Origin of the sequence: Vibrio sp. YT-18 (genome assembly GCF_033337345.1) — a bacterium.
Classification (GTDB): Bacteria; Pseudomonadota; Gammaproteobacteria; order Enterobacterales; family Vibrionaceae; genus Vibrio; species Vibrio alginolyticus.
Genome location: NZ_JAWOQO010000014.1, coordinates 57672 through 112707, shown reverse-complemented (window position 1 = coordinate 112707; position 55036 = coordinate 57672). Strand labels below are relative to the sequence as shown.

42 protein-coding genes and 1 other annotated feature (1 of these 43 running past the window's edge) are annotated in these 55036 nt (G+C 44.9%); of the genes, 23 read left to right on the top strand and 19 right to left on the bottom strand.

Features of this window, described 5'->3' with window-relative positions; all coding sequences use genetic code 11:
- The 5 genes from secA to carB form a co-directional block, all read left to right on the top strand.
- On the top strand, nt 1-2727 hold a 2727-nt coding region (gene secA, locus R7M72_RS18120), incomplete at its 5' end, for a preprotein translocase subunit SecA (RefSeq protein ID WP_318056288.1).
- Between the two features lie 155 nt (nt 2728-2882).
- Nucleotides 2883-3281: an 8-oxo-dGTP diphosphatase MutT gene (mutT, locus tag R7M72_RS18115; RefSeq protein ID WP_005387387.1), complete on the top strand. Its 399-nt coding sequence runs from the start codon at nt 2883-2885 to the stop codon at nt 3279-3281.
- Between the two features lie 110 nt (nt 3282-3391).
- Nucleotides 3392-4201, top strand: a complete 810-nt coding sequence (dapB, locus tag R7M72_RS18110; RefSeq protein ID WP_005381860.1) for a 4-hydroxy-tetrahydrodipicolinate reductase — start codon at nt 3392-3394, stop codon at nt 4199-4201.
- 481 nt (nt 4202-4682) lie between these two features.
- Nucleotides 4683-5822 (top strand): glutamine-hydrolyzing carbamoyl-phosphate synthase small subunit, encoded by a 1140-nt coding sequence (gene carA / locus R7M72_RS18105; protein WP_017633620.1) that lies wholly within the window; start codon nt 4683-4685, stop codon nt 5820-5822.
- A gap of 16 nt (nt 5823-5838) precedes the next feature.
- The gene (gene carB, locus R7M72_RS18100) at nt 5839-9072 is read left to right on the top strand and encodes a carbamoyl-phosphate synthase large subunit (protein WP_005381854.1); all 3234 of its coding nucleotides are present in this window, start codon (nt 5839-5841) and stop codon (nt 9070-9072) included.
- A gap of 323 nt (nt 9073-9395) precedes the next feature.
- On the opposite strand, the gene R7M72_RS18095 is transcribed toward carB, so the two are convergent.
- Together R7M72_RS18095 and R7M72_RS18090 are read right to left on the bottom strand one after the other, a co-directional pair.
- Nucleotides 9396-9821: a hypothetical protein gene (locus R7M72_RS18095; RefSeq protein ID WP_017633621.1), complete on the bottom strand. Its 426-nt coding sequence runs from the start codon at nt 9819-9821 to the stop codon at nt 9396-9398.
- Nucleotides 9818-10687: a hypothetical protein gene (locus R7M72_RS18090; protein ID WP_017633622.1), complete on the bottom strand. Its 870-nt coding sequence runs from the start codon at nt 10685-10687 to the stop codon at nt 9818-9820. The genes R7M72_RS18095 and R7M72_RS18090 overlap by 4 nt, the downstream gene beginning before the upstream one ends.
- 304 nt (nt 10688-10991) lie before the next feature.
- On the opposite strand from R7M72_RS18090, the gene R7M72_RS18085 reads away from it, so the two are divergent.
- Nucleotides 10992-11771 carry a TSUP family transporter gene (locus R7M72_RS18085; RefSeq protein ID WP_017633623.1) on the top strand — a complete coding sequence of 260 codons (780 nt, stop codon included), beginning with the start codon at nt 10992-10994 and terminating at the stop codon, nt 11769-11771.
- Here the strand turns inward: R7M72_RS18085 and R7M72_RS18080 are convergent.
- The 10 genes from R7M72_RS18080 to gltB (R7M72_RS18035) form a co-directional block, all read right to left on the bottom strand.
- On the bottom strand, nt 11713-12567 hold the full coding sequence (locus R7M72_RS18080) for a LysR family transcriptional regulator (RefSeq protein WP_025998535.1): 855 nt from the start codon (nt 12565-12567) through the stop codon (nt 11713-11715). The genes R7M72_RS18085 and R7M72_RS18080 overlap by 59 nt on opposite strands.
- Nucleotides 12568-12695: 128 nt before the next feature.
- Nucleotides 12696-13316 carry a TRIC cation channel family protein gene (locus R7M72_RS18075; RefSeq protein WP_005387377.1) on the bottom strand — a complete coding sequence of 207 codons (621 nt, stop codon included), beginning with the start codon at nt 13314-13316 and terminating at the stop codon, nt 12696-12698.
- Between the two features lie 69 nt (nt 13317-13385).
- Nucleotides 13386-14207, bottom strand: coding sequence for a vitamin B12 ABC transporter substrate-binding protein BtuF (gene btuF, locus R7M72_RS18070; protein ID WP_315957052.1), 822 nt, complete (start codon nt 14205-14207; stop codon nt 13386-13388).
- Nucleotides 14207-15160: a cobalamin biosynthesis family protein gene (locus R7M72_RS18065; RefSeq protein WP_017633626.1), complete on the bottom strand. Its 954-nt coding sequence runs from the start codon at nt 15158-15160 to the stop codon at nt 14207-14209. Before R7M72_RS18065 ends, btuF begins: the two co-directional genes overlap by 1 nt.
- 11 nt (nt 15161-15171) lie before the next feature.
- Nucleotides 15172-15867, bottom strand: a complete 696-nt coding sequence (gene mtnN, locus R7M72_RS18060) for a 5'-methylthioadenosine/S-adenosylhomocysteine nucleosidase (RefSeq protein WP_005381837.1) — start codon at nt 15865-15867, stop codon at nt 15172-15174.
- 63 nt (nt 15868-15930) lie between these two features.
- Nucleotides 15931-16359, bottom strand: coding sequence for a DUF1499 domain-containing protein (locus R7M72_RS18055; protein WP_017633627.1), 429 nt, complete (start codon nt 16357-16359; stop codon nt 15931-15933).
- Between the two features lie 91 nt (nt 16360-16450).
- Entirely contained in the window at nt 16451-17863 is a 1413-nt protein-coding gene (locus tag R7M72_RS18050; protein ID WP_005381833.1) for an FAD-dependent oxidoreductase, read from the bottom strand.
- Between the two features lie 20 nt (nt 17864-17883).
- On the bottom strand, nt 17884-22347 hold the full coding sequence (gene gltB, locus R7M72_RS18045) for a glutamate synthase large subunit (protein ID WP_318056287.1): 4464 nt from the start codon (nt 22345-22347) through the stop codon (nt 17884-17886).
- A 448-nt stretch (nt 22348-22795) separates the two neighbouring features.
- The gene (locus R7M72_RS18040) at nt 22796-24265 is read right to left on the bottom strand and encodes a glutamate synthase subunit beta (RefSeq protein WP_138938955.1); all 1470 of its coding nucleotides are present in this window, start codon (nt 24263-24265) and stop codon (nt 22796-22798) included.
- The gene (gene gltB / locus R7M72_RS18035) at nt 24265-28815 is read right to left on the bottom strand and encodes a glutamate synthase large subunit (RefSeq protein ID WP_318056286.1); all 4551 of its coding nucleotides are present in this window, start codon (nt 28813-28815) and stop codon (nt 24265-24267) included. The genes R7M72_RS18040 and gltB (R7M72_RS18035) overlap by 1 nt, the downstream gene beginning before the upstream one ends.
- Nucleotides 28816-29366: 551 nt before the next feature.
- Here gltB (R7M72_RS18035) and R7M72_RS18030 point away from each other — a divergent pair.
- The 4 genes from R7M72_RS18030 (at nt 29367) to R7M72_RS18015 (ending at nt 35150) form a co-directional block, all read left to right on the top strand.
- Nucleotides 29367-30326 carry a TIGR01212 family radical SAM protein gene (locus R7M72_RS18030; protein WP_017633631.1) on the top strand — a complete coding sequence of 320 codons (960 nt, stop codon included), beginning with the start codon at nt 29367-29369 and terminating at the stop codon, nt 30324-30326.
- Between the two features lie 35 nt (nt 30327-30361).
- Nucleotides 30362-32107: a GGDEF domain-containing protein gene (locus R7M72_RS18025; protein ID WP_213969655.1), complete on the top strand. Its 1746-nt coding sequence runs from the start codon at nt 30362-30364 to the stop codon at nt 32105-32107.
- A 237-nt stretch (nt 32108-32344) separates the two neighbouring features.
- Nucleotides 32345-34699 carry an aerobic respiration two-component sensor histidine kinase ArcB gene (gene arcB, locus R7M72_RS18020; RefSeq protein ID WP_005381826.1) on the top strand — a complete coding sequence of 785 codons (2355 nt, stop codon included), beginning with the start codon at nt 32345-32347 and terminating at the stop codon, nt 34697-34699.
- Between the two features lies 1 nt (nt 34700).
- Entirely contained in the window at nt 34701-35150 is a 450-nt protein-coding gene (locus R7M72_RS18015; RefSeq protein WP_054574283.1) for a hypothetical protein, read from the top strand.
- An 85-nt stretch (nt 35151-35235) separates the two neighbouring features.
- Here the strand turns inward: R7M72_RS18015 and arcA are convergent, their stop codons facing one another.
- Complete coding sequence (gene arcA, locus R7M72_RS18010; protein ID WP_005381824.1) at nt 35236-35952, bottom strand: two-component system response regulator ArcA; 717 nt, start codon at nt 35950-35952, stop codon at nt 35236-35238.
- Nucleotides 35953-36313: 361 nt separating this feature from the next.
- Between arcA and R7M72_RS18005 the strand changes: the two genes are divergently transcribed.
- On the top strand, nt 36314-36721 hold the full coding sequence (locus tag R7M72_RS18005) for a DUF3293 domain-containing protein (RefSeq protein ID WP_005381823.1): 408 nt from the start codon (nt 36314-36316) through the stop codon (nt 36719-36721).
- 64 nt (nt 36722-36785) lie between these two features.
- Nucleotides 36786-37268, top strand: coding sequence for a putative 4-hydroxy-4-methyl-2-oxoglutarate aldolase (locus R7M72_RS18000; protein ID WP_318056285.1), 483 nt, complete (start codon nt 36786-36788; stop codon nt 37266-37268).
- On the opposite strand, the gene R7M72_RS17995 is transcribed toward R7M72_RS18000, so the two are convergent.
- A complete protein-coding gene (locus R7M72_RS17995) occupies nt 37265-37735 on the bottom strand; it encodes a hypothetical protein (protein WP_005381821.1) in 471 nt (156 codons plus the stop codon). The genes R7M72_RS18000 and R7M72_RS17995 overlap by 4 nt on opposite strands.
- 423 nt (nt 37736-38158) lie before the next feature.
- On the opposite strand from R7M72_RS17995, the gene thrL reads away from it, so the two are divergent.
- From thrL to R7M72_RS17970, 5 genes are all read left to right on the top strand, one after another.
- Nucleotides 38159-38236, top strand: coding sequence for a thr operon leader peptide (gene thrL / locus R7M72_RS17990; RefSeq protein WP_074192076.1), 78 nt, complete (start codon nt 38159-38161; stop codon nt 38234-38236).
- Nucleotides 38172-38291, top strand: a sequence feature (Thr leader region). It overlaps the preceding gene by 65 nt.
- A gap of 53 nt (nt 38292-38344) precedes the next feature.
- The gene (thrA, locus tag R7M72_RS17985; protein WP_017821509.1) at nt 38345-40804 is read left to right on the top strand and encodes a bifunctional aspartate kinase/homoserine dehydrogenase I; all 2460 of its coding nucleotides are present in this window, start codon (nt 38345-38347) and stop codon (nt 40802-40804) included.
- 20 nt (nt 40805-40824) lie between these two features.
- A complete protein-coding gene (gene thrB, locus R7M72_RS17980) occupies nt 40825-41781 on the top strand; it encodes a homoserine kinase (protein WP_318056289.1) in 957 nt (318 codons plus the stop codon).
- Nucleotides 41778-43058 (top strand): threonine synthase, encoded by a 1281-nt coding sequence (gene thrC, locus R7M72_RS17975; RefSeq protein ID WP_025768425.1) that lies wholly within the window; start codon nt 41778-41780, stop codon nt 43056-43058. The genes thrB and thrC overlap by 4 nt, the downstream gene beginning before the upstream one ends.
- Nucleotides 43059-43197: 139 nt before the next feature.
- Nucleotides 43198-43902 carry an NADPH-dependent FMN reductase gene (locus tag R7M72_RS17970; RefSeq protein WP_170893689.1) on the top strand — a complete coding sequence of 235 codons (705 nt, stop codon included), beginning with the start codon at nt 43198-43200 and terminating at the stop codon, nt 43900-43902.
- 66 nt (nt 43903-43968) lie between these two features.
- Here R7M72_RS17970 and grcA read toward each other — a convergent pair whose 3' ends face one another.
- Nucleotides 43969-44346 (bottom strand): autonomous glycyl radical cofactor GrcA, encoded by a 378-nt coding sequence (gene grcA / locus R7M72_RS17965; RefSeq protein ID WP_005381814.1) that lies wholly within the window; start codon nt 44344-44346, stop codon nt 43969-43971.
- A 326-nt stretch (nt 44347-44672) separates the two neighbouring features.
- Between grcA and nfo the strand changes: the two genes are divergently transcribed.
- The 3 genes from nfo to R7M72_RS17950 all read left to right on the top strand — a co-directional run bounded on the left by nfo (nt 44673) and on the right by R7M72_RS17950 (nt 47192).
- A complete protein-coding gene (gene nfo / locus R7M72_RS17960) occupies nt 44673-45557 on the top strand; it encodes a deoxyribonuclease IV (protein WP_213968473.1) in 885 nt (294 codons plus the stop codon).
- A gap of 289 nt (nt 45558-45846) precedes the next feature.
- Nucleotides 45847-46527, top strand: coding sequence for a uracil-DNA glycosylase (gene ung / locus R7M72_RS17955; RefSeq protein WP_005382846.1), 681 nt, complete (start codon nt 45847-45849; stop codon nt 46525-46527).
- Between the two features lie 113 nt (nt 46528-46640).
- Nucleotides 46641-47192 (top strand): hemerythrin domain-containing protein, encoded by a 552-nt coding sequence (locus R7M72_RS17950; protein WP_005381807.1) that lies wholly within the window; start codon nt 46641-46643, stop codon nt 47190-47192.
- A 236-nt stretch (nt 47193-47428) separates the two neighbouring features.
- On the opposite strand, the gene R7M72_RS17945 is transcribed toward R7M72_RS17950, so the two are convergent.
- A complete protein-coding gene (locus tag R7M72_RS17945; RefSeq protein ID WP_005381805.1) occupies nt 47429-47614 on the bottom strand; it encodes a DUF3545 family protein in 186 nt (61 codons plus the stop codon).
- A gap of 721 nt (nt 47615-48335) precedes the next feature.
- Here R7M72_RS17945 and R7M72_RS17940 point away from each other — a divergent pair.
- Both R7M72_RS17940 and yaaA read left to right on the top strand, forming a co-directional pair.
- On the top strand, nt 48336-49769 hold the full coding sequence (locus R7M72_RS17940; protein WP_005381800.1) for an alanine/glycine:cation symporter family protein: 1434 nt from the start codon (nt 48336-48338) through the stop codon (nt 49767-49769).
- A gap of 110 nt (nt 49770-49879) precedes the next feature.
- Entirely contained in the window at nt 49880-50656 is a 777-nt protein-coding gene (yaaA, locus tag R7M72_RS17935; RefSeq protein ID WP_005382848.1) for a peroxide stress protein YaaA, read from the top strand.
- A 109-nt stretch (nt 50657-50765) separates the two neighbouring features.
- Here the strand turns inward: yaaA and srmB are convergent, their stop codons facing one another.
- Together srmB and R7M72_RS17925 are read right to left on the bottom strand one after the other, a co-directional pair.
- A complete protein-coding gene (gene srmB / locus R7M72_RS17930) occupies nt 50766-51989 on the bottom strand; it encodes an ATP-dependent RNA helicase SrmB (protein WP_005381797.1) in 1224 nt (407 codons plus the stop codon).
- 107 nt (nt 51990-52096) lie between these two features.
- Complete coding sequence (locus R7M72_RS17925; protein WP_017635070.1) at nt 52097-52816, bottom strand: tRNA1(Val) (adenine(37)-N6)-methyltransferase; 720 nt, start codon at nt 52814-52816, stop codon at nt 52097-52099.
- A gap of 330 nt (nt 52817-53146) precedes the next feature.
- Here R7M72_RS17925 and brnQ point away from each other — a divergent pair, with 330 nt between their 5' ends.
- The gene (brnQ, locus tag R7M72_RS17920; RefSeq protein ID WP_318056284.1) at nt 53147-54457 is read left to right on the top strand and encodes a branched-chain amino acid transport system II carrier protein; all 1311 of its coding nucleotides are present in this window, start codon (nt 53147-53149) and stop codon (nt 54455-54457) included.
- 85 nt (nt 54458-54542) lie between these two features.
- On the opposite strand, the gene fldB is transcribed toward brnQ, so the two are convergent.
- Nucleotides 54543-55036 carry the 3' portion of a flavodoxin FldB gene (fldB, locus tag R7M72_RS17915; protein ID WP_005381790.1) on the bottom strand. 25 nt of this gene lie beyond the right edge of the window, so the window shows 494 of its 519 coding nt (coding positions 26-519); its start codon lies beyond the right edge, outside the window; it ends in the stop codon at nt 54543-54545.

Here is a 55036-nt window from a genome sequence, read left to right as displayed (position 1 = left end):
ATAACTAAGCTACTGACAAAAGTGATTGGCAGTCGCAACGACCGAACACTGCGCCGCCTTAGAAAAATTGTAAAAGAAATTAATAACTATGAGCCAACATTCGAGGCTCTAAGTGATGAAGAGTTAAAAGCAAAGACGGTTGAATTCCGTGAGCGCCTAGAGAAAGGTGAAACTCTTGATAAACTACTTCCAGAAGCTTTTGCTACGGTTCGTGAAGCATCTAAGCGTGTCTACGGTATGCGCCACTTCGACGTCCAGCTTATCGGCGGTATGGTTCTAAATGCGGGTCAAATCGCTGAAATGCGTACGGGTGAAGGTAAAACGCTGACGGCAACGCTTCCTGCTTACCTAAATGCCCTGGCTGGTAAAGGCGTTCACATTGTAACAGTGAACGATTATCTAGCTAAACGTGATGCAGAGACAAACCGCCCTCTATTTGAATTTTTAGGTATGACTGTTGGCGTAAACGTGCCAAACATGCCTCCTCAAGAGAAAAAAGAAGCGTACCAAGCTGACATCTTGTACGGAACGAACAATGAATTTGGTTTTGACTACCTTCGTGACAATATGGCTTTCCGTAGCGAAGATCGCGTACAACGTGAACGCTTCTTTGCAGTTGTCGATGAGGTGGACTCAATCCTAATTGATGAAGCTCGTACCCCTTTAATCATTTCTGGTCCTGCTGAAGATAGCTCTGAGCTATACACCCGAATCAACCTTTTGATCCCGCATCTTAAAAAGCAAGACAAAGAAGACTCTGAAGAATATCGTGGTGATGGTCACTACACTGTTGATGAGAAATCAAAGCAAGTATACCTCACAGAAACGGGCCAAGAGTACGTTGAAGAACTGTTGGTGAAAAATGGTCTTATGGAAGAGGGTGACACACTTTACTCTCCGACTAACATCAGCATGTTACATCACGTGAATGCCGCTTTGCGTGCTCATGTGTTGTTTGAGCGCAACGTTGATTACATCGTTACTGACGAAGGTGAAGTAGTAATTGTTGATGAACATACTGGTCGTACAATGCCAGGTCGTCGTTGGTCTGAAGGTCTTCACCAAGCAGTAGAAGCGAAAGAAGGCGTTAAGATTCAAAACGAAAACCAAACTTTGGCTTCGATTACCTTCCAGAACTACTTCCGCTTATACGAAAAACTGTCTGGTATGACAGGTACTGCGGATACTGAGGCGTTTGAGTTCCAATCTATTTATGGCTTGGAAACGGTGGTTATCCCAACCAACAAACCTATGATTCGTAACGATATGCCGGATGTGGTGTACCGCACCGAAGCTGAGAAGTTTGCTGCAATCATTGAAGATATCAAAGAGCGCGTTGCGAAAGGTCAGCCAACATTGGTTGGTACCGTATCGATTGAAAAATCAGAACTACTCTCCAACGCCTTGAAGAAAGCGAAGATCAAACACAACGTATTGAATGCGAAATTCCATGAGAAGGAAGCGGAAATTGTTGCTGAAGCGGGTATGCCGGGTGCGGTAACTATCGCGACCAACATGGCCGGTCGTGGTACGGATATTGTGCTTGGCGGTAGTTGGCAATCAAAAGTGGAAGCTTTGGAGAACCCAACTCAAGAACAAATCGATGCGATTAAAGCAGAGTGGAAAGTGGTACATGATCAAGTACTAGATGCTGGTGGTCTACACATCATTGGTACTGAGCGCCACGAATCTCGCCGTATTGATAACCAGCTACGTGGTCGTTCTGGTCGTCAAGGTGATGCGGGTTCATCGCGCTTCTACCTATCTATGGAAGACTCTTTGTTACGTATTTTCACTTCTGATCGTATGGCGAGCCTTATTCAAAGTGGTATGGAAGAAGGTGAAGCTATTGAATCGAAAATGCTTTCTCGCTCAATTGAAAAAGCACAGCGCAAAGTGGAAGGCCGTAACTTTGATATCCGTAAGCAGCTACTAGAATACGATGATGTGGCGAACGATCAGCGTAAGGTTGTCTACGAGCTGCGCGACGAATTGATGAACGTTGAAGACATCAGCGGTATGATCGAGCAAAACCGTGAAGATGTGCTAACAGCGGTTATTGATGAGTACATCCCGCCACAATCACTAGAAGATATGTGGGACGTTGAAGGTCTACAAGAGCGCTTGAAAGCAGACTTCGATCTTGATGCGCCAGTGAAGCAATGGCTTGAAGAAGACGATAAGCTTTACGAAGAGGCGCTACGCGAGAAGATCATCAATCTAGCCGTTGAAGTGTATAAAGAGAAAGAGGAAGTGGTGGGTGCGCAAGTGCTTCGTAACTTCGAGAAATCGGTTATGCTTCAAACTCTGGATACGCTTTGGAAAGAGCACTTGGCAGCAATGGATCACTTGCGTCAGGGTATTCACTTACGCGGCTATGCGCAGAAGAACCCGAAACAGGAATACAAGCGTGAATCGTTTGAACTGTTTGAAGGTCTACTAGAAGCGCTGAAAACTGATGTGATTACTGTTCTATCTCGCGTTCGAGTCCAGCAACAAGAAGAAGTTGAACGTATGGAAGAGCAACGTCGTGCGCAAGCTGAAGAGGCCGCTCGTCGTGCTCAAGCGCAACACGCAGCAGCACAAAACCCTCTTTCTGAAGGTGAAGAATCTGAAGAAGGTTCAAGTCAGCCAATGGTACGTGATGAACGTAAAGTAGGTCGCAATGAGCCTTGCCCTTGTGGTAGTGGTAAGAAGTATAAACAGTGCCACGGCAAGATCGACTAACGTATTAGTCAGATAATTTTTTAAAGAGTCGCCTAGGCGGCTCTTTTTTTAAGCAAATTCTGTGGCTGTCGAATTTCATAAGTTTTGATAGCATCGGATAGTTTTAGAGATGCAAAGACCGTTGAAGTGTAACGGCTTGAGAGTTAGGAACCCCTATGAAAAGAATTCACATAGTCGCGGCTATTATTTTTAACCAAGACAAATCAAAAATTTTTATTACAAAGCGTCCAGACGACAAGCATAAAGGCGGGTTTTGGGAGTTTCCCGGCGGGAAAGTCGAGTCAGGAGAAAGTATTGAACATGCTCTAGCAAGAGAACTTGAAGAAGAAGTAGGAATTGAAGTTACTGAGCAAGCCCTTTTCGAGCATTTGGAATATGACTATCCAGACAAATCACTTAAGTTTGATTTTATTACGGTATCTAAGTTCAGTAATGAGCCTTACGGCCGAGAAGGTCAAGAAGGTCGCTGGGTTGAGATAAGAGAATTGGGTAACTATGCCTTTCCTGAAGCGAACGTGCCTATCTTGGAGCGTGTCGTAAAAGAGTTCGCTTAAGCCTGATGAACTTGCTTGTGGTAACCACGGTATGTTGTTAGTTTAAACAGATTAAGCGAAACGAGAGAACGAGAGCAAACCTCGTTATCCAGAGAAGGAGAGAAAGCGCAATGGTTCGTATTGCAATCGCAGGAGCAGCAGGCCGAATGGGCCGTAATTTGGTTAAAGCTTCACACCTTAACCCAGAGGCGACAGTGAGCGCGGGATCAGAACGACCTGAGTCCTCACTTGTCGGTGTCGATATCGGTGAACTTTGTGGTGAAGGCAAATTCGATGTGTTCTTAACGGATGATCTTGCTAAAGACGTCGATAATTTTGATGTAATCATCGATTTTACTGCCCCAGTAAGTACGTTGGCGAATCTTGAACTGTGTAAGAAGCATGGAAAGAGTATTGTGATTGGGACGACTGGTTTCAGTGATGCAGAGCGTGAACTAATTGACGAAGCCGCTAAGCAAGTGCCTGTTGTCATGGCTCCTAACTACTCTGTTGGTGTGAACCTAGTATTTAAGCTTCTTGAGAAAGCAGCCAAAGTGATGGGCGACTACTGTGATGTTGAGATTGTCGAAGCACATCATCGTCATAAAGTTGATGCTCCTTCTGGTACCGCTATCGGGATGGGCGAAGCCATTGCTGGTGCGATGGGCAACAAGCTGAATGATGTAGCTGTCTATGCGCGAGAAGGTATCACAGGTGAACGTACTAAAGATGAGATCGGCTTTGCTACAATTCGCGCTGGCGATATTGTCGGTGAGCACACAGCCATGTTTGCTGATATTGGGGAACGAGTGGAGATAACGCACAAAGCGACCGATCGTATGACGTTTGCTAATGGCGCCGTCAAGGCCGCTGTTTGGTTGAGTGCCAAACCAGCGGGCTTTTATACCATGACAGATGTTTTGGGATTGAATGAACTCTAAATACATAATTATTCGCCGGCGGTAGCCGGCTTTTTTATATCTATAGAATTATTTGTAAATGAAATGATTCTAACAGAAAGTATTTTGGTGCTTACTTTTGTTGTTGTTTTAGTTGTTTTGTGGGTGTTTTTGGTTTTAATGTCTAAAAACTAATATCTTTTTTGTTAAGTGAACGTTTGCGTGAAAAACTCATACTTTTTTGTGATCTCTAAAAAGTTCAAATTTGTAAAATTCATTAAACCTCTATGCCTCTCTATGTAATAGCATGTAAAAGTTATCTTTTTGGGCCTTACTGATTCAAAATGACCTTACTCGCTAGAAATTAATCATTTATTTTTGATTGTAGGTTGACAGGTTTCGAGTCCAACTTTAGAATACCGCCAATTTGTCTGAAATACCTATTTATGTAGATTTTATAGGTAAAGGAAGGCATGTTTGCAGTTTGATTTATTTTTTTTGCATTTTTATTCTGGAGGTTGTCTTGGGTAAATTAGCACTGTTGGTCCTAGAAGATGGGACAGTGTTCCGCGGAGTGTCCATAGGGGCAGATGGTCTTTCCGTTGGTGAAGTCGTTTTTAATACCTCGATGACGGGGTATCAAGAAATCCTCACTGATCCTTCCTATTCTCAGCAAATCGTCACTCTCACTTATCCTCACATTGGCAATACCGGAACCACTTCCGAAGATGAAGAATCCTCTTCCATTCATGCACAAGGCCTTGTGATTCGCGATCTTCCTCTAATCGCTTCTAACTTCCGTAACGAACAATCCCTCTCTGATTATCTTAAGTCTCAAAATATCGTTGGCATCGCTAATATCGATACTCGTAAGCTCACTCGTATCCTGCGTGAAAAAGGTGCTCAAAACGGCTGTATTGTTGCGGGCAACAACCTAGACGAAGCTTTGGCACTAGCGAAAGCAAAAGAATTCCCAGGCTTAAAAGGAATGGACCTTGCGAAAGAAGTTACAACAAAAGAAGCGTATCAATGGAAGCAAGGTTCGTGGACGCTTGAAGGTGGACTTCCAGAGGCGAAAGATGACAGCGAGCTGCCATACCACGTTGTCGCTTACGACTTTGGCGCAAAACGCAACATCTTACGAATGTTGGTTGACCGCGGCTGCCGCTTAACGGTTGTACCTGCAGAAACGTCAGCGGAAGAAGTTCTGGCACTAAATCCAGATGGCGTATTCTTATCGAACGGCCCTGGTGACCCAGAACCATGTACTTACGCGATTGAAGCAACCAAAGTGTTCCTAGAAAAAGGCTTGCCAATTTTTGGTATTTGTCTAGGTCACCAAATTCTGGCGCTAGCATCAGGTGCGCAAACGGTGAAAATGAAGTTTGGTCACCACGGTGCAAACCACCCAGTAAAAGATTTAGAGCGTAACGTTGTGATGATCACTTCGCAAAACCACGGCTTTGCGGCAGATGAAGCAACATTACCGGAAAACTTACGTGCTACTCACGTATCGCTATTTGATGGCTCTTTGCAAGGTATCCACCGCACAGACAAGCCAGCATTTAGCTTCCAAGGTCACCCAGAAGCGAGCCCAGGTCCACATGACGCGGCACCGCTATTTGACCACTTTATCGAACTAATCAAAAAACACAGCGCTTAATTCGGAGTAGTAGATAATGCCAAAACGTACTGACATTCAAAGTATTCTAATTCTTGGTGCTGGTCCGATTGTTATCGGTCAGGCATGTGAGTTTGACTACTCTGGCGCACAAGCGTGTAAAGCTCTTCGCGAAGAAGGCTACCGAGTTATCCTGGTTAACTCTAACCCAGCAACCATCATGACTGACCCAGAGATGGCAGATGCGACTTACATTGAGCCGATTCAGTGGGAAGTTGTACGCAAGATCATCGAGAAAGAACGTCCTGATGCAGTTCTGCCAACTATGGGTGGTCAGACAGCACTTAACTGTGCGTTAGATTTAGAGAAGCACGGCGTTCTCGCAGAGTTTGGCGTAGAGATGATTGGTGCAACGGCTGATGCAATCGACAAAGCGGAAGACCGTTCTCGTTTTGATAAAGCGATGAAGTCTATCGGCCTTGAGTGTCCTCGCGCAGATACAGCGAAGAGCATGGAAGAAGCTTACAAAGTTTTAGATATGGTTGGCTTCCCTTGTATCATTCGTCCATCGTTCACCATGGGTGGCACTGGTGGTGGTATCGCGTACAACAAAGAAGAGTTCGAAGAAATCTGTCGTCGCGGTCTGGACTTATCTCCGACCAACGAACTTCTTATCGATGAGTCACTCATCGGTTGGAAAGAGTACGAAATGGAAGTCGTTCGTGACAAAGCGGACAACTGTATCATCGTATGTTCAATCGAGAACTTTGACCCAATGGGCATCCATACGGGTGACTCAATCACGGTTGCTCCAGCACAAACACTGACTGACAAAGAATACCAGCTTATGCGTAATGCATCGCTAGCCGTTCTACGTGAGATTGGTGTTGAAACAGGTGGTTCAAACGTACAGTTTGGTATCAACCCGAAAGATGGTCGTATGGTCATCATCGAGATGAACCCGCGTGTATCTCGCTCTTCTGCGCTAGCATCAAAAGCAACAGGCTTCCCAATCGCGAAAATTGCAGCGAAACTGGCTGTTGGCTTTACGCTAGACGAACTACAAAACGACATCACAGGTGGTGCAACACCTGCGTCATTTGAACCAACTATCGACTACGTCGTAACTAAGATCCCTCGCTTTAACTTCGAGAAATTTGCTGGTGCAAACGATCGTCTGACAACTCAGATGAAATCGGTTGGTGAGGTAATGGCGATTGGTCGTAACCAACAAGAATCTCTTCACAAAGCACTGCGTGGCCTAGAAGTTGGCGCAACTGGTTTTGATGAGATGGTCGATCTGGAAGCGCCAGATGCACTGACTAAGATTCGTCACGAACTTAAAGAAGCAGGTGCAGAGCGTATCTGGTACATCGCCGATGCATTCCGAGCGGGTATGTCAGTCGACGGTGTGTTCAACTTGACTCAAATCGACCGCTGGTTCCTGGTTCAAATCGAAGAAATTGTAAAACTCGAAGAACAAGTCAAGGCGGGCGGCTACGCAGGTTTGACCAAAGAAGTGCTTCGTCAGATGAAACGCAAAGGCTTCTCTGATGCTCGCTTGTCTAAATTGCTTGGTGTCGCTGAAAGTGAAATTCGCCGTGCTCGTGAGCAGTTTGATATTCATCCGGTTTACAAACGTGTGGATACATGTGCAGCAGAGTTTTCTTCTGACACGGCTTACATGTACTCATCTTACGATGAAGAATGTGAAGCAAACCCAACAGACAAAGATAAGATCATGGTTCTTGGTGGCGGTCCAAACCGTATCGGCCAAGGTATCGAATTCGATTACTGTTGTGTTCATGCATCACTTGCGCTGCGTGAAGACGGTTACGAAACCATTATGGTTAACTGTAACCCAGAAACGGTATCTACTGACTACGATACGTCTGATCGTCTGTACTTCGAGCCAGTAACTCTGGAAGATGTACTGTCTATCGCTCGCGTTGAAAAACCAAAAGGTGTGATTGTTCAGTACGGTGGTCAAACGCCACTTAAACTGGCTCGTGCTCTAGAAGCGGCTGGTGTGCCAATCATTGGTACTAGCCCAGATGCTATCGACCGTGCGGAAGACCGTGAACGCTTCCAAGCCGCTGTTGACCGTTTAGGTCTACTTCAGCCAGAAAACGCGACAGTAACAACGATGGAGCAAGCGGTTGAGAAATCGAAAGAAATTGGCTTCCCATTAGTTGTTCGTCCATCTTATGTACTCGGTGGTCGTGCGATGGAAATCGTATACGACGAGCAAGACCTGCGTCGCTACTTCAACGAAGCAGTAAGCGTATCGAACGAGTCTCCAGTTCTGCTAGACCGTTTCTTGGATGATGCAACCGAAGTTGATATTGATGCTATCTGTGACGGTGAACGCGTCGTTATCGGCGGTATCATGGAGCACATCGAACAAGCGGGTGTTCACTCTGGTGACTCTGCATGTTCACTGCCTGCGTACACGCTAAGTCAGGAAATTCAAGACAAGATGCGTGAGCAAGTTGAGAAGTTAGCATTCGAACTCGGTGTACGCGGTTTGATGAACACGCAGTTTGCTGTGAAAGATAACGACGTTTATCTAATTGAAGTGAACCCTCGTGCTGCTCGTACGGTACCATTCGTATCGAAAGCGACAGGCGCTCCTCTAGCGAAAATCGCTGCACGTGTAATGGCGGGTCAATCTCTAGAGTCACAAGGCTTTACTAAAGAGATTATCCCTCCTTACTACTCAGTGAAAGAAGTGGTTCTGCCGTTCAACAAATTCCCTGGTGTTGACCCTCTATTGGGCCCTGAAATGCGCTCAACAGGTGAAGTAATGGGTGTGGGTGCAACGTTCGCAGAAGCTTACGCTAAAGCAGAGCTAGGTTGTGGTGCGGTTTATCCTGAAGGTGGTCGTGCGCTACTGTCTGTACGTGAAGGTGATAAAGAGCGTGTTGTTGACCTAGCTTCTAAGTTAGTGAAACTGGGTTACCAGTTGGATGCGACACACGGTACTGCTGTAATTCTGGGCGAAGCGGGGATTAACCCACGTTTGGTAAACAAAGTACACGAAGGTCGTCCACACATTCTTGACCGCATCAAGAACAACGAATACACCTACATCGTAAACACGGCTGCTGGTCGTCAAGCGATTGAAGATTCGAAAGTTCTACGACGTGGTGCACTGGCAGAAAAAGTGAACTACACAACGACACTGAATGCAGCGTTCGCTACATGTATGTCTCATACTGCAGACGCAAAAGCGTCAGTAACTTCGGTTCAAGAGTTACACGCTAAAGTGAAAGCGAGCCTAGACGCGTAACAGATAAAAATCAGTAAGCTCATTAATCAGGGCTTACATGACAACCTCATTGCCCGCTCATTTGAGCGGGCTTTTTTATATCGAGGTTTTTCTAAAATGAAGAGCATTAAAGTGTGCTAGGAACGATTGGTATGCTTCGCTTTTGAAGATCATCAAGCTAATGATGGCAAGCGATGTACCCAAAGATGAAGAAATAGTACTACCACTTGCTGCAACAAAATTAATGCTGTAGGACTGAGGTATTAAGCCGACCATAACTCTTTAAGCAGATAGGTAATTAGAAAAAGTTAAAATAAGCAGTGTCGAGCTTAAAAACATACTAACTATGGAGTGCTTCGATAGGTTCTTTTTTCTAAGACTAAGTTATAAGTTGATTCTTCAGTATCAAGAGAGTATCCGTTACTTTTTGCAAAAACATCTGCTGCTAGTAGCGAGGGATAAAGAAGAAAAAAACTAGTTACCGATATAGTTAGGAATATCTTACTAGAGCTTTTAAACTCACTTTTAGTTAGGAAATTATTTGATTTTAATGTTTTTACGGACATTCTAGAGCATTCAAATAAGATCAAACTAGAGCCTATAATCAAAATATCAGCCTGATCAAAAGATGAATAACTTTCATTATTATAGATGTTAAGATAAAAGTCTGACAATCCATCAAAACCATATATTAACAGTGATATTGCTGATGCTAATAAAATTATTAAATAAAAAAACACTTGCGTTCGGTCGTAACTCCCTTTTTTCATCGTAACAAACCTCGCTGTATTTCTTGCGAGAAAATCATACTTTGAGTTTTACGTTGAATCTCATTATATTCTTCTTTTGCTCTTCTCTTTGCTTCTATATCTCTTTGCTTTAAGTAAATATCTATAGAGGCTATTAACTTCTGTGTTAAACCTCGTTTATCATTTTCTCTATTCAATAAAAGACCTACAGCCGAGCTTATCAAAATAGCCCCTAATAATGGGCCAGCACTTAAAGTTACAACACTGCCACCCACTGCTGCGGCAAAGTTTACAAATATAGCTGCTGCAGCTGACGATAGCCCGATAGTGATTATATCACTAGCTAAAGTACCAAATAGTTTGGCTAAGGTTTGACGGTCATTGAGGAAAAAGTCAATCACTCTGTATGTGGATATTAAGATAATTGTTATTATGCCCCCACTTCTAATGGATTGTAATGCCCCTTCTGGTCCAACAGCGAACTTTGCCACAGTTGGAGTGGGAAGAAATTTTCCTAATCCAGAAAGCTTTGAGTGCATAGCAGGGGAGCCTGTGAGTATGATATGTGGAGCTCCAGAATAATTTTTAACGATAACAGAGCTATTATTTCCGTACAAATAGTTTGATAAGTTGGTTATAAAAACTAAGTCCTGTCCTGTAGCATAATAGTTTGCTGTATTTTCAAACATTCCCTTTATCTTTTCCCAACGTTCTAATTTCGCTTTATCTTTTACATTGTTCTTGACAACGATATCGAAGCTCTCGATAGATAAGATAATGGTTTCTTGATTTCGATGTTGATGATTTGATTTATAAAGTGGGTAGGTGCTTATACTACCACTATTTTTTGAGGATTGATGTCGTGATAAAGGGTAGTTGCTAGTCATGTATTTTCCTCAGATATCGGGCCTTGAGCGCTGACAATGTAAACTCTACATGCTGAACAGATCTTTCATACTCGTCTAGTTTTATATTTAAAGGTAAGCGTTTGATCTCATTATCAGGAATAGATTTGTGACAGTGATTCAATTCTTTCTGACAACTAAATTTTATGTAAAAGTTTGGAGTCAAGTTTAAGCATTAATTCTATGAAAATTAGGAATAGATTGGTGTCTTGACTTTCCATTGGTAGTTTTGTGAATAAGTGCTACCGTTTCTTGCTCTTTGATACCTCTTCAAAAAGGAAGTGTAGTGGAAATCACGGTTGAGATTTTGTTGGCCTTATTTTTGGTTGCGACTGCCGCAGGCTTTATTGATGCGATGGCTGGTGGGGGAGGGCTCATTACGCTCCCTGCGCTTTTGGCTGCGGGGTTGAGTCCGACTCAAGCTCTAGCAACCAATAAGTTACAAAGTTCGTTTGGCAGTTTCTCTGCTAGCTGGTATTTCGTGCGTAACGGTATTGTCAGCTTAAAGGAAATGCGTTTTGCGATACTCTGCACTTTTATAGGTGCTGCAATCGGTGCCGAGGCTGTGCAGTTTATTGATGCTAGCGTACTCACCAGTTTGATCCCTGTTCTTTTGATAGCCATTTCCCTCTATTTTTTACTCGCGCCAAGTACGCGAAAAATCGATGGAGAACCAAAGTTATCTGAAGCGATGTTTGCGCTATGCATTGGTGCTGGGATCGGCTTCTATGATGGCTTTTTTGGCCCTGGGACTGGATCTATTTTTACTGTTTGTTTTGTTGCACTAGGTCACTTTTCTTTGGTCGAAGCCACAGCTAGAACCAAAATCCTCAATTTCACGTCAAACATAGCGGCACTACTCTTTTTTATCTTAGCTGGGTTGCCAGTGTGGAAGCTTGGCTTAACTATGGCTGTTGGCGGTTTTCTTGGTGCTCAGTTAGGGGCGAAGGTCGTGGTAAGTAAAGGGCAAAAATGGATTCGTCCTCTAGTTATAGTAATGTCGATGCTCATGGCAACGAAACTTCTTTGGCAACAACATCAGCAATGGATTCTGTCAGTGCTTTAACTCGTTCGCTACGATATGTGCTGTGACGTAAGCAGATATGTATTGGTCGAACTAACTGATCTAGCTCTTCAAAGTCATAGCAGAACTTAGATGTGATATTAAGTGTCGTTAGGATAGATTTAGGGATTAAAGCGGGAGCCATACCTCCCAAAGCCAGTTGTGCTGCCGCAGTATACGAATCCATTTCCATCAAAGGTTCGATTCCGTGTATGGATAAAATAGCTTGTTGATATGTGTTGGCAGGGTTAGTTAGGTCATTGGTCAAAATAGCTTTAGGTAGTTGTGAAAGTGAATGTCGACTGACAATTGAGAAAGGTTCATCGGCGAGGTGAAGGCTCATTAATCCATGATGAGGTGGTAGATAGCCAGCGCAAAATCCCAATGTTGCTTTGCCTGATTTCACATTCTCAATAATGCGTGGCGTATGATTGGTCGATATTCGTATGTACTGATCATGGGCAAAGTGTTCTGCCATGATCATGCTGAGGTATCCAGCGACTAAGGTTTCAGAGCAGTCTATCTTGATCAAAGAAGTATCTTCTATTTGTTGTTGATCGTAGATTTTTCCTCTTAACTCATTGAACGTTGGCTCGATCGTGTTGATGAGCGCAAGGCCATCGGAGGTCAGCTTTATGTGCCGACCATTTGGCTCTATCAATTTTTTTCCTAACTTCTTCTCTAGATTTGAAATACGTTTACTCACGGCAGACTGACTAATATAGAGTTGACTGCCCGTGCGGCTCATGGTTTTTTCTTTACTGAGGACAAGTAACGTTTCAATACCTTCAAGCAACATAATGATTAATGAAAGTTAGGAATGGTTGAGATAATTTAGCGAATTGCCCAAGAATTGGCGAATCAAATGAGCATAAATGAGAGGAGCCGACACTTGGTCGACTCCATGATGAGTGATGTTGTTGGTGTTTAACGGTTAATGGCGAAAGTTGGCAGGGATAGATGCCAACGAATCGCACCGAGACGTATAATGAGCGTTGAGATTACACCAGCGAGTAAAGCCGTTGAGTGGTCATAACCCATGTTTACCGCCATCGTATGGAAGATGCCGCCAATAATACATGCCGTAGCATAGACTTCACTTCTTAATACCATAGGAACTTCGCGAGCCAGCACGTCTCGTATAATGCCACCGCCACAGCCAGTAATAACCCCCATTATCACCGCGACCATCCCAGAAGCATTGTAGGCGAGTGCCTTTTCTACTCCTATTCCTACAAATACAGCGAGACCGATGGCATCACAAACGGGTAATACCCACCATGAGAGTCGCTTGGGTCTTCGAATAACAAGCATGGTTAGTAGACACGTAACAAATATCACCCATAAGTAAGTCGTATCTGTTATCCAAAATACGGGAGTGGCACCAAGCGCCATGTCTCGGATTGTTCCGCCACCTATAGCAGTCACACTGCCGAGCACGATAACGCCGAATGGATCCATTTTTAAACGGCCCGCCAGTAATACGCCAGAGATAGCGAAAACAGCGGTACCGAACAAATCGATCATATAAAGCAGCATGGAGTCCATGTTACTTAGTACCTTTAAATAGTGTGAGAAAAAATGGGCGGAAATTGTACGGTATTTGCCACGAAATCGTTAGCGTTTTTGACGAACGCTTTTAAAGTGCTCACACACTTCCTTGATCGCGTTCAATGTGCGTGGTGTGGGACGGTTAATCCAATCAGAGTTTAGGGACCAGATGTGTTTGTTTTTAAGAACAAGAAGCTCATTACTCCACTCAGCCCACATACCATCGTTACTCATTGCGTGACGAGAAGTAAAAATAACCTCTGGCTGGCGAGTAATGACTTGCTCGATGCTAACTTGAGGATAAGGCGCGCTAGATGCGGCGAAAATGTTCTCACCACCGCAAAAAGTAAAGACTTCACTTGGCCAGTTCTTTCCGGCGACAGTGATGATAGGCTTTTCACTCAACTGATAAAAGTAACTAACTTTCTCGTTCGTGTTGTACTGTTCTTTTAGTGTACTCAGTTGCGTTCTAAAATCTTCAGCGGCCTTTTTTCCTACTTGTGGAGTTTCGCTGTATTGGCTGAGTTGCTCGATATTATTGGCGATATCTTCTAATGAACCTGTAGTGGAGTAATAGATAGGAATACCGAACTGTTTAATTTTCTCCAACTCTTTAGCAGGGTTTCCGGCTGGCCAAGCAATCACTAAGTCCGGCTGAAGAGCAATAATGCGCTCTAATTTAATTCCTTGATAATTTGAGACTCTTTCTAGCTGCTTTGCCTGTTCTGGATAATCGCTCATTTCGCTGACAGCAACAAGCTGCTCTCCTAGCCCTGCTGCAAAGGCAATTTCGGTGGCATGTGGAGCTAAACTTATAATGCGTTGAGCGGGTTGAGCGAAGGTCGCTGTCGAAACAAACAGCGTTAATGCGAAGCATAATTTATTCATCATAATCCTTGATAAATTATTCCTAAAAGCAAACTTTGGATTGCGATCCAAGCCAGGACGCGCCAAACGAGCAGCGTATGTATTTGTGAAAGGTGAATAGCCGATGGCGCAATGCGCCCACCGATTTTTGCGCGCTCTGCACGCACACCTTGATAGATAGCAGGGCCGCATAAAGACAGTTGTAGTTTGTGTCCGATAGTACATAACACCCAGCTAGGTCCTGGTAAGGGCCAAGACTTCGCTTGCTGTTGTATTCCAGAGAGCACATTACTTGTATTCTTTCCGGCAGCTAAAAGTATGGCAAAGAGACGAAGTGGAATAATATCCAGAGTAGCAACCAGTTGAATCACAGGTTTACCAAAGGGCAAATATTGGCGTCGGCTAGGGGACCACACTCGCGCTAATTCTGTTGTGAGTCGATACATTAACGCACCAATACCACCTGTTAGTGCGTACCAAAATAGCACGCCGATCACGTTGCGGCTGTATCCCATAATCAGGGTTTCTGAGCCAGCTTTACCTATGCCAACGATCGAGAGGTTACCAGTATCGCGATTAAGATATGGTCTCAGTAATGCTCGACACTGAGCTTTGTCTTCCGAAGAGATACTTGTGATGAGCTGTTTCGTTAACGTTTCGCTGTTACGCCAGTCTAGCGCAATGATCAATAGAACCAGTTCATATAAAGGGATTTGCCAAACAAATGGCTTTACTGCAATCAGTAATATCAAGCAAGGAAACAGCATCAAGCCTAATGCAAGACTGCCTGAGATTACACTCTGTGAGTAATTGTGATTATTGTTCACTTTGTTAGCTAGCTGCTCTGCTAGCTTTCGCCATAAAGTGATGGGGTGCGCTGAATGGGGGATTGGCACTAAAAGGTGCAAGATCAGTGCACCCCACATAATGAGGAGCGCACCGTTGGCATAAAATGACTGAAAAACTTCTTCCATGAATGAGTCGTTTACTTAATGAGTTCCAGCATTTTGAATACCATTTCGGAAGAGCTTTTTGCTGCTAGAGGCAGGAACTCATCAAAGCTCATTGGTGATTCTTTATCAGCGACATCAGAGATTGCACGCACAACAACAAACGGTGTGTTGAATTGGTGACAAGTTTGAGCGATAGCAGATGCTTCCATTTCTACAGCGATAACTGACGGGAAGTGTTTACGAATAAACTCTTGACGCTCAGCAGTACAAACAAACGCATCGCCAGTACAAATTAGGCCGCGAACCGCATGAGTGTTTTCCATTTGTGCTAGGGCTTTTTCGGCTAAGTCCATTAGCTTGTCATCCGCTTTGAATGCAGCTGGTTGACCGGCCATTTGGCCAATCTCATAACCAAAAGCGGTTACGTCTGCATCATGATGACGAACTTCTGTAGAGATAACTACATCGCCAAGGTTTAAGCTTGAATCGAAACCGCCAGCAGAGCCTGTGTTAATCACAACGTCTGGTTGGTATTCATCAAGAAGGATTGTCGTGCCCACTGCTGCTGCAACTTTACCGATGCCCGATTGTAGTACGACGACTTCGACATCGTTAATTTGACCAGAGAAAAACGTACAACCTGCTTTATTTACAGTTTTGCAGTTTGTAATTGCTTGCTTCAGGATGGTCACTTCTTGTTCCATCGCACCGATGATACCAACTTTCATAACACTCTCTTTAGGTAAATATTTTAGTTGGCCGAGAGTATAGCACTCCCCGTTGGCAGTTTTCTATTTGATGAGCTTAGCTTGAGTGAGCTTTTCTCGTAATTGATCGGCGCGCTTTCTGTTTACGCCAAAGTCAGAGTAGCCCACACGAGATTCCGAGCGCACAATCAGTTGGTCTCCTGCTATTTTTAGTTCGAGGTCATCCACGAAGCGCATGATTTTAGATGTGCACTCGATACGAAGGTAGTTGCTTTCTTTCACCGCGGTTTTCGCGCCTGGCAGTTCAAGCGCGACTTGCTCAATAGCGTCGATGTTCGCTGAATCCACTAAGATGAATGGCGTTAGGTTGTATTTTTCTCGCGTGTCTTGGGTGGAGACGCAGTTTGGTTTGTCACCACAAGGTGATTGAGAACGATCCGTCATGGTTTTGACTCCTTGGCTACAAGCGGTTAAGCCGAGCAAAGTAATGGAAAGGAGAGCGGCTTTTTTCATTGGTTTTATCCCTTATCATAGGAATTTAATTATATGTAATAAAAGAAAAAAGGATCCAATAGTAGGATCCTTTTTGAGACGTTAACAGTGATTAAACTTCGAGGTAATCGAGAATGCCTTCTGCCGCTTTTCGTCCTTCATCAATTGCGGTTACGACAAGATCAGAACCTCGTACCGCATCGCCACCCGCGAAGATCTTTTCGTTGCTGGTCTGGAACTGGAACTCTTGCTTAGCTGGGGCTTTGATACGACCCCACTGATCCAAATCGACATCAAACGGTGCTAACCAGTCCATTTTGTGCGGCTGGAAACCAAACGCCATGATAACAACGTCTGCTGGTAGAACGTGCTCGCTGCCTTCAACGGGCTCTGGGCGTCGGCGACCCGCTTCATCAGGTTCACCAAGTGCGGTTTTCACCACTTTGACCCCCGAGACTTTGCCTGACGCATCCACTTCAACTCCCAAAGGCTGAAGGTTGAACATGAACTTCACGCCTTCTTCCTTTGCGTTTTTTACCTCGCGACGAGAGCCCGGCATGTTGGCCTCATCACGACGATAAGCACAAACTACGTTGGAGGCACCTTGGCGAATTGAGGTACGAACGCAGTCCATTGCTGTATCACCACCACCCAGTACGACGACTTTCTTTCCTGCCATATCGATAAAGGGTTGGTTACTCTCAAGATCCATGACTTTGTAGGTGTTCGAAACTAAAAATGGCAGCGCGTCATACACACCCGGCGCATCTTCATTATCTAGACCTGCACGCATGTATTTATAGGTGCCAACGCCCAAGAAAACAGCATCGTATTCATCAAGCAGCTCTTGCATTTGGACATCTTTGCCTACTTCCATGTTCATGCGGAACTCGACGCCCATTTCAGTGAACACACGGCGGCGGTTTTCCATCACGCCTTTTTCAAGCTTGAAGGAAGGAATACCGAAGGTCAGAAGGCCTCCAATTTCAGGGTAGCGGTCAAACACGACTGGCTTAACGCCATTGCGCACTAGGATATCCGCGGCAGCCAAGCCAGCTGGGCCTGCTCCAATGATTGCGACCTTTTTATCGGTCCACTCCACCTTGGACATATCTGGCTTCCAGCCCATTTCAAACGCTTTGTCGGTAATGTACTTTTCTATGTTACCGATGGTGACGGCACCAAAGTCATCATTAAGCGTGCATGAACCTTCACATAGGCGGTCTTGAGGACAAACGCGCCCACATACTTCCGGTAGGCTGTTGGTTTGATGCGATAGTTCAACCGCTTCAAGAATACGACCTTCATTGGCAAGTTTTAACCATTGAGGGATGTAGTTGTGGACTGGGCATTTCCATTCACAATATGGGTTGCCACAATCTAAGCAGCGATCCGCTTGTGCAGTCGCCTGTTGTTTAGTGAACGGTTCATAGATTTCAACGAACTCGATCTTACGAACTTTGATAGGCTTTTTCGCAGGATCTACACGCTGCACATCGATAAATTGATAAACGTTCTGGCTCATGATTCAAACATCCTCCATGATTACTGTGCTTGAACACGCAGCTCTGCGGCACTGCGGCTCTGGTGACCAAGTAGCGTGCGAAGATCTGCCGCTTGTGGTTTCACCAAATAGAACTTTGGAATCCATTCATCAAAGTTCGCCAAAATATTTTCAGCATGACTCGACCCTGTTTCTTCAAGGTGTTCCGCAATTAGGCCACGCAAATGTTCTTGGTGGATGTAAAGATCGGACAATGAGATGGCTTCGACAGACTCAGTATTAACTCGACCTTCAAAGCTTTGGTTCTCATCCAGAACATAGGCAAAGCCTCCAGTCATACCCGCGCCAAAGTTCACACCTGTCGCACCAAGAATGGCAACAATACCGCCAGTCATGTACTCACAAGCGTTATCGCCAGCACCTTCAATGACGGCTATCGTACCTGAGTTTCGTACGCCGAAACGCTCACCGGCTTTACCGGCTGCAAATAGTTTACCGCCGGTCGCGCCGTACAGACAGGTGTTACCAATGATGGTTGCTTCATTACACTTAAATGCAGTGCCAAGGTGAGGTTTGATAACCACTTTACCACCCGCCATACCTTTGCCCACGTAGTCGTTCGCATCGCCCGTGAGGTAAAGCTCTACACCACCTGCGTTCCAAACACCAAAGGACTGGCCTGCGGTGCCGTCAAGATAGATTTTGATAGGGGAAGCCGCCAACCCTTGGTTGCCATAGCGTTTTGCTATTTCGCCAGATAAGCGTGCACCAACAGAACGATCAGTGTTGATGACATTGTAGAAGAAACTTGCCGATTGACTGTTTTCGACCGCATGCATGGCATCATCAACGATCTTTTGGTTGAGCTCAGCTTTATCAAACGGTTTGTTTGGCTCTGTCCAAAATAGCGGATGGCCCTCAGGTGATACTGGAGCTTCTAGAATATTGGATAGATCCAGCTTGGTCTGTTTCGCTGTAAATCCCTCTACTGCCTCAAGTAAATCGGTACGACCAATCAAGTCCGTCAGCTTTTCAACGCCAAGTTCGGCGAGTAATCCGCGCACTTCGTCTGCCAGGCCTATGAAGTAATTCATCACCATTTCTGGTAGACCTTTGAAGTATTCTTTACGCAGTGTCTCGTCTTGAGTCGCAACCCCAGTTGCACAGTTGTTGAGGTGACAAATTCGTAGGAACTTACAACCCATAGCGACCATTGGCGCAGTACCAAAACCGAAGCTTTCTGCACCTAAAATTGCGGCTTTAACTACGTCTAAACCAGTCTTTAGACCACCGTCTACCTGTAGGCGGATCTTATGACGCAGACCATTAGCAACCAGAGCTTGTTGTGTCTCTGCCAACCCCAACTCCCAAGGGCTACCAGCGTATTTTACCGAAGTTAATGGGCTTGCTGCGGTACCACCGTCGTAACCCGAAATGGTAATAAGATCAGCGTAAGCCTTGGCTACACCCGTTGCGATGGTGCCGACACCTGGCTCGGAGACGAGTTTTACCGAAACCAGCGCATTCGGGTTGACTTGTTTAAGGTCGAAGATCAGCTGGGCCAAATCTTCAATCGAATAGATATCGTGATGCGGAGGAGGGGAGATCAGAGTCACGCCTTGTACCGAATAACGCAGTTTTGCGATTTCTGCGGTGACTTTGTGTCCTGGTAGCTGTCCACCTTCACCCGGTTTCGCACCTTGTGCCACCTTGATTTGCAGTACATCCGCATTAGTCAGGTAATGCGGCGTTACACCAAATCGGCCAGAAGCAATCTGTTTGATACGTGAGTTACGCTCAGTACCGAAACGGCGAGGATCTTCACCGCCTTCACCCGAGTTAGAGTAACCACCAAGACGGTTCATCGCCGTTGCAAGTGCTTCATGCGCTTCTGGGCTAAGTGCGCCAATGGACATTGCCGCTGAGTCAAAGCGTTTGAACAGTTCAGTGCGTGGTTCTATTTGCTCAAGTGGCAGCGGTGAGTCTGATTTTTTCAGCGACATTAAGTCACGCAGCATGGCAACAGGGCGTTGGTTTACCTGCTTAGCAAAGCTCTGATAGTCGTTACTTTCGCCAGATTTAACGGCCTGTTGCAGCGTGCCGACGACATCCGGGTTGTAAGCATGATATTCACCTCCATGGACGTACTTTAACAAGCCGCCATGATCAATCGATTTGCGTTTCGCCCATGCTTTACGAGATAAGTTTGTAAGATCTTGCTGGAAGTCGTCAAAATTCGCGCCTTCAATTCGAGTTGTGACGCCTTTAAAACACAGATCGACCACATCTTGGCTCAAGCCAACTGCTTCAAACAGTTGTGAGCAGCGGTAAGAGGCGATGGTTGAGATCCCCATTTTCGACATGATCTTGTACAGGCCTTTGTTGATGCCGTATTGGTAGTTTTGCATCACATCGCGGTAGTCTTTCTCTAGTGCTTTATCATCAATCAGTTTACCTAACGCTTCATAAGCAAGGTATGGGTAAACCGCAGTAGCACCAAAGCCAAGCAAGACAGCAAATTGGTGTGGGTCACGAGCTGTTGCGGTCTCAACAACAATGTTGGCATCGCAACGTAAGCTCGCGTCAATCAGACGAGTTTGAACGGCGCCGACTGCCATTGCTGCCGGAATTGGTAACTTACCTTTGACCAAGGCTCTGTCCGAAAGCACCACTAAAACCGTGCCTTCACGAACGACTTGCTCTGCTTGCTCACACAGATCATTAATGGCTTGTTTAAGATCTTTTTGTTGTGGGTCGTAGTTGATATCGAGAATGGTATTACGGTAATGATCGTCACTCAGCTCTAGTAGTTGCTGCATGTCTGAATAGAGCAGTACTGGAGAATCAAAGGTTACACGATGCGCGTGGCCATCGGTTTCACAGAAGACGTTCATCTCCTGGCCGATGCTGGTCGCTAGCGACATGACGTGTTTCTCACGCAGCGGATCGATTGGTGGGTTGGTGACCTGCGCGAACTTCTGACGGAAGTAATCAGTCACCAAGCGCTCTTTCGAAGAAAGAACCGCCATCGGGGTGTCATCACCCATCGAACCGACGGCTTCTTGCCCCATATCACCGAGGACACGCAATACTTGATCGACTTCTTCATTGCTCATGGCAAACTGCTTTTGATAAGTCTTAAGCAAGTCTTCATCAAAGCTGCGCTCACCTACTTGATCTTCAGGCAGCTGAGAGAACGGTGTTAGTTTGCGAACGTTGTTCTCCATCCATTCGCGATAAGGGTGACGAGATTTCAGGTCATTATCGATCTCGCTAGACTGCCAAAGCTTACCTTTACGAGTGTCGATGACGAGCAATTCCCCCGGACCTACACGACCTTTTTTGGCAACTTCATCTGGGGCGTAATTCCAAATCCCTACCTCAGATGCCAGAGTGATCAGCTTGTCTTTGGTAATTACATAACGCGCAGGACGTAGACCGTTTCGGTCTAGGTTACAAGCAGCATAACGACCATCGGACAGTACGATACCTGCTGGGCCATCCCATGGTTCCATGTGTTTGGAGTTGAAATCGTAAAACGCACGCAAATCCGGATCCATATCCGGGTGGTTTTGCCATGCTGGCGGTACGAGCATACGCATGGCACGGAAGATATCCATGCCGCCAGCTAAGAAGAGATCTAGCATATTATCTAAGCTAGACGAGTCTGAGCCTGTCTCGTTCACAAACGGTGCTGCAGTTTGTAGGTCAGGCAGCAGTGGTGACGAGAACTTATAAGCACGAGCGCGTGCCCATTGTCGGTTACCTTCAATGGTATTGATCTCACCATTATGAGCAAGGTAGCGGAACGGTTGAGCTAATGGCCAACGCGGTTGAGTGTTGGTAGAAAAACGCTGGTGGAACAGACAGATAGCAGATTCCATACGTAGATCGGCAAGATCAAGATAAAAGCGCGGTAAGTCCGCAGGCATGCATAGGCCTTTGTACACCAAAACTTGAGTCGACAAGCTACAGATGTAGAAATCCGGATCTTCGGTGATTTGTTTCTCGATGCGACGGCGTGCGATGTAGAGACGACGTTCAATGTCACGCTCGCGCCAACCTGCCGGTGCAGAGATAAAGACTTGCTGAATATTTGGAAGCGAGTTGGCCGCAATTGGACCGAGTACTTCTGAATTAGTTGGTACTTCACGCCAACCAGCCACAGTTAGCGTCTCTTGCGCCAGTTCTTTGTTGACGATGTCTTTAGCGAGTTGAGCTTTGACTGGATCTTGGTTGAAGAAAATCATCCCTACGGCGTATTGCTTGCCAAGGTTGAAACCATTTTCTTCGGCAATAAGACGTAAATAGGAATCGGGCTTTTGTAATAGAAGACCACAACCATCACCAGTTTTACCATCGGCGGCGATACCACCACGGTGAGTCATGCGGTCAAGTGCAGAAATTGCTGTACGTACCAGCTTGTGGCTTTGTTCGCCTTCCATATGCGCGATCAAGCCAAATCCACAGTTGTCTTTCTCAAGACTTGGATCATAAAGAGCCATTGCAATTCTCCCTTTGCTTATCCGTCATCCCGACAGATATATCAACACTGCTTACGTTGATATCGATGACTAACTATGCGTCATCTTTATAGCTTTATGTATAATTATTCAGTAAAAGTTGTGAAATATTTAACATTTTTTGAGTGTTTTATTTTCATCAACTTCACAAGCTATAGCTTATTGTAAAAAAGGTCAAGTTATTAGTGGATCATCACGTGAATATACGATTTACCATTTAATAAGCTAAAATAGTTTAATAATTTCAAATAGATAGAAAATTGATTGTTACAAAAAAGTAACATTTGATTCTGTGGGAGATAAAAAAGACCAGCATAAAATGCTGGTCAAAATAGAAAGATTGGAAGGAATTGTTTTCTTTCTTCACCGATAGCCATCGATATTGCTGATGGCTATTAGGCAATTGAAAGAGAGAAGCATGACTGCTTCGTTAAGCAGAAAGCATCAGTGAATCTGCTTTTGCTTCTAGGTTTGTGCCACCCATTAGATAATCATCGATAGCACGGGCACATTCGCGGCCTTCATTGATACAACGAACCACCAAAGATTGGCCTGTTCGCATATCACCAGCAGCAAATACGCCTTCTTGGTTAGTAGCAAAATCTTGAGTTGCTACGTTACCGCGATCGTCTAGTGCGATATCCAGTTGAGCAAGTACGCCTGTTGGTTCAGGGTGTAGGAAGCCCATCGCTAGAAATGCCATATCACATGGAATCACACGCTCGCTGCCTTCTACTTCTTTGAAGCTTGGGCGCTCGCCTGGTTTTGCATCTTGCCAAACGATATCAGCAAGACGAAGGCCTGTGACTTCACCTTTGTCATTTCCGATGAACTCTTTGGTCAGGATGTTCCAGTGACGATCGACACCTTCTTCATGAGAGGTCGAAGTACGTAGGATCATTGGGTATTGAGGCCAAGGCATATTGGCAGGACGCTTTTCTGGTGGAATCGGCATGATTTCCACTTGAGTTACGCTTGCTGCGCCGTGACGGTTTGACGTACCTACACAGTCTGAACCGGTATCACCACCACCGATGACAACCACATGTTTACCTTTTGCGTGAATCTCTTCCGTTTTCAGGTCCATGTTATTTGCACGGCGGTTGTTTTGACCTAGGAATTCCATTGCGAAGTGAACGCCTTTGAGCTCACGACCCGGAACTGGCAAATCACGTGGAACTGTTGAGCCTCCCGTCAGTAGAACCACATCGAATTCTTGACGCAGTTGCTGAGCATTTACATCAACACCGACGTGTTGGTTTACTTTAAACTCAATGCCAGCTTCTGCCATTAGATTGATCTTGCGATCAATGACTTCCATGCTCAGTTTAAAGTCTGGGATACCAAAACGTAGCAGACCGCCCACTTTCTCGTCTCGCTCGAATACTGTCACGGTATGGCCTGCGCTGTTTAGCTGCTCAGCAGCCGCAAGACCAGCAGGTCCAGAACCAATGATCGCCACCGTTTTACCAGTGCGAGATCGTGGTGTTTTTGGTTTGGCGTACCCTTCACGATACGCCGTTTCTACGATAGTTTTTTCGATATTACAGATAGTGATTGGGTCTTGGTTGATACCAAGAACACAAGCACTTTCACATGGAGCAGGGCAAACACGACCAGTAAACTCTGGGAAGTTGTTCGTCGAGCTTAGGATGTTCCAAGCTTCTTCCCAGCTATCACGATAAACCGCGTCGTTAAATTCTGGGATGATGTTACCGATAGGGCAGCCGTTATGACAAAACGGCACGCCACAATCCATACAACGAGAAGCTTGAGTATTGATCTTGTCACCAAACTCCTCGTTCAGGACGAACTCTTTGTTGTTCTTGATGCGTTCAGCTGGGTCAATCTTCTGTGGTAGTTCACGACCATGCTCTAAAAATCCAGTAGGCTTACCCATTATACGGCCTCCACTTGAGTTTCGTTTCCTTGAGACAGTGCTTCAGCTTTGCGTTTTTGAAGAACCGCTTTGTAATCACGCGGCATTACCTTAGCCATAGAGGCTAGGCTAGCTTCAAAATTGTCTAGGAAAGACTGCGCGACTTCACTTCCTGTGAATTGAACATGCTTAGTTAGCATGTCGAGTAATAGATCTCTGTCTTCTTTCTCGATTGGATCTAAGTCTACTAACTCTGGGTTCAGTTTTGACTCAAAGTCACCTGATTTATCCCATACGTAAGCCACGCCACCACTCATACCTGCGGCAAAGTTACGACCTGTTGACCCAAGGATGATGGCTGCACCGCCAGTCATGTATTCACAACCGTGGTCACCGACGCCTTCTACTACTACTTTCGCGCCTGAGTTACGAACACAGAAACGTTCACCAGCCATACCACGAATGAAAGACTCACCCGAAGTTGCACCGTAGAAGCACACGTTACCAACCACGATGTTGTCTTCCGCGACAATGCTTGATTTCGCATCTGGATAAAGTACTAAAGTACCGCCGGATAAGCCTTTACCCCAGTAGTCGTTCGCGTCGCCTTCCACTTCGAACTTCACGCCCTTAGCTAGGAATGCGCCGAATGACTGACCTGCAGAACCTTTGAACTTCACGTTCATTGGCTGAGGTAGACCTGCATCTTTGTACACTTTCGAGATTTCGTTCGACAACATGGTACCTGCAGAGCGGTCCGTGTTGACGATAGGGAACTCGGCATTTACCGCTTCGCCTTTCTCTAGTGCAGGGATAGCTGCTTGAATCAGCTTACGGTCTAGCACTTCTTCCAGGTTGTGGTTCTGTTGAGCTTGGTTGAATACACCATCAGCTTCACGTGGTTGCTCAACGTGGAGAACAGGAGACAGATCTAGGTTCTTGTATTTCCAGTGAGAAATGTCTTGGCGAATCTTCAGCTTCTGACCTTGACCGACCATCTCATCGATAGTGCGAAAGCCAAGTTCAGCCATGATTTCACGTAGACCTTGTGCCATGTATTGGAAGAAGGTAACGACGTCTTCTACGCGGCCATCAAAGCGCTCGCGAAGCGTCTTGTTCTGAGTCGCGATACCAACAGGACAAGTGTTCTTATGACACTTACGCATCATGATACAACCTTCAACCACTAATGCTGCGGTTGCTACGCCCCATTCTTCTGCACCAAGTAGTGTTGCCACTGCAAGGTCGCGAGGTGTCTTCATCTGACCATCTGCTTGAACCACGATACGGTTACGTAGACCGTTCTTCAGTAGCGTTTGGTGCGTTTCTGCCAAGCCAAGTTCCCAAGGAAGACCGGTATGGCGGATTGAAGACATTGGTGATGCACCTGTACCGCCGTCGAAACCTGCGATTAGTACAACGTCCGCTTTCGCTTTCGCTACACCAGAAGCGATCGTACCTACGCCTGCTTCTGATACCAGCTTCACGTTTACACGGCCTGCGCGGTTCGCGTTCTTCAAGTCGTAGATAAGCTGAGCCAAATCTTCGATTGAGTAGATATCGTGGTGTGGTGGTGGAGAGATAAGGCCAACGCCCGGAGTCGAGTGACGCGTTGCACCGATCCAGTCATCTACTTTATCGCCTGGTAGCTGACCACCTTCACCTGGCTTCGCACCTTGAGCCATTTTGATTTGCAGCTCTTCAGCGTTAGTTAGGTAGTAAGAGGTTACGCCGAAACGACCTGAAGCCACCTGCTTGATTGCAGAGCGTTCCCAATCGCCGTTCTCTTTGCGCTCGAAACGCATTGGGTCTTCACCACCTTCACCAGAGTTCGATTTCGCGCCAAGACGGTTCATCGCAACAGCTAGTGTGGAGTGTGCTTCGTAAGAAATAGAACCGAATGACATAGCGCCCGTCGCGAAGCGTTTCACGATGCTTTCAATTGGCTCGACGTCGTCGATAGAGATAGAACCAGCGGGGTTCTTAATGAACTCAAGTTGGCTACGCAGGGTTACCGCGTTGTCACCTTGCTTATCTACAGCAGTCGCGTATTGCTTGAACTGATCGTAGTTCTTGTTGCGCGTAGACTCTTGCAGTAGAGAAATGGTTTCTGGGTTGAATAGGTGCTTCTCACCACGCTGTTTCCATTGGTAAACACCACCAACATCCAGCATTTGAATTGGGATTTCGCGTTGTGGGTAACCGATGCGGTGACGGATAAGTACTTCTTTGGCGATATCATCAAGGGTTAGACCTTGGATACGAGAAACCGTCCCTGTGAAGTATTTGTCGACCACGGATTTGTGGATACCCAATGCTTCGAAGATTTGCGCACCATGGTACGACTGTAGCGTAGAGATGCCCATCTTCGAGAAGATCTTCAGAAGACCGCCATTGATCGCTTTACGGTAGTTGTTGAACAGATCGCGAGGGTTCGCTTCTGGATCCAACTTCTTCGTACGTTGAAGTTCAATGATGGTTTCAATCACTAGGTAAGGGTTAACCGCATTCGCACCGTAACCAAGTAGCGTTGCAAAGTGGTGCGTTTCACGCGCGTCACCAGTTTCAACCACGATGTCACACTTCGCACGTAGACCTTTACGGATCAAGTGGTGGTGTACTGCGCCAACTGCCAGCATTGCTGGGATCGCCGCGTGGTTTGAATTCACTGCGCGGTCAGTGAGTAGGATGATTGAATAACCATCGATAACCGCGTCTTCTGCGTATTGGCAGATACGTTTTAATGCACGCTCAAGTTTGCCTTGATCTTCACTAGCTTGGAATACGATATCCAACGTTTTCGCTTGTAGGTGCTCGTTATCGATCGCACGCAATTTTTCAAGCTCAGAGTTGGCTAGAACAGGCGATTCCAATTCTACTTTCTGACAGTGAAGTGGTGTTTCAGTCAGAAGGTTTTGGTCTTTACCCAAGTAAGTGTTCAGCGACATAACCATGCGCTCACGGATCGGGTCGATCGGTGGGTTAGTTACTTGTGCAAACAGCTGCTTGAAGTAGTTTGAAAGGTGCTGAGATTGATGAGATAGAACCGCAAGAGGCCAGTCGGCACCCATTGCTGATAATGGTTCTTTCGCGTCATTCGCCATTGGAACGATGATTTCGTTCACTTCTTCAGTGCTTACGCCAAACGCTTGTTGGCGGTGTAGAAGGTGTTCTGGCTTAGGTTGGCTGAACTGGTTGCTCGCATCTGGCAGCTTCTTCAAGCTCAGTAGGTTTTCTTCTACCCACTTCTCGTAAGGCTGTGCCGTTGCGATGGTGTCTTTCACTTCTTCATCAGAGATGATTCGACCTTGTTCTAGGTCTGCAACGAAGATACGACCTGGCTGTAGGCGACCACGGAACTCAACGTTTTCTGGTTCTATATCCACAACACCAGATTCAGATGCCATCACTAGGAAGTTATCTTTGGTCACTGTGTAGCGAGAAGGGCGCAAACCGTTACGGTCTAGTGTCGCACCAACTTGAACACCATCAGTAAAACATACGGAAGCCGGGCCATCCCATGGTTCCATGATGTTCGCATGGTACTGATAGAACGCGCGACGTTTAGGATCCATGTTTTTGTTTTCTTGCCATGCTTCAGGAATCATCATCATCAATGCGTGTGGCAGGCTGCGACCAGACAGAACTAGGAGCTCAAGTGCCATGTCAAAGTTAGATGAATCCGAGCTGCCTTCCTGACAGATTGGAAGAAGCATGTCGATTTCAGCCTGAGTGAACAGGTCTGATTCTAGGATTGCTTCACGGGCTTTCATCCAGTTCAAGTTACCGCGAACTGTATTGATTTCGCCGTTGTGGGCAATGTAACGGAAAGGCTGTGCAAGACGCCATTTCGGGAAGGTGTTGGTAGAGAAACGAGAGTGTACCAGTGCCAGTGCAGTCACCATGGTCGGGTTTTGCAGATCGAGGAAGTACTGAGGTACTTGCTCAGTCGTTAACTGACCTTTGTACACTAATGTCTTGTAAGACATGGAGTTAATGTAGAAGTCGTCACCAATGTTCGAAACGCTTTCTAGGCAAACGCGTACGGTGTAATTACGAAGTACGTACAGTTTGCGTTCTAGCTCTTCAGGCGTGATGCCAGGGCCGCCGGAGATAAACACGTGCTCAAATTGAGGCTCTGTGCTTAGAGGGTCGGCACCAATCATGGAGTTGTCGGTTGGTAATACGCGGTAGCCGATAACTTCAAGGTCTAGACGCTGTGCGTTGCGTTCTAGAATGTCACGGCATTGTTCGCGTTTGTATTCGTCTTTCGGGAAAAGAACGACACCAACACCATACTTTTCAAACGAAGGCAGTTTAATGCCTAGCTTAACGGCTTCTTCTAATAGGAATTCATGAGGTTTTTGTAGCAAGATACCCGCACCGTCACCGCTGCATGGGTCACAACCTTGACCACCACGGTGTTCCATGCGAGCCAGCATATCCAATGCTTGAGTCACTACTTCATGAGATTTACGGTTTTTAAGGTGAGCAACAAAACCGATACCACAAGCGTCATGCTCCAGTTCCGGAGTGTACAGACCCTGTGGATTTTGCTCTCTATCTACCATAGATACATCCTTCCAGTTCAATGTCGACGCAAAAGTACCGGGCAGCAAATACTACCTAGACTATTGATTACGTCTTGTCCTTTATATTTATTATCGCCACCGATCTAGGTTGACCGGTCTTGATTCCTTTCCGTATCTCGCAGGAAAAGTTTTGCGAGAAAAACAATCCTTGGTGGTATCCCTTTATTTATTATCACTATCTAGTGATTTATATAGGTAGGAGTGGGATAACACCGACAAATCCCGCAGTGTGCTTTGTAATAAAAGTCACAAAAATAACGGGGTTGTGTAAGTATCCTACAATTTTGTCACTTCAGATTGCAATGAAAAAGTCGGCGTTGTGACCCAATTTTTTCGTTTAATTATGCATTTTTAGTTTAACATTTACGCAACATGAACGATTTTTGTCTTTAATTATGCAAGTTTATTGATTTTGACCTGCATGGTGGGTGTTTGAATTGATTAATATTGTGTGTTTTTTCTTGCAGGGATGTAATTTATTTACACAGATCGTAGTGAGATTGATTACGATTTATTGTTGGTGAGAATTTATGCAGTTACATGAGTTGGTCAATACAATCGGCCAAGATCTTCAGCGTCGATACGGTGAAAAGGTTCATAAGTTAACATTGCACGGTGGATTTAGTTGCCCTAACCGCGATGGCACGATTGGGCGGGGAGGATGTACATTTTGCAATGTGGCTTCGTTTGCAGATGAAGAAGTCCAGATAAAAAGCATTCACGAACAGTTAAAAGATCGCGCAGGTGAAATTCACAGAGCGAAGAAGTATCTCGCTTATTTTCAGGCCTACACCAGTACCTATGCAGAAGTACAAGTTCTCAAAAACATGTATGAGGAAGCACTAAAGGCTGCAGACATGGTTGGTCTTTGTGTGGGGACGCGTCCTGATTGCGTCCCTGATGCGGTATTGGATTTACTGTCGGGCTATGTACAGCAAGGTTATGAAATTTGGCTAGAACTAGGTCTTCAAACCGCCAACAACGACACCCTCAAACGTATCAATCGTGGTCATGACTTTGAGTGTTATGCCGAAATCACTAAGCGTGCTCGAACACTCGGAATCAAGGTTTGTACTCACTTAATTGTGGGTTTACCCAAAGAAACCCGCGCCGAAAATATTGAAACGCTGCAAAAAGTGTTGGCCGTGGGAACGGATGGCATCAAGTTACATGGCTTGCATATTGTCGAAGGTAGCACCATGGCGAAAGCTTGGCGTGCTGGAAAGCTAGAAGCCCCTGAATTAGAAGAATATGTTGCGATCGCCAGTGAAATGATTCGTATGACACCACCAGATGTGATTTATCATCGCGTTTCATCAGCAGCCAGGAGGCCCACGTTATTATCGCCTCTGTGGTGTGAAAACCGTTGGCTAGCGATGACGGAAATTGGTCGAGATCTCAGTGCTCATGGTGCTCAAGGGAGTCTTACGGGGAATACCTTTATCTATACTAAACCGGAATTAATAGCAGATCGCTCAATAAATAACTGATATATTTTAACCAGTGTTCTTTGAAGGTTTAAACGATGGATCAGTTACTCAATTGGCTTTGGGGTGGTCAAGGCGGTTATGGCTATGTCGTCTTGTTGTTAATCGCAGGCGTGTGCGCGTTAGCACTGATCTATTTGCACTTTCAGACGTCACTTAAGCAACTAGTAACGGATTCTCCCTATCCAGTCATAGTGGTGGACACTAGCCATGCTCAGCTCTTGCTATCTAACCGGGCTGCGATGCAGTTATTAGGCATTCGCTCTTTGGGAACGGGATATTTGTATCCTGCTTTATTCGATATTCATGAGCTTGAGCAGTTTCTCGATCGCTTCTCTAGTCGTCATTTTCGTCAGCAGGCTTTTGACTGGCGACTATCTGATAGTGAATCTATTAAAGTGGAGCTGTCAGGCAGAAAGAGTTTATTGCGCAATCATCGAGTTTGGATTCTTTATGCTCAGCCATATCAAGCCACTCACCAAGAGCAGCAACAAGAACTTGCCCAATTAATCATCGCACGTTCGGCATTAGACTCACTTTCAGAGCTGATTTGTACCCAAGACCGCCAAGGCAATCTATTAACGACCAATCGAGCATTTGATCAATTCTGGCAAGGGCGAAGGGAAGAAGCTTGCGCATCCAAGGCCTTGGGTGAGATGACCAGAAAAAGCGAACGTAAATGGACAACGGATCCACAAGGTCGAAGTTGCTTACTGGAAGTCAATCAAAACTCTCTTGTTTCGCCGAGTGGTGAGCTTATCGGTACGCTGTCTATTAGTCATGACGTGACTGAATGGCACAAGATGCAACAGAATCTGCGAGATGAAATGGAGCGTCGCAAAGATACAGAGGTGGCGCTAGCGCAAAGAGATACTATCTTACAAACGATTCTGGATGCCAGTCCGGACTCTATTGGTATTTTCAATGAGAACATGGTCTATCAAGCGTGTAATCAGCCTTTTGTTAAGGCGTTAGGCATTTCAAAAATTTCTGATTTGATAGGTAAGCGCCTCCAAGACGTGATTCCTAAAGAGATGTACGCGCGCTTAGCAGACAGTGACTTAGAAGCATTACGCCAGTTAGAGCCAGTTCGATACATAGATAAAGTCGTGAGTAGTGATGGTAAAAGTACGTGGTTTGATGTGGTGAAATCGCCTTTTAAAGATAAAGCATCAGGAACGAATGGTGTGCTGATCATGGCGCGTGATATTTCTGAGCGTTATCTTGCAGAACAAAAGTTGGAAAAAGCCAACCTAGAGTTAGAAAAATTGAGCTTTATGGATAGCTTAACTCAAGTATCGAACCGACGCCGTTTCGACGAACAACTGCAGGTATTGTGGTACCACCACGCTCGAGAAAAGCTGCCGCTCACCATCATGTTATGTGACATCGACTTTTTCAAAGATTACAACGACTGTTACGGTCACCAACAAGGTGATGAAGCGTTAGTCAGTGTCGCTACCGTGTTTACACAAGTCATCAATCGTTCTTCGGATTGTGTTGCGCGTTATGGTGGCGAGGAGTTTGGTTTTATCTTGCCGAATACCACCACGGAAGGTGCGCGCAACGTAGCACAGCGTATTCATGAGAAAATTCTACAGCTTGATATGGAACACGACAGTTCAGAAGCATCTGAACGCCTTACCGTCAGTATCGGTCTGGTCTCTTACATTCCTCAGCATGGTGATGAACCCGAAATGGGCATCGCTATGGCTGACAGTGCGTTATACCAAGCTAAAGCTGATGGACGTAATCGCACCTGTATTCACCCCAGTTCTTGCTAACGCTTTGTGACCGCTTGCTCTAAGTTGATAGCTGATTGTTTAAATCACCGTATTAAACACGTTAAACTTACAGAAGCCTGTGCGCTCGTTGGTTTATCTTTCTATCTCGTGTCACAAGCGCAGATCGCACCGTGTGTTTTTCACTAATCAAACAGACCTAAATTGCGTTAGGTCGAGTGCATTTACCTGTTTTTCATCATCGAATGGCGCTATCTAGCCACCACCATGGAGTAGTTAATGAAACCCATGAAAAACCTCGCCCAGTATTATGTCGACTTGCTAGTCAAACTGGGGATTGTTCGCTTCTCTATTTTGCTAGCCCTTGCGCTGGTGGCATTAGCTGTTGTGGTGCAGGTAGGGATTACTTTAGCTCTCAAAGGGCGAGTAGATGATATCGACATTGTCCGTTCGGTGTTTTTTGGTCTATTGATCACCCCTTGGGCGGTTTACTTCCTCTCTGTGGTTGTCGATCAACTAGAAGAGTCTCGCCAGCGTTTAACTAAGCTGGTGTCCAAACTGAAGGACATGCGTTCGCGAGATCAAGAGCTGAATTACCAACTTCAACAAAACATTGAAAAGCTTAACCAAGAAATTGAAGAGCGTATTAAAGCGGAAGAAGCACGTGAAGAGGCGATGCAAGACCTCGAAAATGAGGTGTTCCAACGCGAACGTACTCAATTAGAGTTGGCAGAACGTACCGCATTACTGCGTTCATTTATTGATGCCTCACCAGACTTAATTTACTACCGCAATGCGGATGGTGTTTTCTCTGGCTGTAACCGCGCGATGGAAGAGCTAACGGGCAAGAAAGAGCACCAGTTAGTCGGATTAAGCCCTTGGGATGTGTATAGCAAAGAAATCGCCGAGCATATCGTTGATACTGACCAAAAGGTTTTTGCCGATAATCAAGCAATTACTTACGAGCAATGGCTCGAATACCCAGATGGTCGCAAGCATTACTTTGAGCTGCGTAAAGTGCCATTTTACAGCAAAGATGGCCGCCACCTTGGTCTCGTTGGGTTCGGTCGTGATATCACTGAACGTAAGCGCCATGAAGAGTCGTTAGAGAAAGCAAGCCGCGACAAAACTACCTTCATCTCAACCATCAGTCATGAGCTGCGAACGCCGCTGAATGGCATTGTAGGCTTAAGTCGTATGCTTCTAGATAGTCCGTTGACAGAAGAGCAGCGTAAACACATGCAGACCATCAATGTGAGTGCGATTACTCTAGGTAACATCTTCAACGATATTATCGATATGGATAAATTTGATCGCCGTAAGTTAGAACTATTACCTGCGCCACTTAACTTCGAAGACTTCGTCGCAGAGATTGAGAGTATCTCTGCTCTGATGGCGGAACAAAAAGGGTTACGCTTTGACTTAGAACGTTTAAGCGACTTGCCAAAAGCAATTGAAGTGGATGCAACCCGTCTACGTCAGGTGATTTGGAACTTGGTCAGCAACGCAATGAAGTTCACCAAAGAAGGTGGCGTTGTGATGACAGTGAGCGCGGATGTCGAAGACGATTTTGCGACCATTATTATGGAAGTGGAAGACACTGGTATTGGTATCCCAGACGAAGAGCTAGATAAGATCTTTGCGATGTACTACCAAGTGAAATCAGGCAAGGACAACCTGCATGCGGTCGGTACAGGTATTGGTTTGGCGGTATCTAAGCAACTGATCAATATGATGGATGGTGACATTACGGTTACCAGTGAGGAAGGCTTTGGTAGCACTTTTACTGTATCGATCCACGTTCCGATTGTTGAACTAGCTGAGCCAGTCATTGATGCGAAACGCGACAATGTGCGCCTCAACATATTTATGGTCGAAGACATCGAGCTTAACGTAACTGTGGCTAAATCGTTACTTGAGAGCTTAGGGCACTCTGTCACCGTGGCAATGACGGGCCAAGAAGCGTTAGTGAACTTTGTGCCAGAAAAATACGACTTAGCGTTGTTGGATATCCAACTGCCTGATATGACGGGCTTTGATGTCGCCAATTATTACCGCAAGCATTATAACAATCTTCCTCCATTGGTCGCCTTAACTGCTAATGTAATGAAAGATCGTCGTGAATACTTAGATAACGGCATGGATGATGCGATCAGTAAGCCGCTGGCAGTGAATGCTATTCAGTCAGTGATTGATAAATTCTTCGCTCACCAGTTAGAACAACCTAAGGAAGTGGTGAGCGGTCCCGAAACAGTGGAAGAGCCAGTGCCTTCTCCTGTGATTGAGACACATTTGCTCGATATGGATATGTTAGAGTCTTACGTCGACATTGTTGGTGCAAAACCTGTCTACGACAGCATAAAAATGTTTGAAGATATGATGCCAGACTATATCGATGTCTTAGATTCGAACATGACAGCGAAAGATCAAGATGGGATTGTTTCTGAAGCGCATAAAATCAAAGGTGCTGCAGGTTCAATTGGCCTGAAACGTATCCAAAGTGTGGCGCAAAAAGCGCAATCGCCCGATATGCCTGCATGGTGGGAAAACATTTCAGACTGGGTTGAAGAGATCAAAAATGAATACCAAAACGATATTCAAGTCCTCAAAAGTTGGTTGGAACAAAGGAAATAACATGAAAAGAATCGCACCATTGGCGTTAGTCATGGCATTGATGGCAGGCTGTAGTTCCGTTCCAAATGTGAATTGGCAACAAAACAGTCAGATTACGATTAATGAGGTTAATGTTGAGCTCAAAAGTAATTTATGGGTGAACCTCATGCCGAATATTGGGGACGTGGAAGAGCAAAGTATTCAAGGTGCACTTTACCTCGAAGGAGATCAGTTACTTCCTGCAAATCTAACGGCAGAAGCTCTTATTATTAAACAGGGGCAAAAAGAGTGGTTGGTGGACAGTGCGTCTTTAGATACTCGAACGCACAGTGAAAGCCGATGGGAGGTGGCGTTCTCGTCTCACATTGATGTGAACACAGAAAAATCGGTTGATATCGCAGTGCTTCTAGACGATGCGGGTAAACAGCGTTGGTTAGTCGAAAAGTACGTGAAGATTAACAAGGTTTATTAACCGCAATGATGTTGCATTAGTCGTTAGACCTAAAACAAAAAGGGCTTGCTCAATGAGCAAGCCCTTTGCATATTAGCGGTTAAATCTAGTCTTCTAGATCGCCACAGAAGCGGTAACCTTCGCCGTGGATAGTGGCGATGATTTCTGGCGTACCTGAAACAGACTCAAAGTGCTTACGGATACGACGAATCGTTACGTCTACAGTACGGTCGTGTGGCTTAAGTTCACGACCAGTCATCTTCTTAAGAAGATCTGCACGAGTTTGAATCTTACCCGGGTTCTCACAGAAGTGCAGTAATGCGCGGAACTCAGAGCGAGGTAGCTTGTAGCTATCACCAGCAGGGCTTACTAGAGAGCGGCTGTTGATGTCTAGTACCCAACCGTTGAATTCATACTTTTCTACCGAGCGCTTCTCTTCTTGCACCGCGTTAGAGCTCATTGAGCGACTAAGTAGGTTACGTGCACGAATAGTTAGTTCACGTGGGTTGAATGGTTTAGTGATGTAGTCATCTGCACCAATCTCAAGACCTAGGATCTTGTCTACTTCATTGTCACGGCCTGTCAGGAACATTAAAGCAATGTTCGCTTGCTCGCGTAATTCACGCGCTAGTAGAAGGCCATTCTTGCCTGGAAGATTAATGTCCATAATAACCAAGTTGACTGAGTTATCAGACAACACTTGGTGCATCTCTTCACCGTCACTGGCTTCAAAAACAGCGTATCCCTCTGCTTCAAAAATACTCTTAAGAGTGTTACGAGTTACTTGCTCATCTTCAACGATAAGAATCTGCGGGGTTTGCATTGGCGGTACCTAAATTTGTGACAAAATTGTGCTAATAGAATAAATTCTAGGCAAAAATATAACATACAGGTAATGTGATTTTGATAATAAATCAAGTTGATCAAAAAAACACTTCTTTCAGTTATCCGCCCTCCATGGAATTTTGCCAACTCACCAGTATCCAATGGCGACGTTTATTCTAAAGGGCTTGTTTACCTTTCATTTCCTGCTTTCAGTGGGGCCTGAAACGTAAACACCCTAAGATATTGAGCGGATTTTATATTGTTAACAGCATGCTAACAATGCTCAAATGTTAATTCCATTCAGTTTGTTGATTTATATCAATTGATGAAATGTAACTGTTATTAATCGTTTAAGACTTATGATAGAAAAAAGTAATAAGAACATAGACGCATCGTTATGGAATGCTTATTCAGAATCTTTTTTCAGATTCGAAGCCGAGTGGCGTGTTTCAAACTATGCTGTGATAACCGCTTGGAACCCATACAGTAACTTGAGGTCCAAAGAAGAGAACAGCATAAACAATCACGCGTTAGAAAAACAGCTACAGCACGTTAATTACGCGCCTGTCACGGTAGGTGATAGCGCTTTTACATGGTATGAGGAAAGCTTTGCCGTCGAGTTGTCGCCAGAGGTAGCCGTTGAATTGGCGAGTGACTTTCAACAAAACGCGATTTATTACGTCATTAATGACCAACTTTATCTTATTGCGTGCTCGCAGCCGAAAGTTTTTCATACGTTAGGCTCCATTAAACCTCGGCTCGTATAGAAGGTATAGAAAAGGATACTGCTCACTGAAGCACCGCTTGGGTGAGAAAATTCACGGAGGAAATATGAGAGACATTACACCCGATATTTGTGACCAATTTGAAGACCAAGTGAGCTTGCTTACTTTACCATTGCAGAACTTTGGTCAACGTAGCGCTTTTTACGGTGAAATCGTTACGGTGCGCTGCTATCACGATAACTCGAAAGTGCGTGAAGTACTGGGCGAAGATGGAACGGGTAAAGTATTGATTGTTGACGGACATGGATCGTGTCAGAGAGCATTACTCGGCGATCAATTAGCGATACTCGGAATAGAAAATGGGTGGGAAGGTATCATTGTCTATGGTGCAATACGCGACGTAGCACAAATATCTCAAATGGACATTGGCGTTCAAGCTCTTGGAACTAACCCGTTTAAAACAGAGAAACGCGGGATAGGAGAGGTAAACGTAACCTTAACGATGCAAAGCCAAATCGTTCAACCTAAGCACTACGTTTACGCGGACTGGAACGGTGTGTTGATTTCTAAGCAAAAGCTGGACTTCTAAAAACGAAAGCCTAAACCAACCTCAAAGCCTTGTTGCCAATCTTGGTAATCAAGAGTCGCGTGAAGATCCAGTTTATCGGTAATTTTTACGCGACTTGATACTTCAGCCGCGAGGCTACTGTCGTCTTGGCGAATACCTTCCGCTGTTTCGTTCTTGTAAGAGCGAACTGTACTTTTCAGCGTGACACGATCATTAAAGTGATAGCTGATCCCACTCAAAAAACCACTTTGATTTTTGGTAGGAGAGTTATTGACTCGCGCACCGACATAAACGTCTACCGAATCAAAAAGTTCGTAAGCGTAACCCGTATCGATATTCCAAACATCAAAACTGTCAGACTGATAACTGTCGCTGGAAATGAATAGTTTATGAGGAGAAGGGGATGTTTTGCCTGGAAGCGGCGGAAGCTCGTTTGCTAGACAAACACCAGGCACAAAAAACAGCAACAGAAAAAGCCCTCTTTTCATGTTCACCACTCCTTGTGTCAACTTTTTTATTAGTATGCGCCCAAAGCTTCTGACTATTAAAGCATAGAATATGAAAGCTAGCTCACCTATTTTCTAAATAATTCGATCCTATGAACATAAGTCACAGTTAAGTTGTTGTTATGTGTCACAACCCTCTCGAATTATTTGATCGTACGTTTTATGGCAAAGATCAGACTAGTTATTAGATAAAAAACCGAACTGGTGATGATGGTTAAGTCCTTTACAAAAACTAACTGTAGATTTTTAAATGATCAATAATGTGTAATTAACTATAAATATCAATGACATTGCTTAGCAGAATTCTCTGAAAGATGGAAAAACAAACAATTTTTTGTTGACTATGTATCAGAAACTCGGTAAACGTAGAGTTAAGCAAACACAATTAACGTTGAATATTTATTTATGCCATCTAACAGCCTAGTAGTAATGACCACGACCATTATTATTACCGACACGACACATGTTGGGGCAGGCTGCTGAGCGAAAGAAATTCACAAAAAAGGCCTGTATCCAACAAGATACAGGCCTTTTTTTATGCTTTTTTATCCAGAATTTAGACAAATTTAAGAAGATATACCGGAGGAAGGGATGCGAGTATTGAAGTTTGGCGGATCATCACTAGCTGATGCAGATCGCTTTTTGAGAGCGGCAGACATTATTGCCAATAACGCTCAACAAGAAGAAGTGGCGGTTGTTCTTTCCGCTCCTGGTAAAACAACAAACAAATTGGTTGCGGTCATTGAAGGCGCATTGCGCAATGGTGAAGCAGAACTACAAATCAAAGAGTTGGAGGAGTCGTTTAAAACGCTCTTCACTCAAGTCCAAGCAGTACTACCCAATATCGATGGTTCAGCTTTCGATAACCAAGTGAAAACTTCTCTCTCTCAATTACGCCAATTCGTTCATGGCATCAATCTTCTTGGCATGTGCCCAAACAATGTTAATGCACGTATTATTAGCAAAGGCGAACGCGTTTCGATTCAATTGATGAAAGCGGTGTTAGAAGCCAAAGGCCAGCCTGCACATCTTATCGACCCAGTTGAATACCTATACGCAAAAGGTGATCACCTTGAAGCCATGGTCGATGTTGAAGTTTCGACTCAGAACTTCCGCCAGAATCCTCTTCCTCAAGGTCATGTGAACATCATGCCTGGCTTTACCGCAGGTAACGAGAAAGGTGAATTGGTAACACTTGGTCGCAATGGCTCTGATTATTCGGCGGCGGTTCTTGCGGCGTGTCTGCGCGCAGATTGCTGTGAGATCTGGACAGACGTAGATGGTGTGTACAACTGTGACCCTCGCTTAGTCGAAGATGCTCGCCTACTTAAATCTCTTAGCTATCAAGAAGCGATGGAGCTTTCTTACTTCGGTGCTTCCGTTCTGCACCCGAAAACCATCGCCCCAATCGCACAGTTCCACATCCCATGTCTGATCAAAAACAGCTTTAACCCACAAGGTGCAGGAACTTTGATTGGGCAAGACACTGGTGAAGACAATCTGGCGATCAAAGGTATCACGACGCTAAACGACCTAACTATGGTTAACGTCTCCGGCCCAGGTATGAAGGGTATGGTTGGCATGGCAAGCCGCGTATTTGGCGCAATGTCTTCCGCTGGTGTGTCTATTGTTCTTATTACTCAGTCTTCTTCTGAGTACAGCATTAGCTTCTGTATTGAGGCAGAAGATAAAGCAAAAGCGCAACAAGTACTGGCCGATGCGTTTGAGTTGGAACTGAAAGATAGCTTATTAGAGCCGGTCGAGTTTATTGATAATGTTTCAATCATAACGTTGGTTGGTGACGGCATGCGTACATCGCGCGGTGTTGCATCTCGCTTCTTCTCATCTCTTGCTGAAGTGAACGTAAACATTGTAGCCATCGCACAGGGCTCATCTGAGCGTGCTATCTCAGCCGTGATTCCTGAAGATAAAATCTCTGAAGCGATCAAAGCGTGTCACGAAAACCTATTCAACTCTAAGCACTTCTTAGACGTATTCGTGGTTGGTATTGGTGGCGTTGGTGGTGAGCTGGTGGATCAGATCGAGCGTCAACAGGCGAAGCTTGCGGAAAAAGGCATCGTTATTCGCGTGTGTGGCTTGGCAAACAGCAAAGGTCTTCTGCTTGATAGTGAAGGTCTGCCACTCGATCATTGGCGTGATCGTATGTCGGCAGCGACAGAAGAGTTCAGCCTAGCGCGTTTGATTTCTTTGGTTCAACGTAACCACATCATCAACCCAGTATTGGTTGACTGTACATCAAGTGAAGATATTGCGAATCAATACGCTGATTTCCTAGCTGCTGGTTTCCATGTCGTTACACCAAATAAAAAAGCAAATACAGCAAGCATGGCTTACTACCATCAGCTTCGCGATGTTGCGCGCAGCTCTCGTCGCAAGCTGATGTACGAAACAACTGTGGGGGCGGGTCTACCGGTAATCGAAAACCTGCAAAACCTAATCTCAGCGGGTGATGAGCTAGAGCGCTTCAGCGGTATTCTTTCTGGCTCTCTGTCATACATCTTCGGTAAGTTAGATGAAGGTATGAGCCTAAGTGAAGCAACTAATATCGCAAAAGAAAATGGTTTTACTGAACCGGATCCTCGTGATGACCTTTCTGGTATGGATGTCGCGCGTAAGCTTCTGATCCTAGCTCGTGAAGCAGGCATGTCTCTAGAACTAGAAGACGTTGTGGTTGATCAAGCACTGCCACCAGGTTTTGATGATTCTGGTAGCGTTGATGAATTTATGGCGCGTTTACCTGAAGCAGACGCCTACTTTAAAGAATTATCTGCAAAGGCAGCGGAAGAAGGCAAAGTACTGCGCTACGTTGGTGAGATTAATGAGGGCAAGTGCACAGTAAGCATCGCTGCGGTGGATGAAAACGATCCAATGTATAAAATCAAGGACGGTGAAAACGCACTGGCATTTTACAGCCGTTACTATCAGCCAATCCCACTAGTGTTACGTGGCTATGGTGCAGGCACCGAAGTAACGGCTGCGGGTGTATTTTCTGACGTGATGCGTACTTTAGGTTGGAAACTAGGGGTATAACAATAATGAGTTCAAGTGATATGGATGTAGTGGTTTATGCCCCAGCATCAATTGGTAATGTAAGCGTTGGCTTTGATGTGCTGGGGGCTGCCGTGTCTCCAGTGGATGGCACACTATTGGGTGACCGTGTATTGGTGAAATCTGGGGCTGACCCGTTCAGCCTTAAAACGGCGGGTGATTTTGTTGAGAAATTGCCAACTGAACCAAAAGAGAACATCGTCTACGACTGTTGGCTTGTGTTTGCTCGTGAGTTAGACAAAAAAGGCGTTGAGCTAAAACCACTTGAGATGACGCTAGAAAAGAACATGCCAATTGGCTCTGGTTTAGGCTCAAGTGCATGTTCTATCGTTGCTGCATTAGATGCATTGAACCGATTCCATGGACAGCCAATTAACGAGACAGAATTACTAGCGCTGATGGGAGAGATGGAAGGCAAGATCTCTGGTGGTATTCACTACGACAACGTTGCGCCATGTTACCTTGGTGGTGTGCAACTGATGCTTGAAGAGTTGGGTATCATCAGTCAAGAAGTACCTTGCTTTGATGATTGGTACTGGGTGATGGCGTATCCGGGTATCAAGGTATCAACGGCGGAAGCGCGTGAGATCCTACCATCTCAATACCGCCGACAAGATATCATTGCTCATGGTCGCCACCTTGCGGGCTTTATTCATGCGTGTCATTCTGGTCAGCCAGAACTTGCTGCAAAAATGATCAAAGACGTGATCGCAGAACCGTATCGTGAGAAACTGCTTCCAGGTTTTGCGAATGCACGTCAATACGCAGCGTCTGCGGGTGCATTGGCAACCGGTATTTCTGGCAGTGGTCCGACACTGTTCAGTATTTGCAAAGAGAAAGATGTCGCTGAGCGAGTTGCTCGCTGGTTAGAACAAAACTACGTACAAAACGAAGAAGGATTCGTCCACGTTTGTCGTCTAGATAAGCAGGGTTCGAAAGTAACAGGAAGTGAGCTATGAAGCTTTACAATATAAAAGAAAATGATGAACAAGTTTCCTTTGGCCAAGCCGTTCGCCAAGGGTTAGGTCGCAATCAAGGCCTATTTTTCCCATCGGAATTACCAAAATTTGAAGATATCGATGCGCTGCTTGCAGAAGACTTTGTCTCTCGTAGCACTAAGATTCTATCGGCGTTAATTGGAGATGAACTTACAGAGGAGAAAGTGAATGCTCTTGTTGATGCTGCATTCCAATTCCCTGCGCCTATCAACCAAGTAAGAGATGGTGTTTACGCACTGGAGCTGTTCCATGGCCCAACGCTTGCGTTTAAAGACTTTGGTGGTCGCTTTATGGCGCAATCTCTTGCAGCCGTTTCGGACGGTGGCAAGATCACCATTCTGACAGCAACTTCTGGCGATACTGGCGCAGCCGTTGCGCATGCTTTCTACGGTATGGAAGACATCAACGTTGTGATTCTTTACCCGAAAGGTAAGATCAGCCCACTGCAAGAGAAGCTATTCTGTACGCTTGGTAAGAACATCCATACTGTCGCGATCGATGGAGACTTCGATGCGTGTCAGGCACTGGTTAAGCAAGCTTTTGATGATTCTGCACTGCGTGAAGAGATCGGTCTGAACTCTGCAAACTCAATCAACATCAGCCGTTTGATGGCGCAAATCTGTTACTACTTTGAAGCAGCTGCGCAAATGAGCAAGCAAGAGCGTGAAAACCTAGTGGTATCAGTACCAAGTGGTAACTTTGGTAACCTAACTGCTGGTCTACTGGCAAAAGCGCTGGGCTTGCCTATCAAACGCTTTATCGCGGCAACTAATGCCAATGACACTGTTCCTCGCTACCTAGAAACAGGTAAGTGGGAGCCAAAACCAACAGTCGCAACAACATCGAACGCGATGGACGTGAGCCAACCAAACAACTGGCCTCGTATTGAAGAGCTGTGCCGCGTGAAAGAGTGGGGCTTGGAGACGTTAGGTAAAGGCGCAGTATCTGATGAGCAAAGCGCACAGTCAGTGAAAGATTTACATGCTCTAGGCTACCTATGCGAACCGCATGGTGCGATTGCTTACCGAGTGCTTGAAGAACAATTGCAAGACGGTGAAACCGGTCTGTTCCTATGTACTGCTCACCCTGCGAAGTTCAAAGAAGTCGTGGATGATATTCTAGAATCCGATATCGAGCTTCCTGCGCCACTAGCGAAGCACGCTGCGATGGAGCTGCTATCGGAAGAGCTCGATGCAGACTTTGACGCATTGAAACAAGTACTGCGCCGCGTGCAGTAAGCTTCAAAGTATAGTAAGTATCAAAAACAGAAATAACGAGAGGTGAATGAGTAATCATTCACCTTTTTTATTGTCGGTAAGTTTTGACTCTCTTTATGATTGAGAAACGAACTTAACTAAATGAGATGGAAAGAGAAGCATGCATTTTTTGATTTTTCTTGGCTCAGTGAGAGACAGCACGCCACCACGACCAGCCCGTTTAGGAATGCGAGTCAGTAAAGCGTGTGAAAAACTCATCGCGAGTCAACATTCGCAACATACGGTCGAAATCATCGACCCTTTGAATTACGACTTTGGTGATGTGTTTAAGCCCGAGTTTGCTTATCACCGCTCTAAAGTTCCGCAGAACCTAAGTGAGCTGGCAGACAAAATCAAACATGCGGATGGGTATGTGATGGTTAGCCCGGAATATAACCATTCGATGAGTCCTGCTCTGGCGAACACGCTTAACCATTTCGGCAGTTCGCTGTTTTCTTACAAGCCGAGTGCTATCGTGACCTATTCTGCCGGACAATGGGGTGGTGTTAGAGCTGCCGTTTCTATGCGTACCTTCTTATCTGAACTTGGATGTCTACCTGTCTCTGCGATGATCCACATTCCGAAAGCGCAAGAAGTGTTTGATGAGCAGGGCGTTGCTGCGGATGAGTCGGAGCAGACGCAGTGGGACAACTATATGAATCGCACTATGCATCAATTGATTTGGTGGGCAGAAGGGGCGTCACTGCAAAGAGATAGGCTTGATCCAACCTCTGTAGCGCAAGCGTTTCAGAAAGATCCTTCGCAAAGAAATGCACCTCAGAGGCGAGTTGCTTTCCATTATAGAAAGGGTTTAGAAGGATTCTGAAACAAAAAAAGCTTGGTCATTGCTGACCAAGCTTTTTAAATTCTAGCGAGCTAATTTACTGAGAGATTATAGAGTCTCAGTAAAAGTACGAGCGATTACATCACGTTGTTGCTCTGGAGTTAGCGAGTTAAAACGTACTGCGTAACCAGAAACACGAATAGTTAGTTGTGGGTATTTCTCTGGGTGTGCAACTGCATCTTCTAGTGTTTCGCGTTTAAGCACGTTCACGTTTAGGTGTTGGCCGCCTTCGATACGAGGAGCAGTTTCGATTGCAACTTCACGGCTTTCGTATTCACCTAGGTCGCTGATTGCGATAACTTGGTCTGCTTCGTAGCCAGCAGTTGCAGCAACACAACGAGCTTCATTTTTTTCGCTATCTAATAGCCAGATAGAGTTTAGTAGGTCGTCGTTTGCCGCTTTTGTAATTTGGATACCTTGGATCATCACTATCTCCTAGACCACTTACGTGGTGATTATTGGTGTTAATTTTCGAATTTTCGTTGAGCTGAGTATTATATAGCTAATATCCACTATTTTAATATTGATTTAAGTCAAAAAACAACCAAAAACATTATTTTTATTAAGGTAATTTTATTGAGTTAAATCAATAAAACCTTTGAAAACAAACTAATTACAATTTATTTGATAATATAAAAAATATTTAATAACTAGTTTTGTTGTAAATTTACTACAAATTGAGATTAAAGTTTAAACTGGTTAACGCAACTATCTGTATTTAGGTAGCAATACTGAAAGTCTAAAGTGATTAAATGACAAACATGAAAAACAAGCTTGGGAATAAACTCATTGGTGCACATGTCTCTGCTGCTGGTGGGGTCGATCAAGCTCCGTTGAGAGCTCGTGAAATTGGCGCGAATGCCTTCGCACTATTTACAAAAAACCAACGCCAGTGGGTGGCGAAGCCTTTAGAAGCAAAAACCATCAGTGCGTTTAAAGCGAACTGTAAAATGCTGGGTTTCGGAGCAGGGCATATTCTTCCCCATGATTCTTATCTGATTAACTTGGGTGCGCCGGAAGAAGAAAAGCTGAATAAATCCCGCGCGGCATTTATTGATGAAATGGAGCGTTGTAATCAGTTGGGGCTGACTTTGCTTAACTTCCATCCGGGTAGTCACCTAAAGAAAGTCTCTGAACAGGAGTGCCTCGCAACGATCGCCGAGTCGATCAATCTTGCGCATAAAGCGGTGCCGAATGTGATCGCTGTTATCGAGAATACGGCAGGTCAAGGCACTAACTTAGGCTGGAAGTTTGAGCACCTTGCTGAAATCATCGAGCAAGTGGAAGATAAAGATCGTGTCGGCGTTTGTATTGATACCTGCCATACCTTTACGGCTGGTTATGACTTACGTACAAAAGAAGATTGCGAGCGCACCTTTGCAGAGTTCGACCGTATCGTAGGTATGCACTATTTAAGAGCAATGCATCTAAATGATTCAAAAGTAGAGTTTGCCAGCAAAGTAGATCGCCACCATTCGCTAGGTAAAGGAGAGATCGGGTGGGATTGCTTTGAGTACATCGCGAAAGACCCTCGTTTTGATGGTATCCCTCTGATTTTGGAAACAATTGATCCAGATATTTGGCAGCAAGAGATCAACACGTTGCGTCAATTCCATTTAGCGGCCATTGCCAGTTAATGGCGTAACCACAAAGTTGGCACCTTTCTTTCTTAGTCATTGAACATCAATCTCTGAATTAGCAAAGAAGGATGCCAACATGTCTCGACCACTCTCTTTTACTCCTTATGCTTTCACTCGTCGCGTGCTTCGCTTACCGATGCCTAATCGTCACATTACCGGACAGGGGCATTTTCGAACGCCACAGAAGCATTAGTCTTTTATTACTTGTCTCAAGTTCGTGGTAAGTTTTTGTTTGTTTGAGTTTCGCTCGTTAGAATAGAAGCAAAATTTAGGACAGGAACTTTCCATGAATCAGTCACCCACTTGGCACGATGTGATCGGCGAAGAGAAAAAGCAGAGCTACTTTGTAGACACCTTGAATTTTGTTGAAGCCGAACGCGCCGCAGGCAAAGCTATTTTTCCTCCCGCAAAAGATGTCTTTAACGCGTTTCGTTTTACCGAGTTCAAAGACGTTAAGGTCGTGATTCTAGGACAAGACCCATACCACGGCCCAAATCAGGCGCATGGCCTGTGTTTCTCTGTACTTCCTGGCATTAAAACGCCACCGTCACTGGTTAATATGTATAAAGAGCTGGCGCAAGATATTGAAGGTTTCCAAATCCCTCAGCATGGTTTTTTGCAAAGCTGGGCTGAACAAGGCGTATTGTTACTCAATACGGTATTAACGGTGGAGCAAGGTAAAGCGCATTCACATTCAAAGACAGGTTGGGAAACGTTTACTGATCGAGTGATTGAAGCCATTAATCAGCATCAAGAAGGTGTAGTGTTCTTGCTGTGGGGTTCACATGCACAGAAGAAAGGTCGTTTTATCGATCGCAATAAGCACCATGTGTTAGCTGCCCCACACCCATCGCCACTTTCTGCACATCGAGGCTTTTTCGGTTGTAAGCATTTCTCTCAAGCAAACCAGTTGCTTACATCACAAGAAAAAGCACCAATTAACTGGCATTTGCCATTAACGGTATAAATGAAGAGACAGCGATCATGGATGGTATGATCGCTGTTTTTTTGAGCACGCTCGAGGCTGATAGTAAATTTCTCATGTACACTTACTAAAAGTAGGTGTTAAGGAGAGACGCTATGATGATCGAAAGAATTCGACGCGAACATGGTTATATGGTTCGTCTGTTGGCGATACTGCGCCATAAGCTTAATGAGATAAAAAAAGAACGTGTAATCAACTATGCGTTAGTAAGCGAGATTGTTGATTACCTCTCTAATCATTCGGAGAAAGTACACCACCCGAAAGAAGATATCCTCTATCACCACTTTCTTGAACACTATGGTAAGCAACAAACCATGGAAAATTTAGAGAAAGAACATCTAGAGTTAGCGAGTAAAACCAGAGAGTTTTCATCCGTGATAGAGATGATCCTTCAGGATGCTGTTGTGCCACAAGACATGTTTGTCGCTCACCTAGAAGATTTCATAGAATCGCAAAGGCACCACTTGGAGCTAGAAGAGCGAAAAATTTTGCCTCTCATTGAAGAGTTATTTACCACAGAAGATTGGCAGCATGTCGAGAGCTTATGGAGCGTCAGTGAGGATGATCCTGTGTTTGGTGACACGATTGCTGATCGTTATAAGCAGTTGGCCGAACGTGTTCGTCAAAGTGATACTGAATATGTTTAAGACTGAATGATGAAACCTGAGCGAGCGAAAGCCGTCTCTCGGGTTTGTGAGATACATTTCTTATTTATTGGGAATCAACCGAAAATTTAGTGTGCATATTTCTCGGCAAAAAGTACGGAAGATTCTCATTGAGTAATAATGGTATTCATACTTAAACCTTGGTACATAAACTCACGGTGTTTACGGTCACTGTAAACAAAAAACAAAAGGCACCTGTAAGGTGCCTTTTGTTTGAATTAGAGTTTAATGTCTTCCAAGTTATAATCGGTACAGACATCAAGTTCGCGCAGCTCTTTAAGCAAATTGCGTCTGTCGTTCATCTCTTCTATTTCACGCCACTTTCGCTTTACTGGTTTGGCACGAGATTTGGTTGTTGAGGTAGTATCCAGATTAAAAATGTCATCTAGTTGAAAGCCTTCCATAAGCCACCTTTACCTTTCTTAAGCTAAACTGTTGTAACCAGTCCTTGTGGAGTTTTTTTAGTACCACAATAGCCGTGAGAATAACCATGATATATTTCGCATTTGTGTCGGTAGCATGACATTTTCGTGCAAAAATATTCTCAAAATCACACTTTTTATTGCAACGATGTGGATAAAAAATGCACAAACGATCTCAAGAAAACGATTAAATAGAGAGATTTTCTATGTTAATTCGATTTGATGAATGGGTGCACTGCGCAAAGGTTAAAGTTGCATAAAATCAGTTTGATGAAATAGTGTTCAATTAGATGGTAAGTCACTAGCGTAAATTTATGTAACACCTTGTGAATACTAGCTTGTTCTTGTTTATACGGTTTACCATTCCATTTAATGAAGAATAATTATTTATGTTGGTGTTTGGTAATTGAAATGTTGCGCAGTTTGAGTGTTAAGTCTTCTATTTATGTTATTTTTTGGTGACTTTATAGTGAAAAATAACAATGTTATTCCTATTGTTGCATATTGATTTTTGCGCTCCTAGGTTGCATTATCCGCCCGTCAAAAAATACGCTGGTACGTAAAATGGATGCATGAAGCGACGTTTACGATTCTAGATTGCCCATAAACATTACTTAAAAAGCTAAGCACACTTTGACACTTAGCAGGCAATTTGGTGGATGGCTAGGACGCATAGACTGGCGCAACTCACTTTGAGGTACACATGACAGACTTAATCAATTTGATGAACGATCTCCTCTGGGGCTCGATTCTGGTTTATCTTCTTGTTGGTGTTGGTATTTACTTCACCGTTCGATTAGGGTTCATTCAGTTCCGCCATTTCGGCCACATGTTCTCTGTTCTTAAGAACAGCCGTAAAGCAGACAAAGCTGGTATTTCCTCTTTCCAAGCGCTTTGTACTAGTCTTGCTGCACGTGTTGGTACAGGTAACATGGCGGGCGTTGCAGTTGCATTGACTGCGGGTGGTCCTGGTGCGATCTTCTGGATGTGGCTGATTGCAATGCTTGGTATGGCAACATCGTTTGCTGAGAGCACACTGGCGCAGCTATACAAAACCAAAGATGATGATGGCAACTACCGTGGTGGCCCTGCCTACTACATGGAAAAAGGCCTGGGCATGCGTTGGATGGGCGTGTTGTTCTCAGTTTTCCTAATCATCGCTTTTGGTTTGGTATTCAACGCAGTACAAGCTAACTCAATTGCCAATGCAATGAGCAACGCATTTGGTTGGAATAACCTGTATGTCGGTATTGCCGTTGTTTTACTGTCTGCAATTGTTATTTTCGGTGGCATCAAGCGTATCGCAAGAGTTGCTGAGATGATCGTTCCGATCATGGCACTACTTTATCTAGCCCTAGCGTTGTTCATCATGTTCTCTAACCTAGAGAAATTACCTGATGTATTGATGCTTATCTTTAAGAGTGCATTTGGTCTGCAAGAAGCAGCAGCAGGTGGTCTTGGCTACGCAATTGCACAGGCAATGATTAACGGTATCAAGCGCGGTCTATTCTCGAATGAAGCAGGTATGGGTTCTGCACCTAACGCGGCAGCTTCAGCAACACCTTACCCACCACACCCAGCGTCTCAAGGTTACGTACAGATGCTAGGCGTGTTCATGGATACGATCGTTATCTGTTCTGCAACAGTGGCTATCATCCTGATGTCTGGTGAGTATGTCGGTCAAGCAACAGAAGTGACGGGTATCGAGCTAACTCAGCGTGCATTGAGCTCACAAGTTGGCGATTGGGGCGGCATCTTTGTTGCTGTGGCAATCTTCTTCTTTGCGTTTACTTCAATTATTGCAAACTACTCGTATGCTGAAACGAACTTAATCTTCCTAGAGCACAATCATAAAGCGGGCTTAAGCATTTTCCGCGTTATTGTTCTTGGTATGGTGATGTTTGGTGCACTAGCTTCGTTACCAGTCGTATGGTCGCTTGCTGACGTCTCTATGGGTCTGATGGCGATAGTCAACTTAGTGGCGATCATCTTGCTATCTGGCATCGTGATTAAACTGGCAAAAGATTACAACCGCCAGCTTGGTGAAGGCAAAGTGCCAACATTTGATGCGAATGACTTCCCGGAGCTGAAATCTCAGCTTGAAGAAGGCATTTGGTACAACGATAAAAAAGACTAAGTGAGCTATCACTCATAGTTGAAAGCTATTAGTACGATGTAAAAAGCCATGCAGACAATGCATGGCTTTTTTTGTACCCTATTAAAAACAAAATTAGAGAAGGGAAAGTCATGCTTATCGTAGTTTCTCCAGCGAAGACTCTTGATTACGAGTCTCCGTTAGCGACAGAAAAATTTACTCAACCTGAGTTGGTCGAATACTCAAAAGAGCTTATCGATGTTTGCCGCAAACTGACTCCTGCTGATGTTGCCTCTTTAATGAAAGTGAGCGACAAGATTGCCGATTTAAATGTGGGCCGATTCCAAGAGTGGAGTGAAACGTTTACCACGGAAAACTCACGACAAGCCATTCTTGCATTTAAAGGTGACGTTTACACAGGGCTAGACGCCGAAAGTTTATCTGAAGCGGACTTCGAATATGCTCAAGATCATCTGCGTATGCTATCGGGTCTTTATGGTTTACTAAAACCACTTGATTTGATGCAGCCATACCGTCTTGAAATGGGTACCAAGCTTGCAAACGACAAGGGTACGAACTTGTACCAGTTTTGGGGCAATGTAATTACGGACAAGCTTAACGAAGCGATTTCTGCTCAAGGTGATAATGTCCTTATCAACCTTGCATCAAATGAATACTTTAAAGCGGTTAAGCCAAAGAATTTAGATGCGCAAGTGATCACGCCAGTATTCAAAGATTGTAAGAATGGTCAATACAAGGTCATCAGTTTTTACGCGAAGAAAGCGCGCGGTATGATGGCGCGTTACATCATTGAAAACCGTGTTGAGAGCGTTGCAGACCTGACTAAGTTTGATACGGCGGGTTACTACTTTGTGGAAGATGAATCGACGCCAACAGAGTTAGTATTTAAACGCGAAGAGCAAAAATAAAGCTGATTGAGACGTAGTCTACGTTAATCTCTATCAGCACAAACGAAAAAGGGTTGGCATTGCCAACCCTTTGTTATTTTCTAGCTTGAGCTACTTGGCCCCAACAAGATTACTTCTTCTTAGCGGTTTTCTTTTTCGCTACTTTTTTCTTGTCGTCTTTTTTCTTTTTCTTCTTAAACACAGGCTTTTTGTGTTTAGGACGCATCTCTTTCACGAAACGCTCTTTGATGTCTTCTTTCACGTAACGTGCAACGCGATCCATCATTGGTTGGTCGTGTGCTTCTACGATTGAGATAGCGTTACCTTTCTTACCTGCGCGAGCCGTACGGCCGATACGGTGAAGGTAAACATCAGCCGTGCGCGGCATGTCGTAGTTGATAACGTGTGATACATCCGGAAGATCGATACCACGCGCAGCAACGTCCGTCGCGAGCAGCACGTTCACAGTTCCATCGCGGAAGCGAGAAATCGCATTGTTACGACGATCTTGCGGCATTTCACCTTGAATCCAAGAACATGGAATCTGTGCACTTTCAAGCTGCGCTCGTAGCTCAGCCAAACGCTCACGAGTCTTTAAAAAGACGATAGTGCGCTCAGCTTGCTGAGTAATAATGTGTTTTAGTAATTCCAGTTTGTGTTCAGCATCATCAGCTCGGTGGTACCACTGAGCAATTTTCTTACGCTCACGCAGCGGCGATTTTGCGTCGATCTCTGCTGGGTCATTCAACAGATCAGCGGTAAAGCCTTCTACGCCTTTCCCTTCTAACGTTGCTGAGAACAGAAGGGTTTGCTTACGCCAGCGACATTCGTTAGATAGGCGATCGACTGTAGGAGCAAAACCCATATCTAGCATACGGTCTGCTTCATCAAGGATTAACCATTCGATTGCACGACAATCAAAACGTTCTGCATCAATGTATTCTTTTAAACGGCCAGGTGTCGCAACCACAATGTCTTGTGTTGTTGCAAGGATGTCGGCGTGCTCTTGGTACTGAACACCACCAGTGATGGTGAAAATGTTGAGTTTGGTATTTTTTGCCAAAGCACGTGCTTGATCGGCAATTTGCATCGCCAGTTCGCGAGTAGGCGTTAGGATCAAAATACGCGCAGGTCCAGGCTTACGACGAGGGAAGTCTTGCAAGTATTGCAATGCTGGCAGGACGAAGGCGGCCGTTTTACCAGTTCCTGTTGGCGCTGACGCTAGAATGTCACGACCGTCCAACGCTTGTGGAATCGCTTCTGCCTGAATTTTTGTTGGGCGTTCGTAACCCATCTCTTCAATGGCTTCAAGTAGGTTTTGGTCTAGATCAAGTTCAGCAAAGGTTCTGATCACAATGAGTTCTCCACAAGCAAAGCTTGGTTAATGGTTCGCCACAACAGCATAGAATACAAAAAGGTCGCACATTATAAAGTGATTGGTGATAAGGATCACATGTTATTTCACATCTTAAGATAAAACTCGCGGGTTAACTGGATGAAATCATCACTATAGCCGTCATTTGAACGGATAATTAAATGTGACGTCTGCAAATCGCAAGGTCGTTTTGACAGTTCAAATAACAGTCGGTGTACTGGTTTCTTTTCTGATGGTTGCACACGACAGATCCGCGATAGATACCAACTTTGGTTTAATGCTAGCTCAATGAACTGCTCGCCTTCGGTGATTGGCAACACAAAACTAGCTCTCCCTTCGTCATCAAGCAAATGATAGCAACGCTGTAGCAATGCGTTATGGCCTAGCGTATCAGTGTGCCTCGCGGTTGCACGTTGACTGTGTTTCGATTGCTCGCCGCTGTTGAAGTAGGGCGGGTTACAAATGATGCGTTGGAATGGATGTGTCGGCGTAAAGTGCAGTATGTCGGTGTGATGCACACTTACACGATCTGACCAAGGAGACTGGGCCATATTTTTTTGCGCGGCAGCAACGGCTGTTAATTCGATATCGACCGCGGTTATTTGAGCTTCTGTAAAGCGTTGAGCACACATCAGGGCAAGCAGGCCAGTGCCAGTGCCAATATCGAGAATTTTAGCGTCGTTAGGGCTTTGAATCCAAGCACCAAGCATTACCCCATCTGTGCTGACTGGCATACCACTCTCGCCGCCCTCAATACAAAATTGCTTAAAATTGAAGCCTTTAGTTTTCAGTTTTTTGTTCTTCATGATTGTTTTATATTTGCTCAATAATTAAGTGGATTGCTCTATTGTTTATTAATTGTATAGATTGTTGTTTTGTTGGTTACTAAATTGTATTGTTAATTGATCGAGATAAAGAACTGGTCTGTTATTTGGATCTGGTTATATCCACTGCTTTTAAGTTTGAAAACTAAATTAATATGGTGTTTTTTTCTTAAAGGTTGCCAAATGATGAGTCTTTCGTCATTATGCGGCGAAAATTTTATAGATTGAACCACGTGTACTTATTGACTTTAGGTATACAAAAAGTGGTCTAAGCATACACAACATTCATTAATTAAAAGACAAGGGTTATCTGTGAAGCAGACGTTAAAACTAACAGATATTATCGCAGTAGGCTTTATGCTATTTGCGTTCTTTTTAGGTGCGGGCAATATTATCTTTCCACCTCTAGCGGGTCAGTTAGCGGGTGAAAACTTAATGCCAGCTATGTTTGGTTTCTTGCTAACAGCGGTAGGTCTACCTCTTATTACTATCGTTGCTATTGCTGTTGCTGGTGGTTCTTGGGATCACTTGACGCAAGATCTTCCGAAAAAAGCGGCAGTTCTTATGGCTGCACTGATTTTCATCATCATTGGTCCTGCGTTTGCAGCGCCTCGTACTGGCCTAGTGGCTTACGAGATGGCGGTGAAACCTTTCTTCCTTGAGGCGTCACAAACGCATCTGACAGCGTTCTCAGTGATCTTCTTTATCGCAGCAATGATGTTCTCATGGTTCCAAGGCCGTTTGATCGATCTCATCGGTAAAGTACTGACACCAGCATTGTTCGTTGGTTTGATCATTCTTGCTGTCGCTGTCTTCCTTGATCCTCAGGGCGATATGATTGGCGCGCACGGTGAATACCTAACGCAGCCTCTGACCAAAGGCTTCTTAGAAGGCTACAACACAATGGATACGTTCGCGTCATTGATGTTTGGCATGCTGATGGTTGATGCACTGCGCGGTAAAGGCATTACTGAGCGCTCTGCAACTACTAAATATCTGATCTATGCAGGTTGTATTGCTGCTGCTGGTCTTGCGTTTGTTTACATCTCACTATTTTACTTAGGTGCGACGAGTGCAACGGTTGCTGCTGGTGCTGATAATGGTGGCCTAGTGCTTAGCCAATACGTTCAAGCGTTGTTTGGTCCATACGGTCAAATCGTTCTGTCTGTCATCGTATTGCTAGCGTGTCTGACAACCGCGATTGGCTTGATTTCTGCGTGTTCAGATTTCTTCAGCTTGAAAACACCACTGTCATACAAGCAATGGGTACTGATTAATGGTTCTGTTTGTGCATTGGTTGCAAACGTTGGTCTTGCGCAGCTGATTTCTCTGTCAGTGCCAGTATTGTTTGCGCTGTACCCTGTGGCGATTGCGTTGGTTGCACTAACATTTGTGCGCAGCAAACTGCCGAATCCACGCTTTGCTTACCGTGCAGTACTGCTTGTATCTCTGCTGTTTGCGTTGGTTGATGCGGCAAAAGTATCGGGTATTGATGTTTCTGCGTTTAACATGTTGCCATTATTCGAAGTCGGCATGGGTTGGGTGCTTCCAACATTTGCGGCTATCGTGTGCATGTTCTTCATCGCGAAACCTCGCCCAGAGCTAGCACAAGAAACCGCGTAATCACTTCGCGTTATCAAGATAATAAAAAGCCCGATGAATTACTTCATCGGGCTTTTTACTTTTTAATGATGACGTGTTTGCGCTATTAAAGCGTGTCGTGGAATTCCACAAGAACTTGTTCACACCATTTTTCGATGCGTTCATCACTCAGTTCGTACTGTGAGTCTTCATCTAACGCAAGTCCAACAAACTTGCTGCCATCTTCGATCAATGCTTTCGATGCTTCAAATTCGTAGCCTTCATTTGGCCAGTAACCGATAAAGGTTGCGCCTGTGGCTTGCAATTCATCGTGAAGTAAGCCCATCGCATCTAAATACCACTCTCCGTAACCTTCTTGGTCACCCAGACCAAACAGCGCTACAACTTTGCCTTTCAGTGGTGTGGTCGCGATGTCTTGCCAAATCGCGTTCCAATCTTCTTGAATTTCACCAAAATCCCAAGTTGAGATGCCAAGGAGTAATAAGTCGTAGTCCGCCATTAGTGATAACGGTGTCTCTTTCACATTGTGAATGTCGACAAGGTCTTCACCAATAAGGGTACGAATTTTCTCTGCTGCCATTTCGGTGTAGCAGGTCGTTG

What these genes read in the sequence shown, in the direction of transcription:
- mutT (WP_005387387.1), top strand. Translation starts at nt 2,883, where the DNA reads ATGAAAAGAATTCACATAGTCGCGGCTATTATTTTTAACCAAGACAAA.
- dapB (WP_005381860.1), top strand. Translation starts at nt 3,392, where the DNA reads ATGGTTCGTATTGCAATCGCAGGAGCAGCAGGCCGAATGGGCCGTAAT.
- carB (WP_005381854.1), top strand. Translation starts at nt 5,839, where the DNA reads ATGCCAAAACGTACTGACATTCAAAGTATTCTAATTCTTGGTGCTGGT.
- R7M72_RS18095 (WP_017633621.1), bottom strand. Translation starts at nt 9,821, where the DNA reads ATGAAAAAAGGGAGTTACGACCGAACGCAAGTGTTTTTTTATTTAATA.
- R7M72_RS18090 (WP_017633622.1), bottom strand. Translation starts at nt 10,687, where the DNA reads ATGACTAGCAACTACCCTTTATCACGACATCAATCCTCAAAAAATAGT.
- R7M72_RS18080 (WP_025998535.1), bottom strand. Translation starts at nt 12,567, where the DNA reads ATGTTGCTTGAAGGTATTGAAACGTTACTTGTCCTCAGTAAAGAAAAA.
- R7M72_RS18075 (WP_005387377.1), bottom strand. Translation starts at nt 13,316, where the DNA reads ATGGACTCCATGCTGCTTTATATGATCGATTTGTTCGGTACCGCTGTT.
- btuF (WP_315957052.1), bottom strand. Translation starts at nt 14,207, where the DNA reads ATGAATAAATTATGCTTCGCATTAACGCTGTTTGTTTCGACAGCGACC.
- R7M72_RS18065 (WP_017633626.1), bottom strand. Translation starts at nt 15,160, where the DNA reads ATGGAAGAAGTTTTTCAGTCATTTTATGCCAACGGTGCGCTCCTCATT.
- mtnN (WP_005381837.1), bottom strand. Translation starts at nt 15,867, where the DNA reads ATGAAAGTTGGTATCATCGGTGCGATGGAACAAGAAGTGACCATCCTG.
- R7M72_RS18055 (WP_017633627.1), bottom strand. Translation starts at nt 16,359, where the DNA reads ATGAAAAAAGCCGCTCTCCTTTCCATTACTTTGCTCGGCTTAACCGCT.
- R7M72_RS18050 (WP_005381833.1), bottom strand. Translation starts at nt 17,863, where the DNA reads ATGAGCCAGAACGTTTATCAATTTATCGATGTGCAGCGTGTAGATCCT.
- gltB (WP_318056287.1), bottom strand. Translation starts at nt 22,347, where the DNA reads ATGGCTCTTTATGATCCAAGTCTTGAGAAAGACAACTGTGGATTTGGC.
- R7M72_RS18040 (WP_138938955.1), bottom strand. Translation starts at nt 24,265, where the DNA reads ATGGGTAAGCCTACTGGATTTTTAGAGCATGGTCGTGAACTACCACAG.
- gltB (WP_318056286.1), bottom strand. Translation starts at nt 28,815, where the DNA reads ATGGTAGATAGAGAGCAAAATCCACAGGGTCTGTACACTCCGGAACTG.
- R7M72_RS18030 (WP_017633631.1), top strand. Translation starts at nt 29,367, where the DNA reads ATGCAGTTACATGAGTTGGTCAATACAATCGGCCAAGATCTTCAGCGT.
- R7M72_RS18025 (WP_213969655.1), top strand. Translation starts at nt 30,362, where the DNA reads ATGGATCAGTTACTCAATTGGCTTTGGGGTGGTCAAGGCGGTTATGGC.
- arcB (WP_005381826.1), top strand. Translation starts at nt 32,345, where the DNA reads ATGAAACCCATGAAAAACCTCGCCCAGTATTATGTCGACTTGCTAGTC.
- R7M72_RS18015 (WP_054574283.1), top strand. Translation starts at nt 34,701, where the DNA reads ATGAAAAGAATCGCACCATTGGCGTTAGTCATGGCATTGATGGCAGGC.
- arcA (WP_005381824.1), bottom strand. Translation starts at nt 35,952, where the DNA reads ATGCAAACCCCGCAGATTCTTATCGTTGAAGATGAGCAAGTAACTCGT.
- R7M72_RS18005 (WP_005381823.1), top strand. Translation starts at nt 36,314, where the DNA reads ATGATAGAAAAAAGTAATAAGAACATAGACGCATCGTTATGGAATGCT.
- R7M72_RS18000 (WP_318056285.1), top strand. Translation starts at nt 36,786, where the DNA reads ATGAGAGACATTACACCCGATATTTGTGACCAATTTGAAGACCAAGTG.
- R7M72_RS17995 (WP_005381821.1), bottom strand. Translation starts at nt 37,735, where the DNA reads ATGAAAAGAGGGCTTTTTCTGTTGCTGTTTTTTGTGCCTGGTGTTTGT.
- thrL (WP_074192076.1), top strand. Translation starts at nt 38,159, where the DNA reads ATGCCATCTAACAGCCTAGTAGTAATGACCACGACCATTATTATTACC.
- thrA (WP_017821509.1), top strand. Translation starts at nt 38,345, where the DNA reads ATGCGAGTATTGAAGTTTGGCGGATCATCACTAGCTGATGCAGATCGC.
- thrB (WP_318056289.1), top strand. Translation starts at nt 40,825, where the DNA reads ATGGATGTAGTGGTTTATGCCCCAGCATCAATTGGTAATGTAAGCGTT.
- thrC (WP_025768425.1), top strand. Translation starts at nt 41,778, where the DNA reads ATGAAGCTTTACAATATAAAAGAAAATGATGAACAAGTTTCCTTTGGC.
- R7M72_RS17970 (WP_170893689.1), top strand. Translation starts at nt 43,198, where the DNA reads ATGCATTTTTTGATTTTTCTTGGCTCAGTGAGAGACAGCACGCCACCA.
- grcA (WP_005381814.1), bottom strand. Translation starts at nt 44,346, where the DNA reads ATGATCCAAGGTATCCAAATTACAAAAGCGGCAAACGACGACCTACTA.
- nfo (WP_213968473.1), top strand. Translation starts at nt 44,673, where the DNA reads ATGACAAACATGAAAAACAAGCTTGGGAATAAACTCATTGGTGCACAT.
- ung (WP_005382846.1), top strand. Translation starts at nt 45,847, where the DNA reads ATGAATCAGTCACCCACTTGGCACGATGTGATCGGCGAAGAGAAAAAG.
- R7M72_RS17950 (WP_005381807.1), top strand. Translation starts at nt 46,641, where the DNA reads ATGATGATCGAAAGAATTCGACGCGAACATGGTTATATGGTTCGTCTG.
- R7M72_RS17945 (WP_005381805.1), bottom strand. Translation starts at nt 47,614, where the DNA reads ATGGAAGGCTTTCAACTAGATGACATTTTTAATCTGGATACTACCTCA.
- R7M72_RS17940 (WP_005381800.1), top strand. Translation starts at nt 48,336, where the DNA reads ATGACAGACTTAATCAATTTGATGAACGATCTCCTCTGGGGCTCGATT.
- yaaA (WP_005382848.1), top strand. Translation starts at nt 49,880, where the DNA reads ATGCTTATCGTAGTTTCTCCAGCGAAGACTCTTGATTACGAGTCTCCG.
- R7M72_RS17925 (WP_017635070.1), bottom strand. Translation starts at nt 52,816, where the DNA reads ATGAAGAACAAAAAACTGAAAACTAAAGGCTTCAATTTTAAGCAATTT.